The organism is Pseudomonas guariconensis (assembly GCF_900102675.1).
GTDB lineage: Bacteria > Pseudomonadota > Gammaproteobacteria > Pseudomonadales > Pseudomonadaceae > Aquipseudomonas > Aquipseudomonas guariconensis.
In genome coordinates this window covers 166,636-223,814 of sequence record NZ_FMYX01000008.1, presented here as the reverse complement: position 1 = coordinate 223,814, position 57,179 = coordinate 166,636, and the positions used below count along the sequence as shown (strand labels likewise).

The window sequence follows — 57,179 nt, the reverse complement described above, 5'->3', positions numbered from 1 at the left end:
GGTGAAACCGGCATCGATACCGGCCTCGGTCATCATCGATTGCTGCACCGTATACAGGCGCTTCTCCGGATGCAGCACGGTCACCTCGCGGCCATCACGGCTTACCCGGACAGTGCCCTTGTCGGAAATGAAGTTCGGCCCTTCGAAATGCTTGGCCCCCTCGAACAGGAAGTGATAGCCACCCAGTTCCACGCTTTCGCCGGGGGCCATGCGCAGGTCGCGCTCAGCACTGTTGCTGCTCGCCAGCACCACGCCCAAAGCGCAAACCGCCAGGCCCAGGTGCGCCAGCTGCATGCCCCAGTAGCTGCGCGAGAGGCCGCGCAGCCCTTTGGCCAGGCCCTTGTGGCGGGTCTTGTCGAAGATGTCGCGAACGCCGGCAAGCACCACCCAGGCGGCCAGGGCGAAGGCGCTCAAGGCAGGCCATTCGAAATCGTCAACGATCAAGCCCGCGACCGGTGCCAGGATAGCGCTGCCGATCAACACCGGAGTCATCATGCCCACAAGCCACTTGCCGGGGGTGTCTTTCCAGCGCACCACCACGCCGATGCCCAGCACCACCATCAGCAATGCCATCAGCGGCAGGAACAACGCATCGAAGTAAGGCGGACCGACCGACAGCTTGGCGCCGGTCAAGGCATCGAGCACCAGAGGGTAGAGCGTACCGAGCAGAATCATCGAGGCGGCCACGACCAACACCAAGTTGTTGGCCAGCAACAGGGTTTCCCGCGACCACAGGGCAAAGCCCACCTGGCTCTTGACCACAGGCGCTCGAAACGCGAACAGGGCCAGCGAACCACCTACCACGAAGAGCAGGAAGATGAGGATGAATACACCGCGCGAAGGGTCGGCGGCGAAGGCATGCACCGAGGTCAGCACCCCGGAGCGCACCAGGAAGGTACCCAGCAGGCTGAGCGAGAACGCGGCGATGGCCAGCAGTACCGTCCAGCTCTTGAACACCCCGCGCTTTTCGGTGACGGCCAGCGAATGGATCAGTGCCGTGCCCACCAGCCATGGCATGAAGGAGGCGTTTTCCACCGGATCCCAGAACCACCAGCCGCCCCAGCCCAACTCGTAGTAGGCCCACCAGGAGCCCAGGGTGATCCCCACGCCCAGGAAGGCCCAGGCGACGATGGTCCAAGGCCGCGACCAGCGCGCCCAGGCCGCGTCCAGGCGGCCACCGAGCAGTGCGGCGATGGCGAAGGCGAAGGCCACCGAGAAGCCCACGTAGCCCATGTACAGCATCGGCGGGTGAACGATCAGGCCGAAGTCCTGCAGCAACGGGTTGAGGTCGCGTCCGTCCGTGGGCACCTGCGGCAGCAGGCGCTCGAATGGGTTGGAGGTGACGATCAGGAACGACAGGAAGCCCACGCTGATCATGCCCATCACCGCGAGCACCCGAGCCAGCATGACTTGCGGCAACTGGCGCGAGAACACCGAAACGGCGAAGGTCCAGCCGCCGAGGATCAGGGCCCAGAGCAACAGCGAACCTTCGTGGGCGCCCCACACCGCACTGAACTTGTAGTACCAGGGCAAGGCGCTGTTGGAGTTGCTGGCCACATAGGCGACCGAGAAGTTGTCGGTCATGAAGGCGTGAGTCAGGCAGGCAAAGGCGAAGGCCAGGAAGGCGAACTGCCCCCAGGCCGCAGGCCGCGCAAGGCTCATCCACAGACTGTCGCCGCGCCAGGCGCCAAGCAGCGGTACGCTGGCCTGGACCCCCGCGAAGCAAATCGCCAGGATCATCGACAATTGCCCCAGCTCCGGGATGACCAATGCCGCGTTCATGGCTTGGGCTCCGTGCCGGTCGCGGCCTGGCCGCTTTCTTTCAGGGCCTTGGTGACCTCCGGCGGCATGTATTTCTCGTCATGCTTGGCCAGGACCTCGTCGGCCACCACCACGCCGTCGGCATTCAATTTGCCCAGGGCGACAATGCCTTGGCCTTCACGGAACAGGTCGGGCAGGATGCCACGGTAGGTGATCGGCACCGACTTGTTGAAGTCGGTGACCACGAAGCGCACGTCCAGCGAATCGGGGGAGCGCTGCACCGAGCCTTTCTCGACCATGCCGCCGGCACGGATGCGCGTGTCCAGCGGCGCCTCGCCGTTGGCGATCTGGGTCGGGGTGTAGAACAGGTTGATGTTCTGCTGCAGGGCGCTCAGCGCAAAGCCCACGGCGATGGCGACACCGACCAGCAGGCCCAGGATGAGGAACAGGCGTTTCTTGCGCTGAGGATTCACTGGTTGTTCTCCCGGCGCAGACGACGCGCCTCTTCTTGCAGGTAACGGCGCCGAGCCAGCAGCGGTGCGGCGACATTGAGCGCCAGCACCGCGAGGCAGATGCCGTAAGCCGACCAGACGTACAGACCATGGTGCCCCATGGCCAAAAAATCATTGAAGGAAGCGAAGCTCATCACGCGGCCCTCCGACCCAGGCTGTTCAACACTTCCTCCTTGACCCAACTGGCGCGCGCCTCGCGCTTGAGCACTTCAAGGCGCATGCGCAGCAGCAGCACAGCGCCAAAGAAGCAGTAGAAACCCAATGCCGTGAGCAACAGCGGCAGCCACATTTCAGAAGGCATGGCCGGCTTCTCGGTCAGGGTGAAGGTGGCGCCTTGGTGCAGGGTGTTCCACCACTCCACCGAGTACTTGATGATCGGGATGTTCACCACACCGACGATCGCCAGAACCGCGCAAGCCTTGGCCGCGCTGTCACGATTGCTGATCGCCTGGCCCAGGGCGATGATGCCGAAGTACAAAAACAGCAGGATGAGCATGGAGGTCAGTCGGGCATCCCAGACCCACCAACTGCCCCAGGTCGGCTTGCCCCAGATCGCCCCGGTGACCAGCGCCACGGCCGTCATCCAGGCACCGATGGGCGCTGCGCACTGCACGGCCACATCAGCCAGTTTCATCTTCCACACCAGCCCCACCACGCCAGCCACCGCCAACAACACATAGCAGGACTGGGCCAGCATGGCGGCGGGGACGTGGATGTAGATGATCCGGAAGCTGTTGCCCTGCTGGTAATCCTGCGGGGCGAAGGCCAGGCCCCAGATGACACCGACCAGCAGCAGGAGAATGGCGCACCCGCTCAGCCAAGGCAGCATGCGGCCACTGATGGCATAGAACCATTTGGGGGAGCCCAGCTTGTGGAACCACGTCCAGCTTATCTTCATCAAGGTACATCCACGGTATTTGCCGGGCTTGGAAGCCCGGGACTCGTTATTCGCCGACGCTGATCTTCAGGCCAGCCGCGATCGCAAAAGGTGCCAGTGTCACCGCCAGGGCCGTCAGGCTGGCCAGCCAGAGCAGATGGCCGGTCGCCGGCATATTCTGCAATGCTGCCTGCAAGGCGCCACTGCCCAGGATCAATACCGGGATATACAGCGGCAGGATCAACAATGCCAACAGCAGGCCGCCACGCTTGAGGCCCACAGTCAGTGCCGCCCCCACCGCGCCCAGCAGGCTCAGCACCGGGGTTCCCAGTAGCAGCGACCCCAGCAGCACCGGCAGGCAGCCAGCTGGCAGCCCCAACATCAAGGCAAGCAATGGCGCCAACAATACCAGCGCCAGCCCGGAAAAGATCCAGTGTGCCAGCACCTTGGCCAACACCAGCAGTGCCAGCGGATGCGGCGACAGCACCCACTGCTCCAGCGAGCCGTCCTCGAAGTCGCTGCGAAACAGCCCGTCCAGCGACAGCAATACGGCCAGCAATGCCGCGACCCAGACCAAGCCTGGCGACAAGGTTTGCAACAATTGTGTCTCAGGACCGACCGCCAGAGGGAACAAGGCGACGACTATCGCAAAGAACACCAACGGGTTGGCCAGCTCCGCCGGGCGGCGGCACAACAGACGCGCCTCGCGGCGCAGCAACAGGATGAATACACTCATGCCGCCCACTGCCCCAGGTTCAGTTCTCGATAACCCGATGGCTTGCGCTCGAGGTTGTGATGGGTGGTCAGCACCACCGTGCCACCTTGCTCGCAATGGGCCGCCAGGTGGGCTTCCAGTTGCGCCACACCTTGCTTGTCCAGAGCGGTGAAGGGTTCGTCGAGGATCCACAACGGGGGGCTGTCCAGATACAGCCGCGCCAAGGCCACGCGGCGCTGCTGGCCGGCGGACAACGTATGGCAAGGCACATCTTCGAATCCTCGAAGCCCCACGGCCTCCAGCGCCTGCCAGATGGCCCGGGCGCTGGCCGGCTGATGCAGTGCGCACAGCCAGGCGAGATTCTCTTCGGCGGTGAGCAGGTCTTTGATCCCGGCGGCATGGCCGATCCACAGCAAGATGCTGGCCAGCGCATGGCGCTGCTCGGCCAACGGTTGGCCATTGAGCAGAATCCGACCCGCGGTAGGCTGCATCAGGCCGGCCAGCAACCGCAGCAGGCTGGTCTTGCCGCTGCCGTTGGGGCCACTGATCTGCAGCATGTCACCGGGCCGCAACTGGAAGTCCAGATGCTCGAAGAGCAATCGCCAGTCACGCTCGCAGGCCAGGCCCGCGGCTTGGAGATGAAGGGTCACGGTTTCGCCTTATCAATGTTGGGTTCAGCGCCGCGCGCCGTAGTCCGCGCGAACCCGCGCTGAACCCCAGTGTCTCAAGTCGCCCCGGTCACTGCCGTTATAGTGGCAGTGGCGGACGGCGGGCATTATTACATGGGACGTCTCGCTGCCAAGAGGGCGGGTCCGACAGGTTGTATACAATCATGACTGAAATCAATAGTCTCGGCGCACAATCCACGCTCGGACTCCAGGCGGGCAAGGCTGCGATGACCGGCGAGCTGCTGCGTCTGCTGCAATCACAGCCCGGCCTGCTGGCCCCAGGCGAGACCGCCCGGGCCGATGTGCTCTCTCTGCGCCAGGTGGGCCAGGATTTCCAGTTGCTGCTGCGCCTGACCTTGGCCAACGGCACCCAGACCCAACTGCAGGCCAGCGCCAGCCAACCCCTGCCTCAAGGCAGCCAAGTGACCGTCGCCCAGACTGACAGCAACCGCCTGACGGTGCTCCTGCAGCAAGCCAATGCCAACAACATCGCCACCCTCACTCGCCTGGACACCGACAAAGTACCGGTCGGCACCCTGCTGCAAGGCAAGGTGCTGACTAGCCAGGCGCAGGCCGTGGCACCTGGCGAGGCGGCGAGCTTCCGCTCTCTGGTCAGCCTGCTCAACAGCGCCCAGGCCGGGGCCACCTTGACGGTGGACAGCCCACGCCCCCTGCCGGTGGGCAGCTTGCTCAGCGCGCAGGTCCAAGGCGATCAGTCGTTGCGCTTCGTGCCGCTGAGCGGCCGTCAGGACCAGTTGGCGATCGCCCAACAGCTCGGCACCCAGCAAAGTCGCCAAGCCTCGTTATCGGGTCTGCTCAATGCGCTGCAGCAGATCACCCGCGACCCTGGCGCCAATGACGAGCTCAAGACCAGCGCCGAACGTCTGCTGGCCAGCCTGCCCGAGGCCCGCCAGCTCGGCGACGCCAAGACCCTCGCCCAGGCATTGAGCAACAGTGGCGCGTTCCTCGAGGCCAAGCTACTCGGCGGTGGCGGTGCAGGCCTGGTGCCGGACCTCAAGGCACAGCTGGTCCGGCTGGTGGCCCAAACGTTTCCCGACCTGCCCAGCAGCGCGCTGAGCAGCCCCGCCACCGCCGCCACCCTGGCTCAGGCGTTTCCGGCCATCGCCCGCAGCGCCCTGGGCATGCTCGACAGAAATAGCCCACGGCCCCAGCCTGGCACCTTTCCCCTGCCCTCGCGCCTGCTCCAGAGCCTGGAAGCCGAAGGCGACCTGCAACAATTGCTGCGTCTGGCCGCCGCCGCCATCTCGCGCTTGCAAAGCCATCAGCTGGCCAGCCTGCAGCAGACCGGTGTCACCGAGAACGGCAACCTGCAGACCACCTGGCAGACCGAGATTCCCATCCGCCATGGCCAGGAGTTCATTCCACTGCAGGTCAAGCTGCAGCAGGAGCAGACCCCGGAGCAACAGGCCGATTCGCAGCGCAGTCAGCGCGATCCGCTGGAGTCGCTGTGGCGAATCGAGCTGGCATTCGACCTGCCACCCTTGGGCCCGCTGCAGGTCCAGGCGCAACTGAGCCAGGGCCGGTTGTCAGGGCAGCTGTGGGCAGAGCAGCAGCAGACTGCGCAGTTGATCGAACGCCAATTGGGCGAGTTGCGCGAACGCCTGGTGGCCCGAGGCCTGGATGTGGGCGAACTGCAGTGTCACCCGGGCATTCCGCCCCAGGGGGCACGCACGCGCCTGGAACAACGTTGGGTGGACGAAAACGCATGACCGACAAGCAACCGCGCCAGGCCATCGCCCTGACCTACGACGGCCAGCAGGCTCCCACCCTCAGCGCCAAAGGTGACGACGAGCTGGCCGAGGCCATCCTCGCCATCGCTCGCGAACACGAGGTGCCGATCTATGAGAACGCCGAGTTGGTCCGCCTGTTGGCGCGCCTGGAGCTGGGCGAACAGATCCCCGAAGCGCTGTACCTGACCATTGCCGAGATCATCGCCTTCGCCTGGCAATTGCGCGGCAAGGTACCGGTGGGCTTTGACGACGAGCCCGCCGACGAGCGCGACATCACGCCCTTGCGCTTGCGCCTGCCCAATGAGCGCGCCTGAGCCACACACTGCGTGGCGCAGTCACATTCACCGACACGTCCTCAGAAAACGACCAAGTCCTGGGTAACTCATCTGGCAGATCGGCAGAGGCCGTCATCCCGGCCCGCAACGCAGCCCCCCAAACCAGCAACGCCGGCACCCTGCTGGTCGCCTATGAGGCCGAACTCGCCCCCCCCCCCTCGAATCGAGCCTGAATCGGGAGATTCCGGTGCTGCTGCAATCGGCGCTTGGCGAAGGCCAGTGCATTAGTGCCGTCGGCACGCAAAACGTCGAGATGACGAACTGCAACAGCAACGATGCACGGCAGATGTGAGGGTTCGACGAGGCGCGACGCTACCGCAACCTCGCGCCCCGGCAGTGCATGGCCTTCAACGTGTCGAATCATCTCGCGGGCCTTGAAGGAACTCCCCCGCGCCTGGCCTGTTTGCCAAGCGATGCGCCTTGGCGAACAGGCGCTATTTAACTACCCCCTCCGGCCCCCGCATCCACGCCATCGTGCACCCTCGACTAACCACGCGAGCATTACGATGACCCCTTCTTATGTAAACGATGCCGGCGTGCAATTTGTGCGCGATCACCTGGCCAACGTTCCGCGCCCCGACCGCGCCGCAGCCCAAGCCATCCGCCAATGGGCTGGCGATCGCGGGCTGGATGTGAACCCCGATCGCTGCGATGTGGTGGTGCTTCATCATCAATGGCGACCGGGCATCGGTCGGGTCGCTGTCGTCACCCAGAAAATGACCCTCACCCAGGCCGTGCTGTCGAACTGGCAAGGCGAGTCGGCGAACGACCTGATCGGCGCCGCCCTTGGCGCGCCATGGGCCGGCGCCTTCCCCGATGACAAGCGCATCACCCTCGTCGATCACCTGGACCCGCCTTCCGCCCTTGCCAATGGCCCAGGCTACGGCATCTACAACGGCCTGTTTCGCCAGACCACGCCACAGAAATACTCCCGCGACACCCATATCCAGCTGCCAGCCGAGGCGTTCGAACGTTTTATCTGGGCGCTGGACTTCCACGCCAGCTACCGGGCGATGCTGGACAGGTACTGGTCCGCGCACCTGGAAGGCCACCGGACCTCGGCGAAAATCGCCTTCATCGCCGCCTGCAACAAACAGGCGGCCGAAGGCAGCCTGTCGGACGCTGCGCGTCAACTGGCCTGGCAGGCGGCAGGGCTGGCGTGCGCCAAAGACTCGACCCAGGTGCGATTGCTGAACGTCTATGGCTACGTGGCGAGCCACTTGCCATGCATTCGTGATACACGCAGCGGCCTCACCCTGCTCTACATGCCAGGCAACAGCGCGCCCCTGCTCGAGTTCGCCAGCGAAGGCCTGATGCAGGATTGGTTCGCCGATCAGTGCAAGGACGCAGCCAAACGCCAGGCGCTCAGGCAGTTCTTCGCGCTCCAGGACACACCGGATGGGCTCAGTTTCAGTGGCCTGGATACCGCACTCGCCGGCCTCGGCGCCTACCCCTCGATGTATCGCCTCTCGACGCAACGCGCCGGCTTCACCCGCAGCGGCTACTGGGCCCCGCGCGAATACGTCAACTATCGCCCGGACCACTACAGCCCCGTCATCACCGGTGACCTGTTCACCGCGCTCAGCGAACAGCAGCGCCAACGCAGCTACGCCGATGCCGATTTCATCATCACCAGCGATAACGAGGTGAGCAAAGCCCGTTGGCGCGACTACCTGACCTGCGCCATGAACCTGCTGGCCCCGCTGACCTTCGTGATGCCAGGCCTTGCCCCAATGCTGGCCGTGGGGGGTGTCGCCCAGTTCGGTCTGGGCCTTGACCAGATCATCCACGGCCGAACCCAGGAGCAACAGGCCAGTGGCGTGCAGACCCTCACCTATGGCCTGTTCAACGCATTGCCGCTGGCCTCGCAAGCGCTGAGCCGGGGTGCGAAGCTGTTTCGCGTGAAAAGTGAAGGCTTCGTTACCCCCAGCTGGATCAATGAGCGATGGGGTTACGCGCTGAGCCCGATCGAACCACCGCACCTGCCGCAGACGGACGTGGGGCCGTACTTTCACATTCCCGCGCCGATCCCTGCCTTGCCCGACGGCGACCCGGCGATCATCGAAGCGGTCACCAGGACACCCCGTTACAGCAGCAGCCCAGACCAGTTGAGCGCACGCATCGACGGCCATCGCACGCAGATGATCTATGACATGAAGCACGATGCCTTCGTCAAGCTCGACAGCCTCAACGAGGTCGATCCGGTCCGCTATGTCGCCCGCACCGGCAGCACGGACCTGGTGCCTGTCGCCCCCGGGCGGGAAGTCAGCAACGCCACGCGCACCGCCACCCTGCGCGCCCTTGGTGTCGACCTGCCGCTGCCGGTCGAGCTGCCATCGGGGCCTGGAGCCGGCGCCAGCCCTATACCAGCGAAGGTCTCGTGCATCTGGCTAGGCGACAAGGTCATCGAGCCCATGCTGTTGACCAACCTCGCGAGCAACGCCGCCCGTCTTCGCGACAGCCGATACACACTGCGCTTGTACCTGTCGAAGGCGACACCCGCAGCCTATGCCCAGAACCTGCGCCAGCTCGCCGAGCACGCGCCAGGGCTTGAGGTCGTCCCCCTCGAAGAGCAGCCGTTTTTCCACACGTTCAGCCAGGGCAACTACTACGCCCAGTACCAGGCGGCCATTGGCGGCAACGCCGGCGTGGCCCGCCACTATGCCTCGGCCTGCGACGTCCTGCGCTTTTGGTTGCTGTACCAGGAAGGTGGCTTGTACATGGACGTGGACGATTATCTGTTGGCGCCCGGTGAACCGCGCACCCTCAACGGCAAGCCTGGGGAGTCGATCGACCAGGTGGAGTTGCTGGCCACAGGAGAAAGCCTGCTGCTCGCGCCGCCAATGGCCAATGAGAAGATGAGCATGTACTGCCTGTACGCCAACAGCCTGATCGGCAGCCACGCGGGCAATCCGACCTTGCTGGCGATCTCCGAGGAAATGCGTGCCCGTTACCTGGCCGAACCGGACTTCTACGACCGCAAGCCCAGCCTGGCCGAGGACCCGGCCGGCTTCTACCGCTATGCCGAGCGCCTCAGTTACCTCACGGGGCCGGCGCTGCTCACCGAGGTGGTCGACCAGCGCCTACCCGCGCTGCGCACCCTGCGCCAAGTCATGCACCTGCATGGCATGCCCGTGGATTCGGACACTTTCATCGACCTGGACGCCTACCGGCAGGCACTTCGCACGCTGCTGCCGCTCAATCGAATTGCCCGGGTCGGCAGCTACAAATCCTGGGCGCGGGACTGAAGCGCGAGGCGACCCGTCATTCGCCGCGGTGCAGCTTGCTCATCAGCTCCGCCTCGGCTTGGGTCAGGCCACAGGTGCGGGTCAGCTCATCGATGCTGGCCCCCATGCCCACCAGCTTGGCCGCCTGGGTGAACGTCACGCTGTTGGGGTCGCGCTGCTCCAGTTGCTGGAGTTTATCCGGCAACGGCGCGAGCACTGCGCGCAATTCATGGATCGCCTCGCCCATGCGCACCGTGCCGTTCTGGTAGTCATCCAGACGCTTGGCCAGGTCCTTGATGCGCTGGTCTCGCAGCGCATCGCCCTGGGCCTGCTGGGCCGCCAGCTCACGCTGGCGCTTGCTGTAGTTGAGGAAGAACCACAGGCTCAGGGCCCAGAGCAGCGCCAGGAAAACGACAGCAGCCTCGAAAATCAACTCAGATGTTCTCCAGCTCGGACCACTCTTCCTCGGTCATCATTTTGTCCAGCTCGACCAGAATCAGCAGCTCGCCGTTCTTGTTGCACACGCCCTGGATGAACTTGGCCGACTCTTCGTTGCCGACATTCGGCGCGGTCTCGATCTCGGACTGACGCAGGTAGACCACTTCGGCCACGCTGTCGACCAAGATGCCCACCACTTGCTTGTCCGCCTCGATGATGACGATGCGGGTGTTGTCAGTGACTTCGGTCGGCATCAGACCGAAACGCTGACGGGTGTCGATCACCGTGACCACGTTGCCGCGCAGGTTGATGATGCCCAGCACGTAGCTCGGCGCACCAGGCACCGGAGCGATCTCGGTATAGCGCAGGACTTCCTGCACCTGCATGACGTTGATGCCATAGGACTCATTGTCCAGGCGGAAGGTTACCCATTGCAGGATCGGATCTTCGGAACCTTGTGCAGACGACTTTTTCATTCCCCTACCCCTCAAAATCCGCCATTGGCGGTGTGCTCGCTATGGCCACGGCAGTTGTGGCCTTCAGTCATTGGTGTTTGGCATGCATTTGCTTGACGGCGCCGCTGGCGATCAGCTCGGCCAGTTCAGCGACATCGAGCAAGGCGCACATGTGTTCGATCACGGTGCCGGCCAGCCAGGGCCGCTGGCCACGCTGGCTGCGCCACTTGATCTCGGCCGGGTCCAGGCGCAGGGAGCGGCTGACCTGATGCACGGCCAGCCCCCATTCATAGCCCTGGACGGAAATCACGTACTGCAGGCCCTGGCGGAAATCGTCGCGATAGCGGTCGGGCATGACCCAGCGCGCGGTATCCAGGACCTTGAGATTGCCCGCCTGGCACGTAAGGATGCCCAGGAACCAGTCAGGCTGGCCGAACAGCGGCGTCAACTCCTGACCCGCCAGGCTGTAGATCGAGCCCAGGCAGACCAGCGGCACCGCCAGGGTCAGCCCTGCGACATCGAACAGCAAGCACTCGAAGGGCTCTGCCGCCCAGGCCGGGCGACCGTCCACCGTCGCCGGTGGCACAGGAGGATTGGCGGCCGGCAGGTAGACATCCACCAGTGGCGCCACCGGCTCGATTGCCTGGGCCTCGACTGCTGGAGTTTCGGGTTCGACGTTGACGGCCGCAGGCTCCGGCGTCACCTCGACCGGTTTCAGGACCGTTGGCAACACGGCCACTGCACTGGGCTCGGCGAAGGGTCGCGCAACAACTGCTGCTGGGGCGGCCTGACGCTCAGCGTCCCTGGCTTGCTCCTCACGCACCGCGGCGGCGAATTCATCGACGATCGCCTCTTCAGCCGGCGCTTGGGGCGCATCGAGCTCCTCGGTGGCGTCCTGCAACAGGCCATCGAGGTAGGACTGCAAGGCCAATTGCGGCTTGGTGGTGGTCTGCCGTGCTGGGTTCATCAGGCCACCTGCAATGCGGGTTTGTAGGTCAACAGATGCTTGAGCAGTGCCCGGTAGGCGATCAGCCCCCGGCTCTTGCCATCGAACTGCGAAGGTGTGACCCCCGCCCGGCTGGCATCGCGCAGGCGCGTGTCGACCGGGATGTAGCCTTGCCAGACCTGCTCACCATAGCTGTCACGCAAGACCTTGAGCGTGCCAAGAGACGCCTGGGTGCGACGGTCGAACAAGGTCGGCACGATCTGGTAGGGCAGCGCCTGGCGCCGCGAGCGGTTGACCATGGCCAATGTCCCGACCATGCGCTCCAGGCCCTTGACCGCGAGAAACTCGGTTTGCACCGGGATCACCAACTGCTGGCTGGCAGCCAGGGCATTGACCATCAGCACCCCCAAAAGCGGAGGGCTGTCGATCAGGGCGAAGTCGAAATCCTGCCACAGCTGCGCCAGACTCTTGGCGATCACCAGGCCCAAGCCACTCTGCCCCGGCGACTGGCGTTCGAGCACGGCCAATGCGGTGCTCGAAGGCAGCAGCGAGATACGCTCGTCGCTGGTGGGCAGCAACAGTTGTCCTGGCAAGCCCTCGGGCACCGTGCCCTTGTGCAGGAACAGGTCGTAGCAGCTGTGCTCCAGGGCATCAGGGTTGTGCCCGAAGTAGCTGGTCATCGAGCCGTGCGGGTCGAGGTCGACGACGACCACGCGCTTGCCCGCTTCGGCCAGCAACCCGGCCAAGGCGATGGTGGTGGTGGTCTTGCCGACGCCACCTTTTTGATTGGCTACTGCCCAGACTCTCATCGTGCGTTGCTTCCCCCCGCAATGGCCGCCTGCCCTGCCGGGAACGGTTTGAATTCAGTGACGGACAATTGACGGGCTCAGCCCCCAACCGCCGGTGCAGGCGTTGTCGGTGCAGTTTGTGTGCCAGCCCGCCGCAAGGCCGCGTCCGGCGTGGCATTGGCGCTACCGGACCCGGTCAGGCTGCGGCGTACTTCCAGGTTGCGGGAAATCACCAGCACCACTCGACGGTTACGCGCCCGCCCTTCGGCCGTCTCGTTGCTGGCCACCGGCTGGTACTCGCCATACCCCACCGAGGCCATGCGCGCCGGGTTCACACCGTTCATCGCCAGCAGGCGGACGATGCTCGCCGCTCGGGCAGAGGACAGCTCCCAATTGGTCGGGTATTGAGCGGTACGGATCGGCAGGTTGTCAGTGAACCCTTCGACGTGCACCGGGTTGGCGTAAGGCTTGAGGATGTTGGCCACCTTCTCGATGATCGAGAACGCTGTGTCGCTGGGCATGGCGTCACCGCTGCCGAACAGCAGCGATGAGTTGAGCTCGATCTCGACCCACAGTTCGTTGCCGCGCACGGTCATTTGGTCGGATTTGATCAGGTCGCCAAAGGCGTCGCGCACGTCATCGCTAATGGTCTTCAACGGGTCGGCATTGCTCTGGGCAAGGCCTGCGTCGGTTTGCTCGCTGTCCTTGATCAGCGGCTCGGCGGGTTTGACGCTGAGCGGGCGCTCATCGCCGATCGGGATGGGCTTCATGCTGCGCTCAGGGTCGTTGAATACGCCGAGCAGAGCCTGGGAGATGACCTTGTACTTGCCCTCGTTGATCGAGGAGATCGAATACATGACCACGAAGAAGGCGAACAGCAAGGTGATGAAGTCGGCGTACGACACCAGCCAGCGTTCGTGGTTTTCGTGTTCCTCGGTGTGACGACGGCGGGCCATGGCTTACTCCATGAAGCCTTGCAGCTTCAGCTCGATCGAGCGTGGGTTCTCCCCTTCTGCGATCGACAGCAGGCCTTCGAGCAGCATTTCGCGGTAGCGCGACTGGCGCAGCGCGATGGCCTTGAGCTTGTTGGCGATCGGCAGCAGGATCAGGTTGGCGCTGGCCACGCCATAGATGGTGGCGACGAAAGCCACCGCAATGCCATTGCCCAGCTGAGATGGGTCGGCCAGATTGCCCATCACATGGATCAAGCCCATGACCGCGCCGATGATGCCGATGGTCGGCGCATAGCCGCCCATGCTTTCGAACACCTTGGCCGCTTGGATGTCGCGACTCTCCTGGGTCAGGAAGTCGACCTCGAGGATGCTGCGGATCGACTCGGGCTCCGCGCCGTCCACCAGCAGTTGCAGGCCCTTGCGCGCATACGGGTCGGGTTCGGCGTCCGCCACCCCTTCAAGACCCAGCAGGCCTTCCTTGCGCGCGGTCAGGCTCCAGTTGACGACCCGATCGATACCGCCGGGCAGGTCAACGCGCGGCGGGAAGAAAATCCAGCGCAGGATCTGCAATGCCCGCTTGAAGGCCGACAGCGGCGACTGCAGCAGCGCCGCCGCCAGGGTACCGCCCAGCACGATCAACGCCGCCGGGCCGTTGAGCAAGGCACCGACATGGCCGCCTTCCAGGAAGTTGCCGCCGACGATGGCGACGAACGCGAGGATCAGGCCAATCAGGCTCAGGACATCCATCAGACGCACGCCTCGACCAGATGCTTGCCGATCTCGTCCAGGCTGTAAACTGCATCGGCCAGGTTGGCCTTGACGATGGCCATCGGCATGCCATAGATCACGCAGCTGGCCTCATCCTGGGCCCAGACGGTGCTGCCGCCCTGCTTGAGCAGGCGGGCCCCTTCGCGACCGTCAGCGCCCATGCCGGTGAGAACCACAGACAGGACCTTGTCTCCATAGGACTTGGCCGCCGAGCCGAACGTGATATCCACGCAGGGCTTGTAGTTCAGGCGCTCATCGCCCGGCAGGATCTTCACCGCGCCACGGCCGTCGATCATCATCTGCTTGCCGCCAGGGGCCAGCAGGGCCAACCCCGGGCGCAGCATGTCGCCATCCTCGGCTTCCTTGACACTGATCTTGCACAGTTTGTCCAGGCGCTCGGCAAAGGCCTTGGTGAAGGCCGCCGGCATGTGCTGGATCAGCACGATCGGCGCCGGGAAGCTGGCCGGCAGTTGCGTCAGCACCCGCTGCAGCGCCACCGGGCCGCCGGTGGACGTGCCAATGGCGACCAACTTGTAGGGCTTGCGCTTGGGTGCTGGCGAATGGCTGCTGGACGCCGGACGGGCCACAGACGCAGCCGGGGTCGAAACGCGAGCCGTCGAAGGGCTTGCGAAGCTGCTGGTCGGTGCATGGCTGGCAGGCGCAGGCGCCGGGCTCGCCGTCGCGAAACCGCCGAACCGGCGGTTGCTGCGCGAAATGGTGTGGACCTTCTCGCACAGCAACTGCCGGACTTTGTCCGGGTTGCGCGAGATGTCCTCGAAGTTCTTCGGCAGGTAGTCCACCGCGCCGGCATCCAGGGCGTCGAGGGTGACCCGGGCGCCTTCGTGGGTCAGCGAGGAGAACATCAATACCGGCGTCGGGCAGCGCTGCATGATGTGCCGCACTGCCGTGATGCCATCCATCATGGGCATTTCATAGTCCATGGTGATGACATCCGGCTTGAGGGCGATTGCCTGGTCGATCGCTTCCTTGCCATTTGTCGCGGTACCCACGACCTGGATAGTCGGGTCGGCCGAGAGAATTTCCGAGACGCGGCGGCGGAAGAAACCGGAATCATCCACCACCAGGACCTTGACTGCCATAAACACTCCATTAGGCGGCGCAACCGCCAAGGTGCGCCACCGAAATCAAATTCGCCGGGCGGCGTAACGCTTGAGCATGCTCGGCACATCGAGGATCAACGCGATGCGACCGTCGCCGGTGATGGTCGCGCCGGACATGCCCGGGGTGCCCTGGAGCATCTTGCCCAGCGGCTTGATCACCACCTCTTCCTGGCCCACCAGCTGATCGACCACGAAGCCGATACGCTGGGTGCCGACCGACAGGATCACCACGTGGCCTTCGCGCTGCTCCTCATGCACCTGGTCCTGGACCAGCCACCGCTTGAGATAGAACAGTGGCAGCGCCTTGTCGCGCACGATCACCACTTCCTGGCCGTCGACCACGTTGGTGCGCGACAGGTCCAGGTGGAAGATCTCGTTGACGTTGACCAGCGGGAAGGCGAACGCCTGGTTGCCCAGCATCACCATCAAGGTCGGCATTATCGCCAGCGTCAAGGGCACCTTGATGACGATCTTCGAACCCTGGCCCTTGGCCGAGAAGATGTTGATCGAGCCGTTGAGCTGGGAGATCTTGGTCTTGACCACGTCCATGCCCACACCGCGACCGGACACGTCGGAGATCTCGGTCTTGGTGGAAAAGCCCGGCGCGAAGATCAGGTTGTAGCAATCGGATTCGCTCAGGCGATCGGCGGCATCCTTGTCCATCAGGCCCTTTTCGACAGCCTTGGCCCGCAGGATGTTAGGGTCCATGCCCTTGCCGTCGTCGGAGATCGACAGCAGGATGTGGTCGCCTTCCTGCTCGGCCGACAGCACCACGTGGCCGGTCCGTGCCTTGCCGGCGCCTTCGCGCTCCTCGGGCATTTCGATGCCATGGTCGACGGCGTTGCGTACCAAGTGCACCAGCGGGTCGGCCAAGGCCTCGACCAGGTTCTTGTCCAGGTCGGTGTCCTCACCGACCAGCTCCAAGTTGATTTCCTTCTTGAGCTGGCGGGCCAAGTCGCGAACCAGCCGTGGGAAGCGGCCGAAGACCTTCTTGATGGGCTGCATGCGGGTCTTCATGACCGCGGTCTGCAGGTCGGCGGTGACCACGTCGAGGTTGGACACAGCCTTGGACATGGCCTCATCGCCGCTGTTCAGGCCCAGGCGTACCAGACGGTTACGCACCAGCACCAGTTCGCCGACCATGTTCATGATCTCGTCCAGGCGCGCGGTGTCGACCCGCACAGTGGTTTCCGCTTCGCTGGCCGTAGGCTTTTCGGCGGCTGGGGCTGCTGCGCGGGCCGGCGCGGCCGGTTTGGCAGCCGCAGGCTTGGCCACCGGCGCCGGTTCAGGCTTGGCGACAGGCTTGCTGTCGGCCTTGGCCACGGCAGAGGCCGCCACGGCCTCAGGCGCAGCCACGGCCGCGTCACTGGAGAACTTGCCTTTGCCGTGTAGCTGATCCAGCAAAGCTTCGAATTCGTGCTCGGTGATGTCACCACTTTGGGCGCCCGCCTCGACCGAAGCAGGTGCCTGGGCCGTGGCGCCGGGCAGTGCATCGGCGGCGAAGGTGCCCTTGCCGTGCAACTGATCGAGCAACGCTTCGAATTCATCGTCGGTGATTTCATCGCTGCTCGGCGCCGCGACGCTGTCAGCCGACACAGGCGCAGGCGTCTGGGCAGAAAACTGGCCTTTGCCATGCAACTGATCGAGCAGCGACTCGAACTCGGCATCGGTGATCTCGTCGCTGTCGCTTCCCGCGACCTCACCCTGCAGCTGTTCGGTAGCCTCGGCCTGGGCCTTCACCGCATCGAGCGAGTCGAGCAGTTGTTCGAACTCGCTATCGGTGATGTCGGGCTCGACCGCAGGCTCGGCTTCGGCGACGGCTGGAGCCTGGGCCGCAGGCGCTGGGGCCTCGGCACCGGCCGGCTCGGCCAGACGCGACAGTGCGGCCAGCAACTCCGGCGTGGCCGGGGTAATGTCGCTGCGCTCGCGCACCTGGCCAAACATGCTGTTGACCGTATCCAGTGCCTCGAGCACCACATCCATCAATTCCGCATCGACCCGGCGCTCACCTTTGCGCAGGATGTCGAACACGTTCTCGGCGATATGGCAGCACTCCACCAGCTCATTGAGCTGAAGGAAGCCGGCGCCCCCTTTTACAGTGTGAAAACCGCGGAAGATCGCATTGAGCAGGTCCGCATCTTCCGGTCGGCTTTCCAGCTCGACCAATTGCTCGGACAGTTGCTCGAGGATTTCGCCGGCCTCTACCAGGAAATCCTGGAGGATTTCTTCATCGGCGCCGAAGCTCATTGAACGTGCTCCCTAAAAACCCAGGCTGGACAGCAAATCGTCGACGTCGTCCTGACCGGACACGACATCTTCACGCTTATCGGCATGAATCTGCGGACCTTCACCCCGAGTCGGATGTTTTTCTTGATCTTTTTCAGCACGCAGCTGCTGGTGGTCATGTTCGATACCGGCAAAACGGTCGACCTGGCTGGCCATCAGCACGAGCTTGAGCAGATTGCTTTCGACTTCGGTGACCAGCGCGGTCACCCGTTTGATCACCTGACCGGTGAGGTCTTGGTAGTCCTGGGCCAGGAGAATGTCGTTGAGATGGCCAGCGACCTTGCGGTTCCCCTCGGCGCTTTGCGTCAGGAAACTGTCGACGCGCTTGACCAGATCACGAAACTCCGGCGCTGCGACTTCACGGCGCATGAAGCGCTGCCAGTCGGTGCTCAGATTCTGGGCCTCGGCCTGCAGGTCGTTGAGCAGCGGCGTGCTCGCCTCCACCAGGTCCATGGTGCGGTTGGCCGCGCCTTCGGTGAGCTTGACCACGTAGGACAAGCGCTCGGTGGCGTCGGTGATCTGCGACACTTCCTCGGCCTGCGGCATGCGCGGGTCGATCTGGAAGCTGACGATCGCACTGTGCAGCTCGCGGGTGAGCTTGCCGACTTCCTGGTACAGGCCGCGGTCGCGGGTCTGGTTCAGCTGGTGGATCAGCTGCACCGCCTCGCCGAACCGGCCGTGCTCGAGGCTCTCGACCAGTTCCTGGGCGTGTTTCTTCAGGGTCGACTCGAACTCCCCCAACGATGTGTTCATTTGCTCCATGGCGCCCCCTGACGTGACTCAGCCGTTGACGCGTTCGAAGATCTTTTCGATCTTCTCCTTGAGCACCTGGGCGGTGAAGGGCTTGACCACATAGCCGTTGACCCCGGCCTGGGCCGCTTCGATGATCTGGTCGCGCTTGGCTTCAGCGGTCACCATCAACACCGGCATACCCTTGAGGCGGTCATGGGCACGGACCTTGCGCAGCAGGTCGATGCCGGACATGCCAGGCATGTTCCAGTCGGTCACGAGGAAGTCATAGTGGCCGTTTTCCAGCATCGGCAACGCCGTGGTGCCGTCGTCGGCCTCCTCGGTGTTGGTGAAGCCCAGGTCACGCAACAGGTTCTTGATGATCCGCCGCATCGTCGAAAAGTCGTCAACGATGAGGATTTTCATGTCTTTGTTCAATTAGACCTCCAAGCAGTCTTAAACGCGCCCGGCCCCCGGACGCGCATTCAATCAATTCGGTACAACATCCAACGACGGTGGCGAACCCTGGCTCAACGTGCCCGCCATTCCCCGAGACGGCTGCGCAGGCGCGCGGCGCACTGGCTGTGCAACTGGCTGACACGCGACTCGCTGACCCCAAGCACCTCACCGATTTCCTTGAGGTTCAGCTCTTCGTCGTAGTACAGCGCCAGCACCAGACGCTCACGCTCCGGCAGGTTGGCGATGGCTTCGGTCAGCGCGGCCTGGAAGCGCTCGTCTTCCAGGTCCCGCGAAGGTTCCAGCTGGCCACTGGCGCCATCCTCGTGCAGCCCTTCGTGCTCGCCGTCCTGCAGGAGGTCGTCGAAGCTGAACAGGCGACTGCCCAGGGTGTCGTTCAGAATCCCGTAATAATCATCGAGACTCAATTGGAGTTCGGCAGCAACTTCATGATCTTTAGCGTCGCGACCGGTTCTGGCCTCCACGGCGCGTATCGCGTCGCTGACCATGCGGGTGTTGCGATGTACCGAACGCGGCGCCCAATCCCCCTTGCGTACCTCATCGAGCATGGCCCCACGAATGCGGATGCCGGCGTAGGTTTCGAAGCTCGCGCCCTTGCTGGCATCGTATTTGTTGGCCACTTCCAGCAAGCCGATCATGCCCGCCTGGATCAGGTCCTCGACCTGTACGTTGGCCGGCAGGCGCGCCAGCAAGTGATAGGCAATGCGCTTGACCAGAGGGGCATAACGTTCGACCAGTTCGTACTGGGCATCACGCGCCGCCCGGCTGTACATCTTGAAACCGCTCGCATTCATAGTACCGGTCCTGCGCTGGTAGGCTGCACCAGACGCTCGACGAAAAACTCCAGGTGCCCGCGCGGGTTGGCAGGCAGCGGCCAGCTGTCGACCTTCTGCGCGATGGCCTTGAAGGCCAGCGCACACTTGGATCGAGGGAAGGCCTCATAGACCGCCCGCTGCTTCTGCACCGCCTTGCGTACACATTCGTCGTAAGGCACGGCACCGACGTATTGTAAGGCGACGTCCAGGAAGCGATCCGTGACCTTGGTCAACTTGGCAAACAGGTTGCGCCCTTCCTGCGGGCTCTGCGCCATGTTGGCCAGGACCCGGAAGCGGTTCATGCCGTAATCGCGGTTGAGCAGCTTGATCAAGGCGTAGGCATCGGTGATCGAGGTCGGCTCGTCGCAGACCACCAACAGCACCTCCTGCGCGGCGCGCACGAAGCTCACCACCGAGTCCCCGATTCCCGCGGCGGTATCGATCACCAGCACATCGAGGTTGTCGCCGATCTCGCTGAACGCCTGGATCAGCCCGGCATGCTGGGCTGGCGCCAGGTGCACCATGTTCTGGGTGCCGGAGGCGGCCGGCACGATGCGCACACCGCCTGGCCCCTGCAACAGCACATCGCGCAGCTCGCAGCGCCCTTCGATGACATCGGCCAGGGTGCGCTTGGGCGACAGCCCCAGCAGGACGTCGACGTTGGCCAGGCCCAGGTCGGCATCCAGCAACATGACCCGGCGGCCGAGCTCGGCCAGCGCCAGGGACAGGTTCACTGAAACGTTGGTCTTGCCCACGCCACCTTTACCGCCGGTCACGGCGATCACCTGTACGGGATGCATGCTACCCATGTTTGTTCTTTACCTTGTCTCGGGGCCCAGGCCACATCAGGAGCTGAACACGACGCTCAGGATGCAGGTACTTTGCGCTGTCCATTCGTCAACCCGCACGCTTGCCTGGGTTGTGGTAGAGATCAGCGAACATGTCGGCCATCGCCTCTTCGCTGGGCTCGTCCTGCATCTGCACACTGACCGCACGGCTGACTAACTGATGTTTGCGCGGCAGTTGCAGGTCGTCAGGAATGCGCGGTCCATCGGTCAGATAGGCCACGGGCAATTCGTGACTGATGGCAAGGCTCAGCACTTCGCCGAGGCTGGCCGTTTCATCAAGCTTGGTCAGGATGCAGCCGGCCAGGCCACAGCGCTTGTAGCTGTGGTAGGCGGCGGTCAGCACCTGCTTCTGGCTGGTGGTGGCCAGTACCAGGTAGTTCTTGGCGGCGATGCCGCGTCCGGCCAGGCTCTCCAGTTGCAGCCGCAGGGCCGGGTCGCTGGCCTGCAGGCCTGCGGTGTCGATCAGCACCACGCGCTTGCGCAACAGCGGATCGAGCGCCTGGGCCAAGGACTGGCCCGGGTCGACATAGGTAACCGGCACATTGAGGATGCGCCCCAATGTCTTGAGCTGCTCTTGGGCGCCAATGCGGAAGCTGTCCATGCTCACCAGCGCCAGATGCTGGGCGCCGTATTTGAGCACGTAGCGCGCCGCCAGCTTTGCCAACGTGGTGGTCTTGCCCATACCAGCCGGACCGACCATGGCGATCACACCGCCCTCTTCGATCGGCTCGATCTCGGGGACCTGGATCATCCGTGCCAGGTGGGCCAAGATCATGCGCCAGGCGTGGCGCGGGTCTTCGATCTCGCCGGCAAGCTCGAGTGCTTCGCGAGCGATCGGGCCCGACAGGCCGATACGCTGCAAGCGACGCCAAAGGTTGGCCTGCTGCGGCTTGTTGCCCTGCAGTTGGCTCCAGGCCAGGGATCCGAGCTGGACTTCGAGCAATTCGCGCAGGCCCGACAGCTCCGAGCGCATGGCATCGAACAGACGCGGATCGACCGGTGCCGGCGCTGGAGCCGCAACCTGCGCCGGCGCGTCAACCTGTGGCTCGACCAGTGGCTCGGAGGCGGTCAACGACAATCCGGCGAACAATTGGCGATTGCCGATCTCGTCGCTTTCGTTGCGTGTGCTCAGTTCGGCCTGGGCGGTGGCGATGCGCGTCTGGGTTTTGCGCAGCTCGTCCTCGAGTTCGATGTTCGGCACGCGTGGGGCCAGGGCGGACAGCTTGTAGTCCAGCGCGGCCGTCAACTCGACACCGCCGGCGATGCGCCGGTTGCCGATGATGGCGGCGTCGGAGCCAAGCTCATCCCGGACCAGCTTCATGGCCTGACGCATATCGGCGGCGAAAAAACGCTTAACTTGCATAACCCACTACCTCAGCCGTTGGGGCCCACGGTGGCAACGATGGTGACTTGCTTGTTGTCAGGTATTTCCTGATACGCCAGAACATGCAAATTCGGTACAGCCAGGCGACCGAAGCGCGACAGCATGGCGCGGATCGGGCCGGCGACCAGAAGAATGGCCGGCAGGCCTTGCATCTCCTGACGCTGGGCCGCTTCGATCAGCGATCGCTGCAGCTTCTCGGCCATGCTCGGCTCCAGGAGAACACCGTCTTCCTGGCCTTGCCCGGCCCTTTGCAGACTATTGAGCAAAATCTGTTCCAACCTTGGTTCGAGGGTGATCACAGGCAGCTCGGACTCAACGCCGACAATGCTTTGCACGATGGCGCGACACAATCCGACGCGCACTGCCGCCACCAGCGCGGCGGTATCTTGACTCTTGCCAGCATTGTTGGCGATTGCCTCGGCGATACTGCGGATGTCCCGCACCGGCACCTGCTCGGCCAACAACGCCTGCAGGACCTTGAGCAAGCCTGACAACGAAATGACACCCGGTACCAGCTCCTCGGCAAGTTTAGGCGAACCTTTGGCCAATACTTGCAACAGTTGCTGGACCTCTTCATGGCCGATCAGTTCATGGCAATGTTTCTGCAGGATCTGGTTGAGGTGGGTGGCCACCACCGTGCTGGCGTCGACCACGGTGTAGCCCAGCGACTGGGCCTGGGCACGCTGCCCGACATCGATCCACACCGCCTCAAGACCAAACGCCGGGTCGCGCGCAGCGATACCGTTGAGCGTGCCGAAGACCTGGCCCGGGTTGATGGCCAGCTCCCGGTCCGGATAGATCTCCGCCTCAGCCAGGATCACCCCCATCAAGGTGAGGCGATAGGCGCTCGGCTGCAGGTCCAGGTTGTCGCGAATATGCACAGTGGGCATGAGAAAGCCCAGGTCCTGGGACAGCTTCTTGCGCACCCCCTTGATCCGCGCCAACAGCTGGCCACCCTGGTTGCGGTCCACCAGCGGAATCAGGCGATAACCGACCTCAAGGCCGATCATGTCGATTGGCGTCACATCGTCCCAACCCAGTTCCTTGGTTTCCAAGGCACGCTGGGGCGATGGCAGCAGGTCCTGCTGGCGCTGCGCTTCTTCCTGGGCCTTGAGCTTGGCCTGTTGCTGACGACGCCAGACCAGGTAGGCACCGCCCCCGGCCGCCGCGCCAAGCCCCAGGAAGGCGATATGCGGCATGCCCGGAACCAAGCCCATGACGATCATCAGCGCCGCCGAAACAGCCAACGCTTTGGGCGAGTCGAACATCTGCCGATTGATCAGCTTGCCCATGTCCTCGGAACTGGAGGCTCGGGTCACCATGATCGCGGCGGCGGTGGACAGCAGCAGCGAGGGCAACTGCGCCACCAAACCGTCACCGATGGTCAGCAAGGCGTAGACCTTGCCCGCCTCGCCGGCCGACATGCCATGCTGCAGGATACCGATGAGCATGCCGCCGATAAGGTTGATGAACAGGATCAGCAGCCCGGCGATGGCGTCGCCGCGAACGAACTTGCTGGCACCGTCCATGGAGCCATAGAACTCGGCTTCCTGGGCGACTTCGGCGCGTCGGGCCTTGGCCTGAGCCTGGTCGATCAGGCCCGCATTGAGGTCGGCGTCGATCGCCATCTGCTTGCCAGGCATCGCGTCAAGGGTGAAACGTGCGCTCACCTCGGAAATGCGCCCGGCGCCCTTGGTGACCACGACGAAGTTAATGATCATGAGGATGGCGAACACCACCGCACCGACCACGTAGTTGCCGCCGATCACCACCTCGCCGAAGGCCTGGATCACCTTGCCCGCAGCACCGTGGCCTTCCTGGCCGTGGAGCATGACCACACGCGTGGAGGCCACGTTCAGGGCAAGACGCAGCAAGGTTGCCACGAGCAGGATGGTGGGAAACGCAGCGAAGTCCAGCGGGCGCAGGGCGTATACGCAGACCAGCAGGACGACGATCGACAGGGCGATGTTGAAGGTGAAGAAAACGTCGAGCAGGAACGGTGGAATCGGCAACATCATCATTGCCATCATCACCAGCAGCAACAGCGGCACGCCCAGGTTGCCCCGGCCGAGACCAGCCAGGTTGTTTCGGGCGCTGTTGATTAACTGAGTGCGATCCACCGCAAATCCTCTTCAAGCAAAACTTTGACGCCTGAATGGGCGTTTGGCGCTGCCTTTGCAAGAAGCCTTCCAACTTTTGAGTTGGGCCTTTTTTGGGGGAGTTTTCTGGATCGTGTGTGTATCCAGTTTTCTGGGGGTGGCGCTTTTCGCCTGCTCCGGCCCTTTCGCGGGTAAACCCGCGAATAGGCCCAACAGCTCACCGCCACGAGCGGGGCGAATGCTGAGGCGCAGCGGCTTTGGTTACTTTGACCAAGACCAAGTGACCCGCCGTAAGGGCGCAAAGGTGAATCAGCGTCGACACATCAAACGGATATGCCCACAAGCCCCAACACCAACCAATGCAACCTAAAGCAACTCACCGATCACGCCGCAAATCCGGCGGAATCGGCAAATCAGGCTTCAAAGGCTCCGGCGCCTTGCCCTTCCCCGCCCGGTATTGCCGGATCTGGAACACATAAGCCAGCACCTGCGCCACCGCCAGGTACAACCCCGCCGGAATCTCCTGCTCAAGCTCGGTGGAGTAGTAGATCGCCCGCGCCAACGCCGGCGACTCAAGGATCTGCACCTGGTGCTCAACCCCGATCTCGCGGATCTTCAACGCGATGAAGTCCGTCCCCTTGGCCAGCAGCAAAGGCGCCACACCACCCGACTCCGGGTCGTACTTGAGCGCCACGGCATAGTGCGTGGGGTTGGTGATGATCACATCGGCATCGGGCACCGCCGCCATCATGCGCCGCTGCGAGGCTTCGCGCTGCAACTGACGGATCCGTTGCTTGACCTCAGGCTTGCCTTCCGAATCCTTGTATTCGTCCTTCACTTCCTGCTTGGTCATCTTCAACTTGTTATGCGCCTGCCAAATTTGGAACGGCACATCCACCACCGCGATCAACAACAACCCGGCAGCCATCCACAATGCACTCCACCCGACCACCTGGACGCTATGGATGATGGCTTGATCAAGCGGCTCATTGGCGATCGCCAACAACGCCTCACGATCATTGGACAACACCGCCAGTGCCACCAGCAGGATCACGAAGAATTTGGCAAGGGCCTTGAGCAGCTCAGTCAGCGCATTGAGGGAGAACATGCGTTTGATACCCGACAACGGGTTCATGCGACTGAACTTCGGCTGCAACAAACTTCCAGAGAACAGAAAACCGCCCAGAGCGATCGGCGCGATGAAGGAAATCACGAACAGCAGGATCAACACTGGCTGCACCGCCCAGATCGCCATCTTGCCCGAGGCCAGGAGCAACCCTCCCATGGCGCTTTCGTCCACCACCATCTCCCGGGTGAGACTAAAACTCAAACGCATCAGATCCATGAGCGTTTCCGCCAGAAACCCACCGAATGCCAACAAACTGCCCGCACCGGCAAGGGTCACCGCTACCGTGTTGAGTTCCTTGGAACGGGCCACCTCGCCCTTTTCACGCGCATCGCGCCGGCGTTTGTCGGTGGGCTCTTCTGTCTTGTCCTGACCGCTTTCGCTCTCTGCCATGCTCAGCGCGCCCTTGCCAGCTCACGCAGCCATTGCAGCGCCTCGCTGGCCAACAATTGATAATGGGAAAGCATGTCGGCCAAGGCGATCCAAAAGATGACCATGCCCAATACCAAGGTCAGCGGAAAGCCAATGGAGAAGATGTTCAGTTGGGGCGCCGCGCGTGACATTACGCCAAAAGCGATATTGATGACCAACAGCGCGGTAATCGCCGGCAACACCAACAGCAAGGCGGCGCCCAGCACCCAACTCAACCGTCCGGCCATCTCCCAGAAATGATTGACTACCAACGCACTGCCCACCGGCAAGGTAGTAAAGCTCTCGGTCAGCACTTCGAACACCACCAAGTGTCCGTTCATCACCAGGAACAACACGCTGACCAACATTGTCATGAATTGGCTGACGACCGCCACGTTGACACCATTGGCAGGATCAACCATAGAGGCAAATGCCATACCCATCTGCACAGCGATGATCTGCCCCGCTACCACGAATGCCTGAAAGAGCATTTGCAGGGCAAGCCCGAACACTGCACCGACGATGATCTGTTCCCCACACAGCAACATGCCACGCAAGCTCAACGGGTCGAATTCTGGCAATGGCGGCAATCCCGGCACGATAACAACCGTGATAGCCAAGGCAGCGTAGAGGCGGATGCGCGCGGGCAGCATCCGTGTGCCAAAAATCGGCATGGTCATCAGAACCGCCGTCACTCTGAACAACGGCAGGATGAACGTGGCGACCCAAGTGCCAATCTGACTGTCGGTCAGCTCCAGCATGGCCGCATCAACCAATCAGCTGCGGAATGCTGGTGTACAGGCGATTGAAATACTCCATGAAACGCTGCAGGAGCCAAGGCCCGACGACAATCAGGGTCACCAGCATCACCAGCAGGCGCGGCAGGAAACTGAGCGTCTGTTCGTTGATCTGGGTCGCCGCCTGGAACATCGCCACCACCAGACCGACCAGCAGGCTTGGCACTACCAGGATGGCCACCATCATGGCCGTCATCCAGAGGGCATCGCGGAACAAATCCAAGGCTACTTCAGGTGTCATACAGGGCTCTCCTTGATGGCCTCAGACGCCACCGAAACTGCCGGCCAGGGTACCCATGATCAACGCCCAGCCATCGACCAGGACGAACAGCATGATCTTGAACGGCAGCGAGATGATCAGCGGCGAGAGCATCATCATGCCCATGGCCATCAGCACGCTGGCCACCACCATGTCGATGATCAAGAACGGAATGAAGATCATGAAGCCGATCTGGAACGCGGTCTTGAGCTCCGAGGTGACGAACGCCGGTACCAGGATGGTCAATGGCGCCTGTTCAGGGCTGGCGATGTCGGTGCGTTTGGACAGGCGCACGAACAGGTCCAGGTCGCTTTGCCGGGTCTGGGCCAGCATGAAGTCCTTCAGCGGCCCCTGGGCCTTGTCGATGGCTTGCTGGGCGGTCATCTGCTCGTTCAGGTAGGGCTGGATGGCGTCCTGGTTCACCCGGTCGAACACCGGGGCCATGATGAACAGCGTCAGGAACAACGCCATGCCGGTCAGCACCTGGTTCGAAGGCGTCTGCTGCAGGCCCAGGGCCTGACGCAGGATGGAAAAGACAATGATGATGCGGGTGAAGCTGGTCATCAGGATGACGAACGCCGGAATGAAACTCAGCGCCGTCATGATCAGCAGGATTTGCAGGCTGACCGAATACTCCTGCTGGCCGTCCGCCCCATTGGACAGGGTGATGGCCGGAATCGACAGCGGGTCGGCAGCCAAGGCCATCGGCGCAGCCAGCAGCAGCGCCAGGGTCAACAATGAGCGCAATGCGCCGGTCATCACTTCTTGTCCTTCTGATCCTTGCCCATCAGCTCGAGCAGCCGCTGGGCGAACTCCGGCGTGGCCGGGCGGGCACTGGCGGGCACCTCCACAGGCTCGGCCAACACATGCAATGCCTCGATGTTGCCGGGCGAGTGACCGATGAGGATCTGCTCCTTGCCCACCTGCACCAGCAGCAGGCGGTCACGCGGGCCGATCGTCCGGCTGCCGACGATATCGATCACCTGCCCACCGCGCGGTGTCGCGCCCTGCATGCGGCGCAGCAACCAGGCAAGGGCGAAGATCAGGCCGACCACCAGCAACAGGCCGAAGACCATCTGTGCCAACTGCCCGCTGAGGCTGCCGGGTGCGGCCGCAGCGGGTGCCGCTGCCTGGGTGGCCGCGATCACCGTCTCGCTGACGAGCAATGCGCCGAAGGCCATCACGGCCCGCATCGACCCCTTCACTCAGCGCAGCTTCTTGATGCGTTCGCTGGGGCTGATCACGTCGGTCAGGCGGATGCCGAACTTCTCGTTGACCACCACCACCTCGCCGTGGGCGATCAAGGTGCCGTTGACCAGCACGTCCAACGGCTCGCCCGCCAGGCGATCAAGCTCGATCACCGAGCCCTGGTTGAGCTGCAGCAAGTTGCGGATGCTGATTTCGGTGCTGCCCACTTCCATGGAAATGTTCACCGGGATATCCAGGATCACATCCAGGTTCGGCCCCTCGAGGCTGACGTTTTCATTGGGCTTGGGGGAGCTTGCGAACTCTTCCATCGGCAGGCGGCCGGCGCCGGACTTGCCGCTGTCGGCAGCCAGCAGTGCATCGATGTCGGCCTGGCCGGCGTCGCCGGTTTCCTGCAGGGCGGCAGCCCACTCATCGGCCAGAGCCTGTTCCTCCGGGGAGGTGATTTCGTTTTCGTTAGCCATGATGTCCTCGACAGGCATTCAATTCGGAAGGAGCGACCGGCACGCCGTCAGCGACGTTCGATCGGGTCGATGATCTGCAGCGACAAGGTGCCCTTGTGCGAGCCCAGGCGCGCCTTGAACGACGGCACGCCGTTGGCGCGCAGCACCAGGTGCTCGGGCAACTCGACGGGGATCACATCGCCCGGCTGCATGTGCAGGATGTCGCGCAGCTTGAGCTGACGGCGGGCCACGGTGGCCGAGAGCGGCACGCTGACATCGAGCACGTCTTCGCGCAGGGCCTTGACCCAACGCTCGTCCTGGTCGTCCAGGTCGGACTGGAAGCCCGCATCGAGCATCTCGCGCACCGGTTCGATCATCGAGTACGGCATGGTCACGTGCAGGTCGCCGCCACCGCCGTCCAGTTCGATATGGAACGTCGAGACCACCACCGCCTCGCTCGGGCCGACGATGTTGGCCATGGCCGGGTTGACCTCGGAGTTTATGTACTCGAAGTTGATCGGCATGATTGCCTGCCAGGCTTCCTTGAGGTCGACGAAGGCCTGGTCGAGCACCATGCGCACCACGCGCAGCTCGGTGGGCGTGAATTCACGACCTTCGATCTTGGCGTGACGGCCATCGCCACCGAAGAAGTTGTCCACCAGCTTGAACACCAGCTTGGCGTCGAGGATGAACAACGAAGTGCCGCGCAGCGGCTTGATCTTGACCAGGTTCAGACTGGTCGGGACATACAGCGAATGCACGTACTCGCCGAACTTCATCACCTGCACGCCGCCGACCGCCACGTCGGCGGAGCGACGCAGCAGGTTGAACATGCTGATGCGGGTATAGCGGGCGAAGCGTTCGTTGATCATCTCCAGGGTCGGCATGCGTCCGCGGACGATCCGATCCTGGCTGGTCAGGTCATAGCTTTTGACGCCACCGGGCTCGGCGGCGCTTTCGGTTTGTACCAGACCATCATCGACGCCATGCAACAGGGCGTCGATCTCATCCTGGGACAGCAGGTCCTGCACGGCCATTTCGGGCTCCTACTGCAATACGAAATTGGTGAACAGCAGCTGGTCCACGACCGGCTTGCCGACTTCCTTCTGCGCCACTTCCTGCACCACCGCGGTGGCCTTCTGGCGCAGCATCTCCTGGCCTACCGGGCTGCTGGCCAGGGTGTCGAAACCTTGTCCCGAGAACATCATGACCAGGTTGTTGCGGATCACAGGCATGTGCACCTTGAGTGCGTCCAGGTCGGCCTGGTTGCGCCCCTGCATGGTGATGCTCACCTGCATGTAGCGCTGGCGGCCGTTCTGGTTGAAATTGACCACGAAAGCCGGCGCCAGCGGCTCATAGATCGCCGCCGCCTTGACGTTGGCCTGGGCAGGATCGACAGCGGGTGCCGACTCGCTCTTGTGCATGACGAACCACGTGGCGCCCACCGACAGGCCTACGGCCAGCAGCAATGCGAGCACCAGCAGGAGGATCAGCTTGAGTTTGCCTTTAGTGGCGGGGTCTTTGACTGCTTCGCTCTTCGCCATGCCAATAATCCGTCGTCCATCGGGGTTTCAAAGAAGGATGACGTGGCTTGAGCAAGTGTTATGCCAGATTTGAGCCGAGCGGGAGCAACCGACAAGCGTAGGAGCTGGTGACGGCCTGAGATGGGCTGCGCCGCAGCCCTCAGGCGTAGTAATCGACGGCGCTGTCGCCGATCACCACCTGATGTTCGACCGGCTGTGCACCATCGGCCAGTTCACCATCGTCCTCGCCACCGGCCGTGGCGCGCCGCGCCGCGACCCCGGACAGGTTCGAGCCCTCCTGCTGAGCCTGCTGTTGCTGCTGGCCGCGGGATTGATCGGCAACGTTGACATCAGGCTGGGCCAGACCCTGCTGGGCGAACAGTTCGCGCAGGCGATGCACCTGACTGTCCAGAGCGTCACGCACCCCGGCGTGACCACTGATGAAGGTGACCTGGGTAGACTGATCCGCCGCGACATTGACGCGGATGTCCAGGCGGCCCAACTCGGCGGGTTCGAGTTGAATGTCTGCGGACTTGAGGTTCTGGCTGGACAGGTACATGACGCGATTCACCAATCCTTCGGCCCAGGCGTTCTGGTTCATCGGCAGCGGCTGATGCAGTGGGCTGGGCGGTACGGCATTGGCGGTCTTGGGCGTTGCGGCCTGGGTCAGGCTGGCCAGGCGATTGGCGAAGTCGTCGACCCGCGTGTCGCTGCTGGCGCTCTTGGTATCCTTCAAGCCGTTATCGAGCAGCTCGCTGAAGGCTTTGTCACCTGGCTGCGAGGTGTCGCCTTCAGCTTGCGGTTTGTCGATCAGGCTCGCCAAGGTATTGACGGCTACCTGCCCATCGTCGGGCTGGCCGCTGTCACTTTGACTGGTGGGCGCCGCATGGGCGGAGGTCGTCCCTTTGGCCTGTGCACTTTGTTCCAGGGCCAGGCGCAAGGTCGGCAGGTTGGCCAACGGATCGGCCGCAGGGTCGAAATCCTCCACGGCCGGCGCCTGCTCCGACGGCGTCTCGACAGGCGCGGCCTGAGGCTGCACCGCGGCCTGCAGCACAGGCGCCACTGCCTCTGCCTGCGCCTGAATCAATTGCGCGCCAGGCTGGGCATCGGTGACCTGCCCGGCCACGAGGCTGGCATCGAGCAAGCTCGATTCGCTGCTGTCGCTGGTTTGATCGACCATTGGCAAGCTTTTGCCGCCATCGGCAACCGGCTGCGTATCGGCAGGCTCGGTCTTGCCGTCGATCGCACTGTCGGATTTGTCCTTGGCCTTGGCTTGGGTCGCCTTGTCATCACGCCCCTGGCGGGCCATGACCTGATCGAAGCCCCCCGTCTGGGAGCCCGCCGCCTGCGGCTTGTCCGCCGTCTGAGCAGCCGCGCGCGATGGCTTGCTCACCACACTGGCTTGCAGCAAAGGATTGGATGCGACAGGCATTGAAAGGTCTCCGCGCCGAATAATCGTGAATCGTCCAGGCAAAGACAGGCAAAAGTCGCGCCAGGTTGCTTCAACCTGCGGAAATACGCGCGCGCTCGGCGCGGTAGAAGCGCTGAACCTCGAGATACTCCTGGTCGATCCGGTTGATCAGGTCCTCGATGCCATACAGAGAATGCTTTCGCACACGCTCCTCCAACTGCCGACACAGCTCGGCCAGGCCCACCGCGCCCATGTTGCCGCTGCTGCCCTTGAAGCTGTGGGCCGCCAAGCCCAGCTCCTCGGCGCTGCGGGCCCCGTGCAATTGGTCTAGGCGGCGCTCGGAGTCTTCCAGAAAAGTCTCGAGCAATTGCAGATACCCCTCCTCCATGACCTCTTGCAGGTCACTGAGGATCTTCGGGTCGATATGCATGTCAGCCACTTGCTCACTCCTTTGATCAAGTCCATGGGGCCTGCTTGCGCAGGGTCCGGCGCCAGCTGCTCACCAACAGAATACCACCCGCGCACAACGTCCACCCTCAAGCCACTCGGCGCTCTGGCTGAGGCTGCGCACCAGGTTCAGTCCGCGCCCGCTCAACCCCTGGGCCTGCCGCTGGCCGGACAGCACCTGGGCAACGTCGAATCCCAGGCCGCTGTCGCGTACGTCGATCTTCAGACGCCCGCCCCTGGCCCAGGGTTCAACTTCCAGATCGATTCGCACGAAGCCGTCATCCTGTCGCGCCAAGCGAAGGCTACGCTCGCGGTAGTAGTCGGCAAATCCTTGGGCGTCGTGCTTGAGACGCGAATCCAGGCCAAGCACCCCATGTTCCAGGGCGTTGGCGTACAACTCGCTCAGGACTGTGTGCAACAGGCCACCGTTTGGCCGCAGGCCATGGATCTCCTGCAGCAGTTGAACGAGGTATGGCACGGGATTGAAACGTTTCAAGCTTTCGCCACGCAATTCGAAGTGCAACGACCAATGCAACGGACCAGATCGGCTGACCTCGCTGTCGGGCACGGCCGCTGGCGCCTGCCACTGGGGCTCGACCATGGACACGTCACACAGGCTGATATCGTCCCGGGGGCGCCCGCCAAAATGCTCCAGTGCTTGCATCAGCTCCGGCAGCAACTGCGCCGGATCGCGATTGGCGCGCAGCACCTGCTCCAGGCGCTGCACGCCGAATAACCGCTCCTGGTCATCGCAGGTATCGACCACGCCATCGGAAAGCAGCAAAAGCCGCTCGCCCACCGCCAGCGGCAACACCTCGGTGCTGTCATCGAAGCGCTCTGGCGAGAGGATGCCCAGTGGCAGGTGCCTCGATTGCAGCGTGGCCAGCACCTCTCCTGTAGCGGACAAACGGTAACCATCCGGCATGCCGCCGTTCCAGACCTCCACCGTGCCACGTTGATAGCTCAGGTCGAGCATCAGGGCGCAGCAGAACATGTCCACTGGCAGGATGTGCTTGAGCTTGGCGTTCATCTCCCGCAGCGTTTCTGCGACACCATGGCCCTTGGCGGCCATGCCGTAGAACACCTCGGCCAAAGGCATGGCGCCAATCGCGGCGGGCAAGCCATGACCGGTAAAGTCGCCCAGCAGCACATGCAGGTTGCCGTTGGGGGTATAGGCCGCCAGCAACAGGTCGCCATTGAACAGCGCGTAGGGAGATTGCAGGTAGCGAATGTTGGGCGCGCGTAGGCATCCGGCATGGGCCACCTTGTCGAACACCGCCTTGGCGACCCGTTGCTCGTTGAGCAGGTGATGATGATGCCGGGCGATCTGGTCTCGCTGCTCGAGCACCGTGGCATGCAACCGACGCAGCCGATCCATGGCGCGGATCTTGGCGCCGAGGATCACCGCGCTGTAGGGCTTGGCCATGAAGTCGTCGCCGCCGGCTTCCAGGCAGCGCACCAAGGCGTCCTGCTCGTTGAGCGAGGTGAGAAAGATGATCGGCACCAGCGCTTCGCCGGCCAGCGCCTTGATCCGACGCGCCGCCTCGAAACCGTCCGTCACCGGCATCAGCGCATCGAGCAGCACCAGCTGCGGCCGCCGTTCGGCGAACAGCGCCACGGCCTGCTCGCCGTTTTCCGCGGTGAACACTTCATGACCCTGGCGCCGGACGATCTGCGCCAGCAACAACCGGTCTGCCGCACCGTCTTCGGCGATCAGCACGCTCAGCGCCCGTTCGGCCGGCATGGCGACGCTCAACTGATATCGAACAGTTTTTCGAAATTGGAGATGGCGAGGATCTTGCGCACGTCAGGGCTGGTGTTGATCACGCTGATGCAGGCGTCTTCACCGCCCTCATGGTCGCGCAGCAACAGCAGCATGCCCAATGCCGAGCTGTCCAGGTAAGTGGCGTCCTTGAGGTCCACGACCACTGAGTCAGGGCGGACGGGTTGTCGTTCGTAGGCATTGCGAAATTCTTGATGCCTGCCGAAGTCAAACCGCCCTTTGACGGTGATCGTGAGTTTTTTCTCGTCCTGTGAAAAATCGGATTCGACAGCCATGCCAGCGATTCCTTCGATGATGATGGCGAATGCGATCCTAGTAGGTTTAGCAGGCGCTACCGGCAATCGCAAATTGGCGCAGACGCCAGCAAGACGGTTACAGGTGATGATGACGCGGCAAACGCTGGGATAATTCATCCAACAGCTTTTGCTCACGCTTGTCTTCCGCCCGCCGGGCTTCGTCGAGATATCGCTGCACCAGCTTGCGCAACCCCTCGACCCGCGCATGGGCCTGCTGCCAGATGCCCCGGGCATTGTTGAGGTTGTTCTGGTGCCAGGCCAGGCTCTGGCGCTGCTGAGTCATCGCCGTTTCCAACTGACCGAGAAAGCGTTGGTAGTTGACCAGCCAGTTGCCGTTGACCCCCTGTCCGCCGCGGTTGATCCACTGCAACTGATAGTCTTCGCGAAAACGCTCAAGCTCGGCCAGCTTGGCGTGGGCCTGGGCCAACTGCTGCTGGAAGTGGCCAAGGCGCTGGGCGGCCTTGCGCTCGGCCTCCTCGGCCATCTCCACCACCGGCGCCAGGCGCGCGGCTCGACTGGGCAAGGCCATGACCTATCAGCCGCCTGCAGGCGAAGCGAAGATGGCGCCGAGCTGCTCGCGGCTCTGGGCCATGCCGACGTTTTCCTGAAGGCCCTGACGCAAGAAGCCCACCAGGCTCGACTGCAGAGCAATGGCCTGGTCGGTCTCCGGGTCTCCGCCTGGCACATAGGCACCGACGCTGATCAGGTCGCGGCTTTGAGACAGGCGCGACCACAACTGCTTGAAGTGCTGGGCTTGGCGCAGGTGATCCGGATCGACAACTTGGGGCATGACCCGGCTGATGGACGCTTCGATATCGATGGCCGGGTAATGCCCTTCCTCGGCCAACCGCCGAGACAGCACGAAGTGGCCATCGAGCACGCCGCGCGCCGCATCGGCGATAGGGTCCTGCTGGTCGTCACCTTCGGACAGCACCGTGTAGAAAGCAGTGATCGAGCCACCGCCTGGCTCGCCATTGCCCGCGCGCTCGACCAGCTTGGGCAGTTTGGCGAACACCGAAGGCGGATAGCCGCGGGTCGCCGGCGGCTCGCCGATGGCCAGGGCGATTTCCCGCTGGGCCTGGGCGAAACGGGTCAGCGAATCCATCAGCAGCAGAACGTTCTTACCTTTGTCACGGAAATATTCGGCAATTCGCGTGCAGTACATCGCCGCGCGCAGGCGCATCAGTGGCGCATCGTCGGCAGGCGAGGCCACCACCACCGAGCGCTTGAGCCCTTCCTCACCGAGGATGTGCTCGATGAACTCCTTCACCTCGCGGCCCCGCTCGCCGATCAGGCCGACCACGATGATCTCGGCCTCGGTGAAGCGCGTCATCATGCCCAGCAATACCGATTTACCCACACCGGTACCGGCGAACAGGCCCAGACGCTGCCCACGCCCCACCGTGAGCAGCCCGTTGATGCTGCGGATACCCACGTCCAGCGGCTGGCTGATCGGGTCGCGGTTGAGCGGGTTGATGATCGGGCCGTCCATCGGCACCCAGTCTTCGGCTTTCATCCCACCTTTGCCATCCAGGGCACGCCCGGCACCATCGAGCACTCGCCCGAGCATGCTCATGCCCATGGGCAGCCGACCGCTGTCGTCCAAGGGCACGACGCGCGCCCCGGGCGCGATACCCGCGATACTGCCCACCGGCATGAGGAAGACCTTGGCGCCGGAAAAGCCCATGACCTCGGCCTCGACCTGCACCGGGTGGTAGCTGTCGTCGTTGATCACCAGACAGCGACTGCCGACTGCGGTGCGCAGGCCTTCGGCCTCCAGGGTGAGGCCGACCATGCGCAGCAAGCGCCCCTCCACCACCGGTTGGTCCGGTAATTTAACCGCCGCCGCATAACCGCCCAGGCGCTTGCCGAAGCTGGTGCGCTCAAGACGCATCGCCATGCTCCGGGATGCTTGTTTCCAGCTCAAGGGCAAGATCCGGCGCGGCCGGGTGCAGGGACTGGTCGTGCAATTGGTCGAACAATTGCGCCAGCGCCTTTTCCAGGCGCGTTTCCATGGTCGCATCGATGCGGCTGTGCAGCGTTTCGATCCGGCAACCGCCAGGCAACAGCGACTCGTCCTCGAGCAGCTTCCAACGCTCTTCGTGGCGTTCGCGCAGGGCCTTGGCCAGCTCGAAATCCTGAGGGTTCAGATGGATGCGGATATTCTCGGCGCCCATGGGCAGCAGCTTGAGCGCCTCGCGCAGCACATGGGTTATCTGGCTTGAATCGCTGCGCAGCTCACGACCGATCACCTGACGAGCCATGTGCGCCACCAACTGCACCAGGCCACGCTCGATCTGGGTGTCCTGTTCGGCGATAGGTTCGAGCAGTTGCCCCATCAGTTGTTCGAGGCTGGCCAGCTTGGCCGCCAAAGCCACCTCGGCCTCCTGACGCACTTTCAGCTGGGTACTGTGGAAACCTTCGCGCTCACCGGTGGCGAACCCTTCGTTGTAGGCCTCCTGACGGATCGCTTCGAGCTCTTCGAGGGTCAGTGGCTGGACTTCCTCCAGCGGCACCTCCTCGATTTCTTCCTCGACGATCTCAGGTTCCGGTTCAGGCTCCGGCTCTGGCTCCGGGTCGAAGCTGGGCAACGCCCAGACATCGACGCCCTCAAGATCGCGGGCGCGGATCAGATCGCTGAGGTGTTCATTGGTGGACATGTCAAAACCTCATGGCTACGAGCTGCACGCTTGCAGCGACAAGAAAAGGCCATACGCTTTTCTTGCCGCTCCAAGCGTGCCACTTGCGGCTTAAATCATTTCTTCGGCGCCTTTGCCGCCAAGCACGATCTCGCCGGCCTCGGCCATACGCCGTGCGATGGTGAGGATTTCCTTCTGCGCCGTCTCCACGTCGCTGACCCGCACCGGCCCCTTGGCCTCCAGGTCGTCGCGCAGCAGTTCCGAGGCGCGCTTGGACATGTTGCGGAAGATCTTGTCCTTGACCTTCTCGTCGGCGCCCTTGAGCGAGACGACCAGCACGTCGGAGGACACCTCGCGCAGCAGCGCCTGGATGCCACGATCGTCGACGTCGGCCAGGTTGTTGAAGACGAACATCAAGTCTTCGATCTGCTCGGACAGGTCGCCGTCGATATCGCGGATCGCATCCATCAGCTGGCCTTCGACCGAACTGTCGAGGAAGTTCATGATGTCCGCGGCGCGCTTGATACCGCCCAGGGTGGTGCGCGCGGCATTGGAGTTGCCGGAGAACTGCTTCTCGAGGATCTGGTTCAGCTCCTTGAGCGCCGCCGGTTGCACGGTATTGAGCGACGAGACGCGCAGGATGATGTCCAGGCGCACCTTGTGGTCGAAGTTACTCAGCACCTCACCGGCTTGGTCCGGGTCCAGGTAGGCCACTACGATGGCCTGGATCTGCGGGTGTTCGTAGCGGATGACATCGGCCACGGCACGCGGCTCCATCCACTTGAGGCTGTCCAGGCCACTGGTGTTGCCACCCAGCAGGATGCGGTCGATCAGGCCGTTGGCCTTGTCCTCGCCCAAAGCCTGGTTGAGCATCTTGCGGATATAGCCGTCGGAGCCCACGCCCAGGCTGGTCTGGTCGCCGACGATTTCGACGAACTCGCTCATCACCTGCTCGACCTGTTCGCGATGGACGTTGCCCATCTGCGCCATGGCCACACCGACCCGCTGCACTTCCTTGGGCCCCATGTGTCGCAGGACCTGGGCGGCGTCGGTCTCGCCCAGGGAGAGCAGCAGGATCGCCGCCTTGTCGACGCGGCTCAGCTTGGCGGTAACGGCTCGGTTGTCACTCATCGGCGTTGATCCACTCTTTCACGACCTGGGCCACGCGACCCGGGTCTTCGGCCACCAGGCCTTTGATTGCGTTCAACTGTGCTTCATAGCCCTCGCTCGGGCTCGGCAACAGAATGCTTTGCGGGCCACCCAGGGTGACGCGGTCGTTGGCCAGTTCGCCATCCAGACCGATCATCCCGCCCAGCTCCATGTCGCTGTCGGTGGCGGCCTGCTTGCCGCCACCTGTGATGTTGTTGAGCACCGGACGCAGCACACCGAATACCAGCACCAGGATGAACACGACACCCAGCACCTGCTTGACGATGTCCCAGAACCAAGGCTGCGAGTAGAACGGAATGTCCTCCAGCTCCGTGCCACGGTCAGCGGAGAACGGCACGTTGACCACGGTCACGCTGTCGCCACGGCTGGCATCGAAGCCCACTGCGTCCTGCACCAGGCGAGTGAAGCGCGCCAGGTCCTCGGCACCCCATGGGGCGCGGGTGGCTTCGCCGGTGGCGGCGTCGACCTTGACCTGGTCGTCCACTACCACGGCCACCGACAGGCGCGTCAGGCGGCCCTGCTGCTGACGGGTGTGGCTGATGGAGCGATCGAGCTCGAAGTTCTTGGTGGTCTGCTGACGCTTGTCAGCCGGGTAAGGCGCCAACATCGGCTGGCCAGTGGCCGGGTCCATGATCTGTTGGCCATTGGCGTCCACCAGTGGCTGGCCTGGCTGGATCGCACCGGCAGGCGGCGCCGAGGCGGTGGCATTTTCAGGCGCCGAGGCACCGGCCGGCGGCTGGTTGCTCAGGGCACCGGGCACGCCTTGCGGGGGCTGGCTGCTGGAGCGCTGTTCATTGACCGACTGCTCGCTGCGAAGCGCTGGCTGATCTGGGTTGAACTGCTCGGAGGTGGACTCGACCGCGCTGAAGTCGACGTCGGCCGATACCTCGGCCTTGTAGCGGTCGTTGCCCAGCACCGGCTGCAGGATGTTGTGCACACGCTGGGTCAACAGGCCTTCCATGCGGCGGCTGTAGTCGAACTGCTTGCCGGCCATGGTCAAGGCGGTGTCCTGCAACTGCTCGGAGAGCAGGTTGCCCTTCTGGTCGACCACGGTCACCTGGGACTTGTCCAGTTCCGGCACGCTGGTGGCCACCAGGTTGACGATGGCCATGACCTGGCCGGCCTCCAGGGCGCGTCCCGGATACAGCTCGACCAGTACCGATGCGCTGGGCTTGCGCTCGTCGCGCACGAACACCGAGCTCTTGGGAATGGCCAGGTGGACACGGGCGGCCTTGACGTTGTTCAGGCTCGATACGGTACGCGCCAGTTCGCCTTCAAGGCCCCGACGGTAGCGGGTGGCCTCCATGAACTGGCTGGTACCCAGGCCCTGCTCTTTATCGAGAATCTCGAAGCCGATGTTGCCATCGCTTGGCGCGACACCGGCAGCAGCCAGCTTAAGGCGCGCGCGGGAGAGATCGTCGGCCTTGACCAGCAAGGCGCCGGAGTTGGGCTCCACGCGGTAGCCGATGTCCGCGGAGGCCAGGGTGTCCATGACCTGCTTGGCATCCAGGCCCGCCAGGCTGCCGTACAGCGGCCGGTAGTCCGGTTGCTGCGACCAAAGCACCACGGCGAAGCCGATCGCCACGCTCGCGGCCAGTCCGACCAGCAGGCCGACCTGACGCAGCATGGGCATCTGCGAAATGTTTTCCAGGAACGACATGCCGAACAGCGGCGGCTTGGGCGCTGGCGGACCACTCTTGGCGGGGGGATTGTCGACGACTGCTTCAGCCATGGCTCACTCTGTCCTCAAACCGGCATCTGCATGATGTCCTGGTACGCCTGGACCAGTTTGTTACGGACCTGGGTCAGGGCCTGGAACGACACGGAAGCCTTTTGCGAAGCAATCATAACGTCAGTCAGGTCAACACCGCTCTTGCCGATCTCGAAGGCGTTGGACAGCTGGGTCGAGGCCTGCTGTACCTCATTGACCTTGCCGATGGCCTGGCCGAGCATGTCGGCAAAGCTGCTCTGGCCAGGGGCCAGTTCAGGCGCGGCAGCGACCTTGGGCTGGGACATGGCTTCGGCCTGCATGGCCCGCATATCCAGCATCAGACGATTGAATTCAACACCTTGGGTCATGGACTTCTTCTCTCCGGCGGCCGCATTTTTTTGACGCTCATGCAGCGAATGGGCTGGAACTAGCAACAAGAGTGCCAGCCCTGCATGCGACCTTTAAAACTGGTTTCAGCCGTACAGGCTGGCTTCGACGTCGAACCCCGCATCACGCATCTGCGCAAGCTTGTAGCGCAGTGTCCGCGGACTGATACCCAAGCGCTCGGCGGCTTCCTTGCGGCGGCCACGCTCGGCGCGCAGGGTGTCGATGATCATCTGGAACTCATGGCGACGCATGTCATCGCCCAGCCCCCCGGATTCGGCAGGTACCTCGCTCACGGCCACCGCAGGTACCGACAAGGCAATGGCACCGGCCAGACAGAAATCCGCCGCCTCGATCACCCCACCCTGCTGCAGGATCAAGGCGCGCTGCAAAGCGTTGTCCAGCTCGCGCACATTACCTGGCCACGGATGCCCTTGCAGGCAGGCTCGCGCCTCGGCGGACAACCGCACCGGGGCATGCTTCATCTTGGCCACATGGCGCGCCAGCAGGCGCTCAGCCAGCGGCAGAATGTCGGCGCTGCGCTCGCGCAGCGGGCGCCAGGCGAGCGGGAACACCGACAGGCGATAGTAGAGGTCCTCACGGAAGCGCCCGGCGGCGACCTCCTCGGCCAAGTCTCGGTTGGTGGTCGCCAGCACGCGGATGTCCAGGGCGATCGGCTTGCGCCCACCCACCCGCTCCACCTCACGCTCCTGCAGCACGCGCAGAAGCTTGGCCTGCAAGCCCAGGGGCATTTCGGAAATCTCGTCGAGCAACAAAGTGCCGCCATCGGCCTGCTCGAACTTGCCGGCCTGGGCGGCAATGGCCCCCGTGAAGGCGCCTTTCTCATGGCCGAACAACGTGGCTTCGAGCATGTTGTCGGGAATGGCTGCGCAATTGATCGCCACGAAGGGCTGCGCCGCGCGCGGCGATTGCTGATGGATATAGCGCGCCAGCACTTCCTTGCCGGTCCCGGACTCGCCGGAAATCAGCACGGTCGAGTCACTGCGCGCCACGCGCGCGGCCAGCTCCAGCAATTGCCGACTGGCCGGCTCACAGGCGACCGGCCCCTCTTCATCGGCACCGCCCACGCGCCCGGCGGCATGACGCTCCACCAGGCTCAGCAGCGCCTTGGGCTCGAACGGCTTGACCAGGTAATCGACAGCGCCCTGGCGCATGGCCTGCACGGCACGCTCCACCGCGGCGTGGGCAGTCATCAGCAACACCGGCAATTGAGGATGCTGGGTACGCAGCTGAGCCAGCAACTGGTGCCCATCCATGCCCGGCATGTTCACATCGCTGACCACCAGGCTGAAGGACTCGCCAGCCACTGCCTCGAGCGCCTCCTCGCCACTGCCCACCGCACGGTAGGCGAAACCGCCGATTTCCAGGGTATCGCCCAAGGCCTGGCGCAGGACACGATCGTCCTCGACCAGCAACACCTTGATCGTCATCACGCCTCCCCCATCGCCGGCCCGCCGATCAACGGCAGCACCACGTCCACACACGTTCCTCGGCCGACCTTCGAGCGCAGCCGCAGACTACCCTGGTGCGCCCGCACGACAGCCTTGACCACCGCCAACCCCAAGCCGGTGCCGGTGGACTTGGTAGTCAGGAAGGGCTCGCCCAAGCGCGCCAGCAGCTCGGCCTCGATGCCACAGCCGGCATCGCTGATGCACAAGTGCAGGGCCTGATCGCGCCGGTACAGGTGCACCTTCAGGCGCGCCGGCCCGGTGCTGGCTTGCAAGGCGTTTTCGATCAGATTGAGCAAGGCGCCCACCAAGGTGTCGCGATTGCACAGCAGCTCACCGAGATGGCTGTCGCATTGCCAGCGCACGCTATGGCCTTGGACATGGGTTTGGGCTGCCTGCTGCAACGCCTGGAACAAAGCCTTGGGGCTCATGCGGTCGCCCAGCGGCAGCTCGCCGCGAGCGAACACCAGCATGTCACGGACCTGATGCTCCAGCTCGTGCAGGCGCTCCTTGAGGCTGCCGGCGAAGCGCTGGCGGGTTTCTTTGGGCAATTCTTTTTCTGCGTCGGCCAAATGGCCGGCATAGAGCATCGCCGCCGACAATGGCGTGCGGATCTGATGGGCGAGTGAAGCGACCATGCGCCCCAGCGACGACAACCGCTCATGGCGGGCCAGTTGATCTTGCAGGCGGCGGGTTTCGGTCAGGTCGTTGAGCAGCACCAGTTGCCCGGGCTCGGCATCGAGCGAGCGCGTGGCGATGGACAGCCGCCGACCGTCACGCAACGAGATTTCATGGCCGTCATCCTTGCGCGGGGCGAAGCTGCGGGCGATCACTTGGCGCCAGAGCTCACCGACCAATGGCTCGCCCAGCAACTCGCATGCCGCCGGGTTGGCCTCGCGCACATACCCCTGATCGTCGATGACGATCACCCCGCCGGGCAGCAGGTCGAGCAGGTTCTGCAAACGATTGGCCAGGCGCTCTTTTTCATCCAGCTCGGCCATGCGCTGAGCACTGACCACGGCCAGTTCACCCTTGAGCTGGCTGACCCGAGCTTCGAGCAGGCTGTAGGACTCACTGAGCTGATCAGAAACCTGATTGAACAGGGCGAACGCCTGCTCCAGGCCCTGACGGCTTTCCTGCTCGACCGAGGTGCGGCCGTGCGCGTCGGGGGTTCGGGAGATGTGGGCGACCTGGGGCATCATGCTCTCTCGCGTGGCTGACCGTCATAAAAACGGTGTGTTGCCAGCGATGTAGCAATAGCCGTGCCGGGTATAAGGAAATGCCGCGACCTTCATCGCAAGGCGGCGTTGCACCACCCGGCTGCAGAGGGCTTGCCGGCGCGAAGGCTGCAAAGCAGCCCCGCTTGTAGAAAAGCAGAAGGCGTCAACCTTCTGCCTGATCGTCACCTTCTCGACGGCTCATGCCGTACTTGCGCATCTTTTCCACCAGCGTGGTGCGGCGGATACGCAAGCGCTCGGCGGCTCGCGCGACGATACCGTTGGCGTCGTCCAATGCCTGCTGGATCAGGCCCTGCTCGAGGTTGCCCAGATAATCCTTCAGGTCCAACCCTTCTGGCGGGAGCATGGCGCTGCCGGAGAAGCTTGGCGCGTGACCGTTGATCGCCGCGCGTTCTTCCAGATCGCTGCGCAGGCTGTCGACCATCTGCTCGTCTTCGTCATCGACGTAACGGAATTTCTTCGGCAACTCGGAAACCCCGATCACCCCGTATGGATGCATGATTGCCATGCGCTCGACCAGATTGGCCAGCTCACGGACGTTCCCCGGCCAACCGTGACGGCACAGGGACATGATCGATGCTGAGTTGAAACGGATCGAGCCGCGCTTCTCGTGCTCCATGCGCGAGATCAGCTCGTTCATCAACAGCGGAATATCCTCGACTCGCTCACGCAGCGGCGCCATTTCAATGGGGAAGACATTCAAGCGGTAGTACAGGTCTTCGCGGAAGGTCCCTTCCTCGATCATGGTCTCGAGGTTCTTGTGGGTCGCGGCAATGATGCGTACATCAATGCTCTGGGTCTTGTTGCTACCGACCCGCTCGAAGGTGCGCTCTTGCAGCACACGCAGCAGCTTGACCTGCATCGGCAGCGGCATGTCGCCGATCTCGTCGAGGAACAAGGTCCCGCCGTTGGCCAGTTCGAAACGCCCGGCGCGGCTGGTGATGGCCCCGGTGAAGGCGCCCTTCTCATGCCCGAACAACTCGCTCTCGAGCAACTCTGCCGGAATCGCCCCGCAGTTGACCGGCACGAACGGCGCTTCGCGGCGTTTGGAGTGGTAGTGCAGGTTGCGCGCCACCACCTCCTTGCCAGTGCCGGACTCACCGAGAATCAGCACGCTGGCATCGGTATCGGCCACTTGCTGCATCATCTGGCGCACATGCTGGATGGCACGGCTGGTGCCGACCAGGCTGCGGAACAGATTGGGTTCGCGCTGGCGGCCGCGCTCGCGGGCCTGGTCGTACATTTCACGGTAGACCTGGGCACGGTGCAGCGAATCGAGCAACTGGCTGTAGCTCGGCGGCATTTCGAGATTGAACAGAACGCGACGGCGTAGGTCTTCCGGGAAGTCCGCAGAAGAAATTTCACCTAAAAGCAGAACCGGAAGGAACTCATCCCATGCAGCCACTGTCTTAAGCAGCCCAAGGACACCCGCCGGAGCATTCACGGTCCCGATCAGTACGCACAGCACATCGCGACTCGACGACAAAGAAGCAACCGCCTGCTGCCAATCATAGCTGGAGCAGGAGAGGTTTTCTTCGCCTAGAAAATTCAGGACCACCGCCAGATCGCGGCGGCGTTCGCTGTCGTCATCGATCAGGAGGATCTTGGTTTCACGCCACATGCGTTAGCAACTTCCCTAGTCATTTCGACGCCCGCAGGCGTGCTCGACATCATTCCGACTGAATGATCAGTGCTCGGACGTCTGATTTTGCGAAAACAGTCACTAGTTAAGTCAAAAAAACGCACACAGTCAAATTAATGGCGCGCGATTTTTTGCACCCCTCCAGCGTCAACTGAAGAGATGGTATACCTTTGCGGCATTTTTCGCCTGACGAATCTGCGTCATCTCGTCGACTATCGATTGACGTTCGCCACTTGCAATATCAATAAGTTGCCGATAAACGCCAAGCAACTGCTCTAGGCTGCCCTTTACCGCATCTTCGTTGAGCGAGGCCTCCGCCAGCACGTCATCGACGCAAATTCGGCACTCCAGGTCGAGCTCGCCGATCGCATCCCAATCACGACTATCCAATGCCGCCAGCAGCGCCTCACGGGTCTGCTCGATACGCTCGATCACCTCGCTCATTGCAACCTCTCCCGAATCAGTCTGCCGGCTGCTGATCGCCGATCGCGTCCCAGCCTTCCTTGACCGTGATGAGCAGACGCGCCACCTCATCAATGATCGCCGGATCGTTCTTGACGTTGGCTTCGACCAGGCGACGGCTCATGTAGCTGTACAGGTTGTCCAGATCGGTGAGGCTGTCGGCATGGTTTTCAAGGTCCAAACCTTCGCGCAACCCGCCGATGATGTCGATGGCCTTGCCGATCAGAATGCCGCGCTGAGGGACGTCGTTGCGCGCCATGGCGCCCTTGGCCTGGGCAAGACGATCGAGACCGCCCTGCATGAGCATTTGTACCAGACGGTGCGGACTGGCCACGGAGGTCTGCGCCACACCATTGACTTTCTGGTATTGCCGGAGGGCCAACATCGGGTTCATGGATCTACCTCGTTGCAGCGAAAAAGGTTGCGTATACCTGTGTATCGTCGCGGCGTCAAAGAACTTTAGCTACAAAGCCAAAAGCCCGGGGCATCAAGAGGACGCTACCGGGCTTTTTGCATCTCAGCTACACGCCGGAATTAGGACTTCTTGGCCTGGGCGTTGATTGCCTCGAAGATCGAGGAAATTTGATCAGCCTGAGCTTTCATCTTGCCCAAGGCTGTATCCAAAGCCACGTACTTCTTGGTAAGGGATTCGGTCAGGGACTCTGTACGACGATCCAAGGCAGCCTGCTGATCGGCCAAACTCTTGGCAGCCTTATCCAGGTTGGCCTTACGGGTCGCCAGGCTGCCATCGGTCTTGTTGTAGGGCTCGATGGCCTTGTTCATTCGCTCGAAAATGCCATTGGTGCCTGTGAACAGCTCCTGCACCTCTGGGCCGAGCTTCTTGTCGTTCATGGCGGCGGTGAACTTGGTACTGTTGAACTCGAGCGTACCGTCCTTCTGAGTCGTGTTGATACCCAACTGACTCAGCGTGGTCAGGCTCGAACCCGCACCCGTTTCGCTCAACACTTTACGCACATCAGCCAATAGCGAGCGAGTAGTAGGATCGTTGGTCAGCGGCCCGAGCACCAGATTATCGTTACTGTCGCGGCTTGTGGTCGTCAGCGAATTAATCGCTTTTTGCATCGTGTTGTAGGCATCGACAAAGCTTTGGACTGACTTTTTCAACCCTTCATTATCGGCTGCGACAGTGACCTTGGTGGCCGCACCGTCAGGCTTGGGTGTCATCCCCATCAATTCCAGTGTCATGCCACTGATGGCATTACTGACAGTGTTGCTTGCACTCTTGACGGTGAGTCCGTCAATGGTCAGCACTGCATCCTGAGCCTTGGCAGTAATGAAGCCAGCACCGGTACCAGAAAGCTGAGTCTTACCATTGATCACCAACTCAGGGATACCGTCCAGCGAAATGTCGGTATTGGCACCTGTCGTCGTAGAGCTGAGCACCAAGCGGGAACCACCCTCTTCGTTGACGATGTTGGCGGAAATACCGTTGACACCCATTTCCTTGTTGATCTGGTCACGCACGCTCTGCAATGTCGCGCCAGAACCGATCTTCACGGTGTACGTTTTGTCACCCTGGGAGATCGTCAGGTCACCGGCAGTGATAGACTTATTCGCCCCCTCGGAAAACCGCTGACTGGCCACCTTGGAGCTGGTTGCGAGCTGATCGACCTTGATGTCGTAGCTACCGGCCACCGCTGTATTGCCCGAGGTCACCTTGACAATGGACTCATTGGCCGAAGTCGCTGCATAGGCATTGAATGCCGGCGCTGTTTTGTCGTTCAGCTTCTTCATGGCGTCCTGGAACGCCGTAAGCGCACTGCGCAGCGAGCCAATGCCCGAAATCATCGCACTGTTGTTGCTGGTCTGGCGCTTGATCTGCGCTTGCTTGGCGGCAGTATCGGATTGCACCAGCGCCTTGACGATCCCGGAAATATCCAGACCAGAACCCAGACCAGTGGAGGAAGTAATCGGGCTTGCCATGCTGTTGTCCCTCTCGTCAACGCGTCAATCCTGATCCGCAGGACCGACATGATTCGCATCATTTGTTCGCCGCCACTTATACCTTGGCGTCGAACAGAACACTTTTGACATCACTCAGGCTGTGGGCGATTCGCAGGGCCTCTTCCGAGGGAATCTGGCGGATCAGCTCTCCACTGTCGCTGGCGATGACTTTGACCACGATTTTGCCGGATTCCTCATCAGTAGAGAACTCCAGGTTACGTCGAGTTTCGTTCAAGAACTTTTCGATTTCCGCGACGGCATTCTTCACGTCGTCGACGCCCTGCACCTTCACCGGGTCGTCCTTCTTGGCTTCATCGAAAACCTCTGCCGGCTGGACAACCGACTTTTCGGCAACCGGCTCGGCTTGGCGTGCAGCCTGATAGGACAGGTTCAGCTTGACGCTCATGTCCATCTTTACCACCTCACAATGAAAAGGCGGGGAAGCGCCACAGGTGCACTCCCCCGCCGAGAACTGTCAGGCAGATTAGCCCAGCAGCTTCAGAACTGCCGATGGCAGCTGGTTGGCCTGAGCCAGAACCGAGGTCGAAGCCTGCTGCAGAGTCTGCTGCTTGGTCAGCTGAGCAGTTTCAGCGGCGAAGTCGGTGTCCTGTACACGGCCGCGAGCGGCTTCGGCGTTCTCGTTGATGTTTTGCAGGTTGTTGATAGTGCTGGTCAGACGGTTCTGAGCAGCACCCAGCTCGGCGCGAACATCGTTGATGGTCTGCAGAGCGGCGTCGATGGCGCTGACAGCAGCGCTGAAGGTGGCTTCTGCCTGGGTGCTGGTGGAGCCGGTGACGCTCTTACCGCTCAGGCCGCTCAGGGCACCGGTGCTGGTCAGCTTCTTGCCCAGGTCGATGGTGATCTGGTTGTTGCTGTTGGCATCGGAACCAACCTGGAAGACCATGCTGCTAGCCGTGCCGTCGAGCAGGTTCTTGCCGTTGAGCTGGGTGCTGTTGGCGATACGGTCGATCTCGCTCAACATCTTCTGGAATTCGTTGTTCAGCGCGTCACGGTCTTCCTTGCTGTTAGAGTCGTTTCGAGCCTGAACAGCCAGTTCACGCATACGCTGCAGAATGTTGGTCTGCTCTTGCATCGCACCTTCAGCAGTCTGGGCGATGGAGATACCGTCGTTGGCGTTCTTGATTGCCATGGTCTGACCACGGATCTGCGAGGTCATACGGGTAGCGATCTGCAGACCGGCGGCGTCGTCTTTGGCGCTGTTGATTTTCAGGCCGGAGGACAGACGGGTCATCGAGGTGCTCAGTGCGTCGGAAGCACGGTTCAGGTTCTTCTGAACGCCCAGAGAGGTAGTGTTGGTGTTAACGGTCAAAGCCATGACGAATTCCTCGTTGGATTGGGTACTGCGGCTTCCGGCCTTGGCAATTCGCCGGGGGTGTGGCCTAGAGAACCTTCGTAATGTTTATCGTCGCCAGGGCAGTTTGCTTTAGGGTCTTTTGGGATTTTTTTTACTGGCACCCTGCCACCCCAAGAAAATCAAAGGGTTGACGCCAGAATTTTGCTAACCAAAGCCCCCTCCTGAAAAAAAAAAGCGCTTGCGGGAAACGGCAAGCGCTTTTTCTGGGAGACCCTCGAGCGGCTCAATCGACGCGTTCGATAATCGCCGACCCCCACGATAAACCAACACCGAATCCGCTCAAGGCAACGCGCTTGCATTGCGAGCCAATCACATGTTTCTCCAGCAGCAGCGGGATACTAGAAGAAACGGTGTTACCTGTCTCGACCATGTCCTTGACGAACCTCTCCCTATGCGCACCCTCATTGAAGCGCTGAGATACGGCATCAACGATCGCCGCACTCCCCTGATGCAGGCAGTACAGGTCGATATCTTCTGCCTGCAAGTGACTGGCTTCGAGCAACTGTTGCAGATGCGCCGGCACCTTGACCAAAGCGAAGTTGTAGACCTGACGGCCATTCATGAAGAACTTGCCGTCAGTTGTGCGCAAATGCTCGGCACCGGCGCCATCGCTGCCGAACAAGGATTTACCCAATTGCCAGACTGCGCCCTCTCCCATCCAGGTCGCCGTCGCGGCATCACCGAACAGCATGGTGGTGTTTCGGTCTTCGGGATCGACGATCTTGGAATAGGGATCAGCAGTGATCAGTAGTCCATTTTTGAGCCCTGCTGCTTCCATGAAACCCTTCATCGCATACAAGCCATAGACATATCCCGAGCAACCCAGGGAAACATCAAAGGCTGCGACATGGGTCGACAACCCCAGCTTGTGCTGGACGATGGCCGCTGTGTGTGGCAAGCCTTCGGCATCGCCGTTCTGGGTGACGACGATCACTGTGTCGATTGAGGCCGGATCCAGCGCTGGATTGGCTGTGAACAATGCCTGGACTGCTTCGACGCACAGGTCAGAGGTTTCCTGCTCAGCGTCCTTTCGTGGCAGGAAAGTCGAACCGATCTTGCCGAAGATGAAATCCTGATCTTTACCGAATTTCGCACCTTGGGCGTAGTTATCGACACCTTTGAGAGGTACGTAACTGGCGATGCTTTTAATGCCAATCATATGGCTTCCCGTTCATTAACAGCAAAGTCACCACTGCACCCGCACTGGCAGAATGCCAGAAGCGACGCAGTGGTTTCCGATTTTGACAATATACAATGAAGATGCACGTTCTGACTCTAAGGTCACGCGCTTTTCGTCACCCGCAACACGACCAGCCGAAAAATCAGTCCGATCATCGCACCGGCTTCAGATCCACTTCACTTCGAACGCCCTGCTCACGGGCCCATTGCGCCATGCTGTCAATGGAATGGTCCAGCGATGTCCAGTCATCGAGCCCCAACCCACGAGCTTTACCGATATCCGGTACGTAATAGGAGCGCCCACGCGTGACATCCTCCCGGCCCAGGATCCTGACCGGCTTGCCCGGCGCCAAACGAGAAACGACCTTATGGGCCAACTCAGCGATGCTCAGGGCTTTATCGGAGCCAACATTGTAGGCCTGCCCGCTCTCCCCTCTGACCAGCAGCGTGAGCAACCACCCGGCCAGATCCGCCCCATGCAGGTAGCTGCGCACCGCGCTACCACTTGACTGCAATACCAGCTCATCCCGCCAGAGCGCATCCCTGACAAAGTTGCCGATCGCAAAATGTTCGTCCAAGGCAAGACCCGGGCCTGAAAACGCAAAGCACCGGGTCATCACGACTTCCACCCCATAACGTTCGGCATAAATGGCCGCCAAGGTCTCCTGCGCCCGTTTCGCCTCAGCATAGGCACTCCCTGCCCGCAAGCTGTCGCAAGCGCCTGAGCTGCTTTCCAGCACCGGACGCTCCCCTGCGATAGCACCATATTGAGCGCCTGACCCGGTAAAAAGCACCCGGCGGGCACCTGCCCGCACAGCGAGATCCAACACGTTGCGCGCACCACCAAGGATGGTGTCGTAAAGGCGCAATGCATCAGCCTGGCCATTGGCAGTGGTATCGGTGGCTGCGTGGATCACCGCATCACATCGTATCGCCAGCGGTTGCTCGTCCAATGCACGAACATCGGCCTCAACCCAACGAATCCAACTATCCCGAACATACTCCGGGTACTGGCGCAGGAAACGGCCCGGGTTACGGGAGATGGCCGTTAGTTGAATCCCCGCCCCCTGTCGATTCAACAATGCCAGCATGGCCAACAACCATTTGCCGAAAAAGCCGGTACATCCGGTCAACAGCACGTGCTGGCCAGCCAACTGACGAATGTCCAGACATTGGATGACACGCTGGACATCCGCCTCGATAAGCGGTGACTTCAGGGAAACGCTCATGCCGTTATACCCCCAGCCAACTGTCGTGCCATGCGGCAAGGGCACTACCATCAAGCAACCAGTCGCGTCGAATACTACCTTGCAGGAAGTCGCCCAATGCGGCGGCGGCGTTGAGGTCGTCTATATGAGCACGAATGGCGTCCACCCAGGCTTCGGGACGATTGTCTACACGCCTTACCGGCAATTGGCCTCGATAAGCCTCCACATCGCTACAGATGACCGGCACGCCACAGGCGCCAAACTCAAGCAAACGCAGATTGCTTTTGCAGCGGTTGAAGAAATTATCCTCAAGGGGCGCCACCCCCAAATCCAAGTTCAGCGAGGCAAGTTTGGCGGGGTATTGCTCGATGCCGACGGCCTGATGGAATTCGTGTATGTACGGGCGCAATAGCACTGGGCAGGCCCCCAACATCACCCAGTGAACCTCATTCGCCAACGACTTGATGACCTCTGCAATCATCTCCAGATCGGAGACATCGCTGACAGCCCCGACCCAACCAATGCGCGGCTTTCCATCTTGTCGACGCAAGCCTTGCAGAGCCCCCCACCGGGTAGGCGCCAGCCGATTTTCGAGCACTCGAACATCGGCGTTGAACCCCTCAAATACCTGCGCCATGAAAGTGGTCGGTACAAGCAGCCGGTCCATGTATGCCAGCCCATGGCGCATAGCGGCCAGAATGTCACCGGGGGCCTTTTTCTTGAAAGGGGCGGATGCACTCAGGTCGGGCAGGTAAACATCAAGATCACAGACCTTGAATGCCCGCGAGAAGGCTTTCATTCGGCGCAACGCATCAAGATGCTCAAGGCCCAGGGTACGAGCAAGCACAATTGCGTCAGGTTCGAAACGCTCCAGCTCGGTCACCGAAAGCAGCCGAGAAGAAAGCGTCCCCTGTATCTGCCCCAGCTCATTTAACGCTTCAAGCGGATCCTTGATGCGATCACCGGTATTTCCACCTGCTTTATCCAACTGCACCAAGACGCGGGGCAACGCCTTAATTGACGCCAAGGGGCGCCAGGACAATGCATTGTCGACGTAAGAGAACACGCCCCCCGAGGACGCGAGAAGATTGGCATTACTTGCCGGGTCCCGGGCCAATGCTGGCAACCACCGCTCATACAAGCGGTCTTCCTGCTCAACACTTGCAGGCGGCGTCTCTATTCGGCTGATCAATAATTGAACCCTTGGGGTCCATACGTTCAAGTAGCCTGCCTGATGCAATTTCAAGCAAAGGTCGACACTCGACCAAGGCCGCATCTGCTCATCAAAACCGCCCGCAGCTACAAACAACTCTCTGCGTAACATCAGGCATTCACCGGCGAGCGCGGTGTAGCTTTGGTCAACCCGCAGACGGTGCGCATACCCTGCGTCGGTCATTGGAACCCCTTTGAAGTGGTTGGTCACGACTTCCGCCTGCCCCAGCAGCAGCCCCGCATGGCTGATCCGCCCCTCGCTGTCGACGAGCTTGGGCGCGACACAACCAACCTCTGGGCGCCTGCCATGGTTCAAGAGCTGCTGCAACCAATCGCTTCCTGCCACTCCGATTCGAGGATCCATGAAGACCAGGAACTCGCTAAGAGTCTGATCGGCGGCCTGGTTATACATCGCCTCGATTGATGTATCTGCAGGGCAGCGCAGGATACGCAGGAAAGAAGCCGCCAACTGCTCTATGCCAGTTAGCCAACTGATCACCGAGGGGTCTTCATTGCCCCGATCCAGCAGAACCAGCTCAAACTCTTTATGACTGGTATTCCCCAGCAGGCTTTCAACACACCGCTGGGCATAAGCCAGCTCTCCATCAACAGGAATCAGAATACTGACAGTCGCCGACCCTGCATGCGCATAGTCCACCTCATAGAGCCCTGGCCATCGACTTGCAACAGCAGCACCGTCGAAGCCGCGTTTGTGCAGATGCCGCTCGATAACCTGTCGATGCTGAACACTATCCTGCATCACCAGGGCGTTGCCGATGAGCCAAGCCTCACTCTGGTGAATGAGCCCCTCATACCCTGCAAGTTCGATCAGACGTAAAATGAACTCCAGCTCGAAGGCGTCTGGGTATTGGCTGACAAATCCTCCTTGCTGTTGCCAGATATCACGATTGAACAGCCAATGGCTCGTCATGCTGGACGGGAAACTCAACAGCAGGTCCAGATTCATATCCGGGCGCAGCAACAGATCGAGACGACCGTCCGCAAACCGCATCCCTTCGTCAGCGTATAGGGCACGCCAAGACGGCTTTTCAGCAATGAGAAGCGCTGCGCTCATCAATCCTGAAGAGGTGAATGTCTCTCCTGAACGGACAACCATGAACGCATCGCACTCAGCTGTCAGCACGGCTTGGTTGATACTGGATACCGGATCCACCTCATCAAGGACAAACGCCTTGTGACCTTCAGGCAACTCCGTGGCTACGGTCAGGATCATCGGCCGCACCGACACCGCACTGCTCGTTTGAGCAGCCATGCTATCCAGGGTTCGTTGCAGTTTGAGGGTGTCACCGCAAGCATCCAGTATGACGATGCCCAACACCGGGACTGTGACCTCCTGGGTATGCTGCTCTATCAGCTGTGTTTGCACAGCGGTTGGGGTGCGATGCGCCAACCAGCTCTGGGACTGATGTACGGGGGGCCGCTGCGTGTATGCGTCGGCGGCCTGCTGGGTGACTTCAATGAAATGATCGAGCGAGTCCCAGAACGCCCTTCGATGCGTAAGCAAACTCTCCAGCAAGAGCGGTGCCGTTTCGCGTGCACGCTGGATGTTCTCTGGTGTATTACCCCATGCAACACCGTAGTTATTATTTTCATGCTGGGATAATGGGCGGGGGGCATAACGATTGGGAAGAATAATTGCCACGCAGCCGCACAACACTGCTTCGGCCGCCAACCCGGACGCTTCGGTGCAGTAGAAGTATTCACATTGCTGGAAAAGTGCAGCCAACTCCTCCCAGGTACCCGGGCTTCCAAGCGTGATTTCAACAGCATCAGGCGTTAGCAATTGGGGATCGACGGGCGCTTGCCCATTCCGGCCTTGGTAATAACAGATCTTTCCCGGTATGCGAATGGCACTGTCCGTTGGCAGACAGAAGATAGTGGTATCCACGGCGGGCATATACATGACCCGGTCGTCAGGCATTCCGGGCTGCAACAGCCCCCGAGTATAGGAGAAGAGGATATCGCTATCTTCAAACGGGCTAACAGCGCCAAAGAAACCAGGATGATTCAGTAAATACCGAACTACCACATTTCCCGCCAACGGGTTGCCATCTATCACCTCTGGGTAGATGACGATGGGTTCTACGCCTTGCGACTGATGCCGCTCCCTGATTTCATCGGTCAGGCGCGGAGTCATGAGCCTCGGGTCGACCACGCCAGCGGTGATATAAGCTTCATAACCCGAACGCATCAATGCATCGCAAAGCATATGCATCACACGAATGCCTGCCGAAGTCCGGCGATAGTCAGGGGCGACAACGTAATAAGGGCTTGGCCGCTTGGAAAACAATGAGCGAATCATCTACAACTCCTGACAACAGGGCATTCGTGTACTTCCACAACACCTGCAAATAGAGCAGGCTGCTAATTATTACGTGAAATCTCAGTTCAAGCGCCTGACCGAGTTGTCGTAGCTCTCAAAGTTCACTTCACCCGAGTGGTTGTAGTCGGCAAATGTCATGTCCTTTTTCGGCACGCGCCATTCTCCATAGACAAAATCAAGATAGGCGTAGGGCTCCTTGGGGGCTTTCAAGGCGGCACCAAACAACTCCACTCTGTCAAAGCCTTCGAAGTGCTTCTGTGGACAGAACCATTCAGGCATGGCCCCCACCATGACGGCAGAACCCTCCCGATGCACACGGTGCGCAATGTCTGTCTCGAACGGGATGATGTTGTTAAAGCCCGGAGCATTGCGACAGGTGATCCTGAGCGCAAAATCCCTGCCTCGGGAGGCAAGTAGTTCCATGTCCCACTCGATACCCTCTCGGTACGGTAAGCCGTTGCGGTTCTCCGTCAGCAGGGCCACCAGTTGAGTGAACTGTGTTTCGTTGACGGAGAAATCAATATCGTCATCCCAAGCGATGAAGTCCTTGTCACGCAACGCTCCCAACAAGGTGCCGAAATCCAGATAGAGGTCAATACCTGCCGCTTCACTCAGCGAAGCCAGTGTGAGTACCAGTTCTACGGCGATCGCTTTGGTGGGGGCATCGGAGAAGGGATGAATATCACGCATCCCTTTCATTTCCCGCTTTCCAGGCATGACAATTTGCATACCGGCCAGTCCAAGGTCGTCAAGCTGTTTCAAAATGCTATCCAACCACACACTGGTAACAACGATGGCATCGCAGGGGTAGTCCGTTATTTGCTCTGCAGCAATGATAGGGTAGCCAAGCAATGTTCCGCCTTGCTTGCCGGGGTCATTATCCGCTATCGCAAGTATTTCCAAGTCTCGATTTTGCTCAATGAACAACCCGCCGCTCTTGCCTGCGCCGAACAATACGAGTTTTTTGCCTTGTAAATCGTGCATTGTGATCCCCTGCCCCATCATCGAGCCAACTAAATCTTGTGCGCCACACAGCGCCCTACTTTCGCATCTTCATCTCGATACTTTGCAAGGCCTCGCCCCTCAATTTGATAGGTAACGTTGAAACCAGCCTTTTTTATATTTTCCAACGTCTCTTGATGATCAAGATAACGGCGATAATGATCGGTGCCGAAAATCTTCTCCTGCTCGGCGTCTTCCACGGTGCGGTACTCGAAGAACAACTGGCTTTGTACGGGCAGAAGCACCCCCAGCAAATCCAACAAGGCGCTGGCTTCGCGTTCTTCAATGGCGTGCAGGAAGAAGCGAGCATAGACCGCCACCTTACGTTTACCGTCTAGGAACGCTTTTATATATTCCCTCGCGGCCGCGGCTGGGGAATGCACATAACTCACGTGAGGATATTGGTTACGCGACCGGCACAATTCAATAGCCTCAGCAGAGGCATCCAGGCACAGCATGTCGAAACCGTGGGCAGCAAAAAAACTGCTGTCTCGGCCATTACCGCAGCCAAACTCGAGAATGCCATCAACCTCGATGAATTCGTTGATGGCAAATGCAGCGAACTGTGAAGGATAGGCGGGAGCGCTTTTTCTACGATTACTGTAGAACCTGTCCCAATAATTTGATTCTTCTAAAAGGCTCATTGCGTACTCCCAAACAATCACTGCTCAATCACAGTGCCCGTACTGCATAAGTAACAGCATCGGTAAAAATAGAAATCTGATCGGCGCTATTGCCAGGCCGAATCACCAGACACTACGACCGCCATCCATCACAAGGTTGCAGCCATTCATGTAAAGAGAAGCATCAGCGCACAAGAACGCGATGGCTCCACGATATTCATCGGCATTGGCCATACGCCCGGCGGGAATCAACTGACGTAGCTTGCTGACAAACACATCATCCTGTCCGGCATAAACACCTCCCGGGGACAATGCATTGCAACGCACCCCGTGCTCGCACCAGTACGTCGCCAAGTATTTGGTCAAGCCAATCAAGCCATGCTTGACGACCGAGTAGGTCACCGGTTTGACAGGCTGCTGCTCCGGTTCACGTCCTTCAACGCGGTACAAACGCTGATCTGGCGCAATCACCCCAAGGTCCGACGATATATTGACGATCACGCCTTTGCCTTGCAGGGCCATCTGGTGGCCAAAGATCTTGGCGCAGTTGAAGGCACCTCCCAACCCAACATCCAGATCTTGTTGCCACTGATCCCAGGGGAACGCTTCAAGGCGAGAAAAATTCTTGCCTGCGCCATCCTCCACCTTGGGGTTGCGGGCAGCATTGTTGATCAGGATATCGATGTGGCGATGCTCGGCCAACACCCGGTCGCGAACTGTCTCCAACGATGGCAAGGAGGTAATGTCCGCCACATACACCTGCGCGTCGACACCGCACTCATCCAGCAGCCGCTCCCGGCTACGCTGCAAACCTGCCTCGTTGACATCAAGCAGGATCGGCAAGCCTCCCAATCCCGCCACGGCCGCGGCATGCTGATAACCCAGCAAGCCACCTCCTCCCGTGATGATCGCGACTCGACCACTCAGGTCGAACAACTGCTGCATTGAAGAGTGATGTTCAGCCATAAGTAACGATCTCCTCCAGCTCTACCCGCGCACCGCGATGCAATGACTCACGAGCGGCTAACGATAGGCGCAGGCTTTGCAGGCCATCGAACAGGGTGACTTGTGGTTGCGCCTGCCCCCGCAGGCACTCCAGGAAGTGCTTCGCCTGGTCCAAGAACATGTCGTTGCGCACAAAGCCTTCGAACCTGTTGGATTCAACCTGCTCGCCAACAGCGTTGTAGACCGCCAAACGGGTGTTGATCAGATCCAGCTCGGCAACGCCCGCATCACCAATGATCTTGAAGGTACGCACAGGGGGACGCTGAATGAAATCCTGATGCAAGTGAATCGGGAAACTGCCTCGGTCCCCGCAGTAATGCATGAGTGACGTCGCGGTGTCCTCGACATCGATCTCCAGATTACTGAGTTGTCCACCCACCGTAAGGATGTTGCGCGGCAATCCGAAGAACCAATAGATCAAGTCCATTTCATGGATTTGCGAAAGGATCACACCGCCGCCCTGATCGGCCCTGGCCGCATACATCTGGCGATAATCCTCATAGCGGTGCCAGTTGGGCAGATACTCTCCGATTTCTGCGCTGACGCGGATGATATTGCCGAAGAACCCCTCATCCAGCAGCGACTTGATTCGCAGAAGACCCGGGTGGAAACGGAAGTTGTAGCCCACGTAAAAGAGCAATTGCTTCTGAGCCACCAAAGCCATCAGCTCTTCGATACCTTGCAGATCACTGGCCAGCGGTTTCTCCATGAACACCGCTACATTGGCCTTTGCGCAGGCCAGGGCAATTGGAACGTGCAAGGAATTCGGGTTGCAGATATAGGCTGCATCAGGCTGGCATGCCAAAGCGCTCTCGAGATCATCATGGACGATTACGCCGTAGTCCGCTTCCAGATCGGCGCCCTCTTCCACGGTCAGATTATCCCGTAGCTTGATT

General features: G+C 61.6%; 56 protein-coding genes (2 of these 56 only partly in view). 3 read left to right on the top strand and 53 right to left on the bottom strand.

The window, feature by feature from the left end:
• The 6 genes in view from BLS27_RS15380 to ccmA are tightly spaced (at most 46 nt apart) and all read right to left on the bottom strand, a layout consistent with a single transcriptional unit that may run on beyond the window.
• A protein-coding gene (locus BLS27_RS15380) for a heme lyase CcmF/NrfE family subunit (protein WP_043212837.1) crosses the window boundary here: on the bottom strand, positions 1–1,782 show its 5' portion. It extends 207 nt beyond the left edge of the window; 1,782 of the gene's 1,989 nt are visible here — the first part of the coding sequence; it begins with the start codon at positions 1,780–1,782; its stop codon lies beyond the left edge, outside the window.
• Positions 1,779–2,234, bottom strand: a complete 456-nt coding sequence (gene ccmE / locus BLS27_RS15375; protein WP_090345508.1) for a cytochrome c maturation protein CcmE — start codon at positions 2,232–2,234, stop codon at positions 1,779–1,781. The genes BLS27_RS15380 and ccmE overlap by 4 nt, the downstream gene beginning before the upstream one ends.
• Positions 2,231–2,407, bottom strand: a complete 177-nt coding sequence (gene ccmD, locus BLS27_RS15370) for a heme exporter protein CcmD (RefSeq protein ID WP_043212833.1) — start codon at positions 2,405–2,407, stop codon at positions 2,231–2,233. The genes ccmE and ccmD overlap by 4 nt, the downstream gene beginning before the upstream one ends.
• The gene (locus BLS27_RS15365) at positions 2,407–3,171 is read right to left on the bottom strand and encodes a heme ABC transporter permease (protein WP_043212831.1); all 765 of its coding nucleotides are present in this window, start codon (positions 3,169–3,171) and stop codon (positions 2,407–2,409) included. Before BLS27_RS15365 ends, ccmD begins: the two co-directional genes overlap by 1 nt.
• Before the next feature lie 46 nt (positions 3,172–3,217).
• Entirely contained in the window at positions 3,218–3,886 is a 669-nt protein-coding gene (gene ccmB / locus BLS27_RS15360; protein ID WP_043212857.1) for a heme exporter protein CcmB, read from the bottom strand.
• Complete coding sequence (gene ccmA / locus BLS27_RS15355; protein WP_090345506.1) at positions 3,883–4,515, bottom strand: cytochrome c biogenesis heme-transporting ATPase CcmA; 633 nt, start codon at positions 4,513–4,515, stop codon at positions 3,883–3,885. Before ccmA ends, ccmB begins: the two co-directional genes overlap by 4 nt.
• A gap of 182 nt (positions 4,516–4,697) precedes the next feature.
• On the opposite strand from ccmA, the gene fliK reads away from it, so the two are divergent.
• From fliK to BLS27_RS15340, 3 genes are all read left to right on the top strand, one after another.
• Positions 4,698–6,263: a flagellar hook-length control protein FliK gene (gene fliK, locus BLS27_RS15350; protein WP_090345504.1), complete on the top strand. Its 1,566-nt coding sequence runs from the start codon at positions 4,698–4,700 to the stop codon at positions 6,261–6,263.
• Positions 6,260–6,598 (top strand): EscU/YscU/HrcU family type III secretion system export apparatus switch protein, encoded by a 339-nt coding sequence (locus BLS27_RS15345; protein ID WP_090345503.1) that lies wholly within the window; start codon positions 6,260–6,262, stop codon positions 6,596–6,598. The genes fliK and BLS27_RS15345 overlap by 4 nt, the downstream gene beginning before the upstream one ends.
• A gap of 527 nt (positions 6,599–7,125) precedes the next feature.
• Complete coding sequence (locus BLS27_RS15340) at positions 7,126–9,867, top strand: dermonecrotic toxin domain-containing protein (protein WP_090345501.1); 2,742 nt, start codon at positions 7,126–7,128, stop codon at positions 9,865–9,867.
• Between the two features lie 16 nt (positions 9,868–9,883).
• On the opposite strand, the gene BLS27_RS15335 is transcribed toward BLS27_RS15340, so the two are convergent.
• The 47 genes from BLS27_RS15335 to BLS27_RS15105 all read right to left on the bottom strand — a co-directional run.
• Positions 9,884–10,279 (bottom strand): DUF2802 domain-containing protein, encoded by a 396-nt coding sequence (locus BLS27_RS15335; RefSeq protein ID WP_070577156.1) that lies wholly within the window; start codon positions 10,277–10,279, stop codon positions 9,884–9,886.
• A 1-nt stretch (position 10,280) separates the two neighbouring features.
• On the bottom strand, positions 10,281–10,760 hold the full coding sequence (locus tag BLS27_RS15330) for a chemotaxis protein CheW (protein ID WP_003254393.1): 480 nt from the start codon (positions 10,758–10,760) through the stop codon (positions 10,281–10,283).
• Positions 10,761–10,827: 67 nt separating this feature from the next.
• Positions 10,828–11,706, bottom strand: coding sequence for a CheW domain-containing protein (locus BLS27_RS15325; RefSeq protein ID WP_043212820.1), 879 nt, complete (start codon positions 11,704–11,706; stop codon positions 10,828–10,830).
• The gene (locus BLS27_RS15320; RefSeq protein WP_043212817.1) at positions 11,706–12,494 is read right to left on the bottom strand and encodes a ParA family protein; all 789 of its coding nucleotides are present in this window, start codon (positions 12,492–12,494) and stop codon (positions 11,706–11,708) included. Before BLS27_RS15320 ends, BLS27_RS15325 begins: the two co-directional genes overlap by 1 nt.
• A 77-nt stretch (positions 12,495–12,571) precedes the next feature.
• Positions 12,572–13,429, bottom strand: coding sequence for a flagellar motor protein MotD (gene motD / locus BLS27_RS15315; RefSeq protein ID WP_043212815.1), 858 nt, complete (start codon positions 13,427–13,429; stop codon positions 12,572–12,574).
• A gap of 3 nt (positions 13,430–13,432) precedes the next feature.
• A complete protein-coding gene (locus BLS27_RS15310) occupies positions 13,433–14,173 on the bottom strand; it encodes a flagellar motor protein (RefSeq protein ID WP_043212813.1) in 741 nt (246 codons plus the stop codon).
• On the bottom strand, positions 14,173–15,294 hold the full coding sequence (locus BLS27_RS15305) for a protein-glutamate methylesterase/protein-glutamine glutaminase (RefSeq protein WP_090345499.1): 1,122 nt from the start codon (positions 15,292–15,294) through the stop codon (positions 14,173–14,175). The genes BLS27_RS15310 and BLS27_RS15305 overlap by 1 nt, the downstream gene beginning before the upstream one ends.
• 45 nt (positions 15,295–15,339) lie before the next feature.
• Positions 15,340–17,562 (bottom strand): chemotaxis protein CheA, encoded by a 2,223-nt coding sequence (locus tag BLS27_RS15300; protein ID WP_090345497.1) that lies wholly within the window; start codon positions 17,560–17,562, stop codon positions 15,340–15,342.
• A gap of 12 nt (positions 17,563–17,574) precedes the next feature.
• Positions 17,575–18,363 (bottom strand): protein phosphatase CheZ, encoded by a 789-nt coding sequence (locus BLS27_RS15295; protein ID WP_043212807.1) that lies wholly within the window; start codon positions 18,361–18,363, stop codon positions 17,575–17,577.
• A gap of 18 nt (positions 18,364–18,381) precedes the next feature.
• A complete protein-coding gene (locus BLS27_RS15290) occupies positions 18,382–18,756 on the bottom strand; it encodes a chemotaxis response regulator CheY (protein ID WP_011534888.1) in 375 nt (124 codons plus the stop codon).
• Between the two features lie 104 nt (positions 18,757–18,860).
• Complete coding sequence (gene fliA / locus BLS27_RS15285) at positions 18,861–19,601, bottom strand: RNA polymerase sigma factor FliA (RefSeq protein WP_043212803.1); 741 nt, start codon at positions 19,599–19,601, stop codon at positions 18,861–18,863.
• Entirely contained in the window at positions 19,598–20,431 is an 834-nt protein-coding gene (gene fleN, locus BLS27_RS15280; RefSeq protein ID WP_043212801.1) for a flagellar synthesis regulator FleN, read from the bottom strand. Before fleN ends, fliA begins: the two co-directional genes overlap by 4 nt.
• Positions 20,432–20,519: 88 nt before the next feature.
• On the bottom strand, positions 20,520–21,833 hold the full coding sequence (gene flhF, locus BLS27_RS15275) for a flagellar biosynthesis GTPase FlhF (protein WP_043212799.1): 1,314 nt from the start codon (positions 21,831–21,833) through the stop codon (positions 20,520–20,522).
• 11 nt (positions 21,834–21,844) lie between these two features.
• Positions 21,845–23,974, bottom strand: a complete 2,130-nt coding sequence (gene flhA, locus BLS27_RS15270; protein WP_043212797.1) for a flagellar biosynthesis protein FlhA — start codon at positions 23,972–23,974, stop codon at positions 21,845–21,847.
• A 355-nt stretch (positions 23,975–24,329) separates the two neighbouring features.
• Entirely contained in the window at positions 24,330–25,472 is a 1,143-nt protein-coding gene (gene flhB, locus BLS27_RS15265; RefSeq protein WP_090345495.1) for a flagellar biosynthesis protein FlhB, read from the bottom strand.
• A 2-nt stretch (positions 25,473–25,474) separates the two neighbouring features.
• Positions 25,475–26,251, bottom strand: coding sequence for a flagellar biosynthetic protein FliR (fliR, locus tag BLS27_RS15260; RefSeq protein WP_090345493.1), 777 nt, complete (start codon positions 26,249–26,251; stop codon positions 25,475–25,477).
• Positions 26,252–26,258: 7 nt separating this feature from the next.
• Complete coding sequence (fliQ, locus tag BLS27_RS15255; protein ID WP_090345491.1) at positions 26,259–26,528, bottom strand: flagellar biosynthesis protein FliQ; 270 nt, start codon at positions 26,526–26,528, stop codon at positions 26,259–26,261.
• Between the two features lie 21 nt (positions 26,529–26,549).
• Positions 26,550–27,305, bottom strand: a complete 756-nt coding sequence (fliP, locus tag BLS27_RS15250) for a flagellar type III secretion system pore protein FliP (RefSeq protein ID WP_043212790.1) — start codon at positions 27,303–27,305, stop codon at positions 26,550–26,552.
• Positions 27,305–27,739: a flagellar biosynthetic protein FliO gene (gene fliO / locus BLS27_RS15245; protein WP_167358105.1), complete on the bottom strand. Its 435-nt coding sequence runs from the start codon at positions 27,737–27,739 to the stop codon at positions 27,305–27,307. The genes fliP and fliO overlap by 1 nt, the downstream gene beginning before the upstream one ends.
• A gap of 12 nt (positions 27,740–27,751) precedes the next feature.
• The gene (fliN, locus tag BLS27_RS15240) at positions 27,752–28,216 is read right to left on the bottom strand and encodes a flagellar motor switch protein FliN (protein ID WP_043212852.1); all 465 of its coding nucleotides are present in this window, start codon (positions 28,214–28,216) and stop codon (positions 27,752–27,754) included.
• Positions 28,217–28,263: 47 nt separating this feature from the next.
• Complete coding sequence (gene fliM, locus BLS27_RS15235; RefSeq protein WP_090345488.1) at positions 28,264–29,232, bottom strand: flagellar motor switch protein FliM; 969 nt, start codon at positions 29,230–29,232, stop codon at positions 28,264–28,266.
• A 9-nt stretch (positions 29,233–29,241) separates the two neighbouring features.
• Entirely contained in the window at positions 29,242–29,739 is a 498-nt protein-coding gene (gene fliL / locus BLS27_RS15230; RefSeq protein WP_043212786.1) for a flagellar basal body-associated protein FliL, read from the bottom strand.
• Between the two features lie 139 nt (positions 29,740–29,878).
• The gene (locus BLS27_RS15225) at positions 29,879–31,150 is read right to left on the bottom strand and encodes a flagellar hook-length control protein FliK (protein ID WP_090345486.1); all 1,272 of its coding nucleotides are present in this window, start codon (positions 31,148–31,150) and stop codon (positions 29,879–29,881) included.
• A gap of 70 nt (positions 31,151–31,220) precedes the next feature.
• Entirely contained in the window at positions 31,221–31,568 is a 348-nt protein-coding gene (locus BLS27_RS15220; RefSeq protein WP_043212781.1) for an Hpt domain-containing protein, read from the bottom strand.
• A 60-nt stretch (positions 31,569–31,628) separates the two neighbouring features.
• Positions 31,629–33,320: an ATP-binding SpoIIE family protein phosphatase gene (locus BLS27_RS15215; protein WP_090345484.1), complete on the bottom strand. Its 1,692-nt coding sequence runs from the start codon at positions 33,318–33,320 to the stop codon at positions 31,629–31,631.
• A gap of 8 nt (positions 33,321–33,328) precedes the next feature.
• On the bottom strand, positions 33,329–33,634 hold the full coding sequence (locus BLS27_RS15210; RefSeq protein ID WP_043212774.1) for an STAS domain-containing protein: 306 nt from the start codon (positions 33,632–33,634) through the stop codon (positions 33,329–33,331).
• Between the two features lie 97 nt (positions 33,635–33,731).
• Positions 33,732–34,184: a flagellar export protein FliJ gene (gene fliJ / locus BLS27_RS15205; protein WP_043212772.1), complete on the bottom strand. Its 453-nt coding sequence runs from the start codon at positions 34,182–34,184 to the stop codon at positions 33,732–33,734.
• A 6-nt stretch (positions 34,185–34,190) separates the two neighbouring features.
• Positions 34,191–35,549, bottom strand: coding sequence for a flagellar protein export ATPase FliI (fliI, locus tag BLS27_RS15200; RefSeq protein ID WP_070571550.1), 1,359 nt, complete (start codon positions 35,547–35,549; stop codon positions 34,191–34,193).
• On the bottom strand, positions 35,539–36,315 hold the full coding sequence (gene fliH / locus BLS27_RS15195) for a flagellar assembly protein FliH (protein WP_043212766.1): 777 nt from the start codon (positions 36,313–36,315) through the stop codon (positions 35,539–35,541). Before fliH ends, fliI begins: the two co-directional genes overlap by 11 nt.
• A gap of 90 nt (positions 36,316–36,405) precedes the next feature.
• Positions 36,406–37,425, bottom strand: coding sequence for a flagellar motor switch protein FliG (fliG, locus tag BLS27_RS15190; RefSeq protein WP_043212764.1), 1,020 nt, complete (start codon positions 37,423–37,425; stop codon positions 36,406–36,408).
• A complete protein-coding gene (fliF, locus tag BLS27_RS15185; RefSeq protein ID WP_070571548.1) occupies positions 37,418–39,196 on the bottom strand; it encodes a flagellar basal-body MS-ring/collar protein FliF in 1,779 nt (592 codons plus the stop codon). Before fliF ends, fliG begins: the two co-directional genes overlap by 8 nt.
• 14 nt (positions 39,197–39,210) lie before the next feature.
• Positions 39,211–39,543, bottom strand: a complete 333-nt coding sequence (fliE, locus tag BLS27_RS15180) for a flagellar hook-basal body complex protein FliE (protein ID WP_043212757.1) — start codon at positions 39,541–39,543, stop codon at positions 39,211–39,213.
• A 105-nt stretch (positions 39,544–39,648) separates the two neighbouring features.
• A complete protein-coding gene (locus BLS27_RS15175) occupies positions 39,649–41,010 on the bottom strand; it encodes a sigma-54-dependent transcriptional regulator (RefSeq protein ID WP_090345482.1) in 1,362 nt (453 codons plus the stop codon).
• Complete coding sequence (locus BLS27_RS15170) at positions 41,010–42,227, bottom strand: sensor histidine kinase (protein WP_043210980.1); 1,218 nt, start codon at positions 42,225–42,227, stop codon at positions 41,010–41,012. Before BLS27_RS15170 ends, BLS27_RS15175 begins: the two co-directional genes overlap by 1 nt.
• A 184-nt stretch (positions 42,228–42,411) precedes the next feature.
• Positions 42,412–43,887, bottom strand: coding sequence for a transcriptional regulator FleQ (gene fleQ, locus BLS27_RS15165; RefSeq protein WP_090345480.1), 1,476 nt, complete (start codon positions 43,885–43,887; stop codon positions 42,412–42,414).
• A 168-nt stretch (positions 43,888–44,055) separates the two neighbouring features.
• Positions 44,056–44,352, bottom strand: a complete 297-nt coding sequence (locus BLS27_RS15160; protein WP_043210877.1) for a flagellar protein FliT — start codon at positions 44,350–44,352, stop codon at positions 44,056–44,058.
• A gap of 16 nt (positions 44,353–44,368) precedes the next feature.
• The gene (gene fliS / locus BLS27_RS15155; protein WP_043210879.1) at positions 44,369–44,764 is read right to left on the bottom strand and encodes a flagellar export chaperone FliS; all 396 of its coding nucleotides are present in this window, start codon (positions 44,762–44,764) and stop codon (positions 44,369–44,371) included.
• 140 nt (positions 44,765–44,904) lie between these two features.
• A complete protein-coding gene (gene fliD, locus BLS27_RS15150) occupies positions 44,905–46,314 on the bottom strand; it encodes a flagellar filament capping protein FliD (RefSeq protein ID WP_090345478.1) in 1,410 nt (469 codons plus the stop codon).
• Between the two features lie 76 nt (positions 46,315–46,390).
• The gene (locus tag BLS27_RS15145; RefSeq protein WP_090345475.1) at positions 46,391–46,747 is read right to left on the bottom strand and encodes a flagellar protein FlaG; all 357 of its coding nucleotides are present in this window, start codon (positions 46,745–46,747) and stop codon (positions 46,391–46,393) included.
• Between the two features lie 72 nt (positions 46,748–46,819).
• A complete protein-coding gene (locus tag BLS27_RS15140) occupies positions 46,820–47,671 on the bottom strand; it encodes a flagellin domain-containing protein (RefSeq protein WP_090345473.1) in 852 nt (283 codons plus the stop codon).
• Between the two features lie 262 nt (positions 47,672–47,933).
• The gene (locus BLS27_RS15135; RefSeq protein ID WP_090345471.1) at positions 47,934–48,869 is read right to left on the bottom strand and encodes a ketoacyl-ACP synthase III; all 936 of its coding nucleotides are present in this window, start codon (positions 48,867–48,869) and stop codon (positions 47,934–47,936) included.
• A gap of 172 nt (positions 48,870–49,041) precedes the next feature.
• On the bottom strand, positions 49,042–50,118 hold the full coding sequence (locus tag BLS27_RS15130; protein WP_090345469.1) for an NAD-dependent epimerase/dehydratase family protein: 1,077 nt from the start codon (positions 50,116–50,118) through the stop codon (positions 49,042–49,044).
• A 4-nt stretch (positions 50,119–50,122) separates the two neighbouring features.
• The gene (locus BLS27_RS15125) at positions 50,123–53,632 is read right to left on the bottom strand and encodes a glycosyltransferase (protein WP_090345467.1); all 3,510 of its coding nucleotides are present in this window, start codon (positions 53,630–53,632) and stop codon (positions 50,123–50,125) included.
• 81 nt (positions 53,633–53,713) lie between these two features.
• Positions 53,714–54,637, bottom strand: coding sequence for a LicD family protein (locus BLS27_RS15120; RefSeq protein ID WP_167358104.1), 924 nt, complete (start codon positions 54,635–54,637; stop codon positions 53,714–53,716).
• 29 nt (positions 54,638–54,666) lie between these two features.
• Complete coding sequence (locus BLS27_RS15115) at positions 54,667–55,299, bottom strand: class I SAM-dependent methyltransferase (RefSeq protein WP_090345462.1); 633 nt, start codon at positions 55,297–55,299, stop codon at positions 54,667–54,669.
• A 102-nt stretch (positions 55,300–55,401) separates the two neighbouring features.
• Complete coding sequence (locus BLS27_RS15110) at positions 55,402–56,244, bottom strand: SDR family oxidoreductase (RefSeq protein ID WP_232095224.1); 843 nt, start codon at positions 56,242–56,244, stop codon at positions 55,402–55,404.
• Positions 56,237–57,179 carry the 3' portion of a Gfo/Idh/MocA family protein gene (locus BLS27_RS15105; protein ID WP_090345458.1) on the bottom strand. Its footprint extends 116 nt past the window's final position, so 943 of the gene's 1,059 nt are visible here — the last part of the coding sequence; the start codon falls outside the window, past its right edge; the stop codon is at positions 56,237–56,239. The genes BLS27_RS15110 and BLS27_RS15105 overlap by 8 nt, the downstream gene beginning before the upstream one ends.

Excerpts from the sequence above, each read along its gene's own strand:
- ccmD (WP_043212833.1), bottom strand. The coding sequence starts at position 2,407 with ATGAGCTTCGCTTCCTTCAATGATTTTTTGGCCATGGGGCACCATGGT.
- BLS27_RS15365 (WP_043212831.1), bottom strand. The coding sequence starts at position 3,171 with ATGAAGATAAGCTGGACGTGGTTCCACAAGCTGGGCTCCCCCAAATGG.
- ccmB (WP_043212857.1), bottom strand. The coding sequence starts at position 3,886 with ATGAGTGTATTCATCCTGTTGCTGCGCCGCGAGGCGCGTCTGTTGTGC.
- fliK (WP_090345504.1), top strand. The coding sequence starts at position 4,698 with ATGACTGAAATCAATAGTCTCGGCGCACAATCCACGCTCGGACTCCAG.
- BLS27_RS15345 (WP_090345503.1), top strand. The coding sequence starts at position 6,260 with ATGACCGACAAGCAACCGCGCCAGGCCATCGCCCTGACCTACGACGGC.
- BLS27_RS15340 (WP_090345501.1), top strand. The coding sequence starts at position 7,126 with ATGACCCCTTCTTATGTAAACGATGCCGGCGTGCAATTTGTGCGCGAT.
- BLS27_RS15330 (WP_003254393.1), bottom strand. The coding sequence starts at position 10,760 with ATGAAAAAGTCGTCTGCACAAGGTTCCGAAGATCCGATCCTGCAATGG.
- BLS27_RS15325 (WP_043212820.1), bottom strand. The coding sequence starts at position 11,706 with ATGAACCCAGCACGGCAGACCACCACCAAGCCGCAATTGGCCTTGCAG.
- BLS27_RS15320 (WP_043212817.1), bottom strand. The coding sequence starts at position 12,494 with ATGAGAGTCTGGGCAGTAGCCAATCAAAAAGGTGGCGTCGGCAAGACC.
- motD (WP_043212815.1), bottom strand. The coding sequence starts at position 13,429 with ATGGCCCGCCGTCGTCACACCGAGGAACACGAAAACCACGAACGCTGG.
- BLS27_RS15310 (WP_043212813.1), bottom strand. The coding sequence starts at position 14,173 with ATGGATGTCCTGAGCCTGATTGGCCTGATCCTCGCGTTCGTCGCCATC.
- BLS27_RS15305 (WP_090345499.1), bottom strand. The coding sequence starts at position 15,294 with ATGGCAGTCAAGGTCCTGGTGGTGGATGATTCCGGTTTCTTCCGCCGC.
- BLS27_RS15300 (WP_090345497.1), bottom strand. The coding sequence starts at position 17,562 with ATGAGCTTCGGCGCCGATGAAGAAATCCTCCAGGATTTCCTGGTAGAG.
- BLS27_RS15295 (WP_043212807.1), bottom strand. The coding sequence starts at position 18,363 with ATGGAGCAAATGAACACATCGTTGGGGGAGTTCGAGTCGACCCTGAAG.
- BLS27_RS15290 (WP_011534888.1), bottom strand. The coding sequence starts at position 18,756 with ATGAAAATCCTCATCGTTGACGACTTTTCGACGATGCGGCGGATCATC.
- fliA (WP_043212803.1), bottom strand. The coding sequence starts at position 19,601 with ATGAATGCGAGCGGTTTCAAGATGTACAGCCGGGCGGCGCGTGATGCC.
- fleN (WP_043212801.1), bottom strand. The coding sequence starts at position 20,431 with ATGGGTAGCATGCATCCCGTACAGGTGATCGCCGTGACCGGCGGTAAA.
- flhF (WP_043212799.1), bottom strand. The coding sequence starts at position 21,833 with ATGCAAGTTAAGCGTTTTTTCGCCGCCGATATGCGTCAGGCCATGAAG.
- flhB (WP_090345495.1), bottom strand. The coding sequence starts at position 25,472 with ATGGCAGAGAGCGAAAGCGGTCAGGACAAGACAGAAGAGCCCACCGAC.
- fliR (WP_090345493.1), bottom strand. The coding sequence starts at position 26,251 with ATGCTGGAGCTGACCGACAGTCAGATTGGCACTTGGGTCGCCACGTTC.
- fliQ (WP_090345491.1), bottom strand. The coding sequence starts at position 26,528 with ATGACACCTGAAGTAGCCTTGGATTTGTTCCGCGATGCCCTCTGGATG.
- fliP (WP_043212790.1), bottom strand. The coding sequence starts at position 27,305 with ATGACCGGCGCATTGCGCTCATTGTTGACCCTGGCGCTGCTGCTGGCT.
- fliO (WP_167358105.1), bottom strand. The coding sequence starts at position 27,739 with ATGCGGGCCGTGATGGCCTTCGGCGCATTGCTCGTCAGCGAGACGGTG.
- fliN (WP_043212852.1), bottom strand. The coding sequence starts at position 28,216 with ATGGCTAACGAAAACGAAATCACCTCCCCGGAGGAACAGGCTCTGGCC.
- fliM (WP_090345488.1), bottom strand. The coding sequence starts at position 29,232 with ATGGCCGTGCAGGACCTGCTGTCCCAGGATGAGATCGACGCCCTGTTG.
- fliL (WP_043212786.1), bottom strand. The coding sequence starts at position 29,739 with ATGGCGAAGAGCGAAGCAGTCAAAGACCCCGCCACTAAAGGCAAACTC.
- BLS27_RS15225 (WP_090345486.1), bottom strand. The coding sequence starts at position 31,150 with ATGCCTGTCGCATCCAATCCTTTGCTGCAAGCCAGTGTGGTGAGCAAG.
- BLS27_RS15215 (WP_090345484.1), bottom strand. The coding sequence starts at position 33,320 with ATGCCGGCCGAACGGGCGCTGAGCGTGCTGATCGCCGAAGACGGTGCG.
- BLS27_RS15210 (WP_043212774.1), bottom strand. The coding sequence starts at position 33,634 with ATGGCTGTCGAATCCGATTTTTCACAGGACGAGAAAAAACTCACGATC.
- fliJ (WP_043212772.1), bottom strand. The coding sequence starts at position 34,184 with ATGGCCTTGCCCAGTCGAGCCGCGCGCCTGGCGCCGGTGGTGGAGATG.
- fliI (WP_070571550.1), bottom strand. The coding sequence starts at position 35,549 with ATGCGTCTTGAGCGCACCAGCTTCGGCAAGCGCCTGGGCGGTTATGCG.
- fliH (WP_043212766.1), bottom strand. The coding sequence starts at position 36,315 with ATGTCCACCAATGAACACCTCAGCGATCTGATCCGCGCCCGCGATCTT.
- fliG (WP_043212764.1), bottom strand. The coding sequence starts at position 37,425 with ATGAGTGACAACCGAGCCGTTACCGCCAAGCTGAGCCGCGTCGACAAG.
- fliF (WP_070571548.1), bottom strand. The coding sequence starts at position 39,196 with ATGGCTGAAGCAGTCGTCGACAATCCCCCCGCCAAGAGTGGTCCGCCA.
- fliE (WP_043212757.1), bottom strand. The coding sequence starts at position 39,543 with ATGACCCAAGGTGTTGAATTCAATCGTCTGATGCTGGATATGCGGGCC.
- BLS27_RS15175 (WP_090345482.1), bottom strand. The coding sequence starts at position 41,010 with ATGACGATCAAGGTGTTGCTGGTCGAGGACGATCGTGTCCTGCGCCAG.
- BLS27_RS15170 (WP_043210980.1), bottom strand. The coding sequence starts at position 42,227 with ATGCCCCAGGTCGCCCACATCTCCCGAACCCCCGACGCGCACGGCCGC.
- fleQ (WP_090345480.1), bottom strand. The coding sequence starts at position 43,887 with ATGTGGCGTGAAACCAAGATCCTCCTGATCGATGACGACAGCGAACGC.
- BLS27_RS15160 (WP_043210877.1), bottom strand. The coding sequence starts at position 44,352 with ATGAGCGAGGTGATCGAGCGTATCGAGCAGACCCGTGAGGCGCTGCTG.
- fliS (WP_043210879.1), bottom strand. The coding sequence starts at position 44,764 with ATGAACCCGATGTTGGCCCTCCGGCAATACCAGAAAGTCAATGGTGTG.
- fliD (WP_090345478.1), bottom strand. The coding sequence starts at position 46,314 with ATGGCAAGCCCGATTACTTCCTCCACTGGTCTGGGTTCTGGTCTGGAT.
- BLS27_RS15145 (WP_090345475.1), bottom strand. The coding sequence starts at position 46,747 with ATGGACATGAGCGTCAAGCTGAACCTGTCCTATCAGGCTGCACGCCAA.
- BLS27_RS15140 (WP_090345473.1), bottom strand. The coding sequence starts at position 47,671 with ATGGCTTTGACCGTTAACACCAACACTACCTCTCTGGGCGTTCAGAAG.
- BLS27_RS15135 (WP_090345471.1), bottom strand. The coding sequence starts at position 48,869 with ATGATTGGCATTAAAAGCATCGCCAGTTACGTACCTCTCAAAGGTGTC.
- BLS27_RS15130 (WP_090345469.1), bottom strand. The coding sequence starts at position 50,118 with ATGAGCGTTTCCCTGAAGTCACCGCTTATCGAGGCGGATGTCCAGCGT.
- BLS27_RS15125 (WP_090345467.1), bottom strand. The coding sequence starts at position 53,632 with ATGATTCGCTCATTGTTTTCCAAGCGGCCAAGCCCTTATTACGTTGTC.
- BLS27_RS15120 (WP_167358104.1), bottom strand. The coding sequence starts at position 54,637 with ATGCACGATTTACAAGGCAAAAAACTCGTATTGTTCGGCGCAGGCAAG.
- BLS27_RS15115 (WP_090345462.1), bottom strand. The coding sequence starts at position 55,299 with ATGAGCCTTTTAGAAGAATCAAATTATTGGGACAGGTTCTACAGTAAT.
- BLS27_RS15110 (WP_232095224.1), bottom strand. The coding sequence starts at position 56,244 with ATGGCTGAACATCACTCTTCAATGCAGCAGTTGTTCGACCTGAGTGGT.